General features: G+C 47.8%; 55 protein-coding genes and 1 pseudogene (2 of these 56 cut by a window edge). 15 read left to right on the top strand and 41 right to left on the bottom strand.

The window, feature by feature from the left end:
- The 7 genes in view from AC1RRX_RS03210 to mnhG are tightly spaced (at most 5 nt apart) and all read left to right on the top strand, a layout consistent with a single transcriptional unit that may run on beyond the window.
- Positions 1-2,038 carry the 3' portion of a Na+/H+ antiporter subunit A gene (locus tag AC1RRX_RS03210; protein ID WP_144463938.1) on the top strand. Its footprint begins 365 nt before the window's first position, so the window shows 2,038 of its 2,403 coding nt (coding positions 366-2,403); the start codon falls outside the window, past its left edge; its stop codon occupies positions 2,036-2,038.
- Complete coding sequence (locus AC1RRX_RS03205) at positions 2,035-2,466, top strand: Na(+)/H(+) antiporter subunit B (RefSeq protein ID WP_007408670.1); 432 nt, start codon at positions 2,035-2,037, stop codon at positions 2,464-2,466. The genes AC1RRX_RS03210 and AC1RRX_RS03205 overlap by 4 nt, the downstream gene beginning before the upstream one ends.
- Positions 2,466-2,807 (top strand): Na(+)/H(+) antiporter subunit C, encoded by a 342-nt coding sequence (locus AC1RRX_RS03200; protein WP_003152063.1) that lies wholly within the window; start codon positions 2,466-2,468, stop codon positions 2,805-2,807. The genes AC1RRX_RS03205 and AC1RRX_RS03200 overlap by 1 nt, the downstream gene beginning before the upstream one ends.
- The gene (locus AC1RRX_RS03195) at positions 2,800-4,281 is read left to right on the top strand and encodes a Na+/H+ antiporter subunit D (RefSeq protein ID WP_144463937.1); all 1,482 of its coding nucleotides are present in this window, start codon (positions 2,800-2,802) and stop codon (positions 4,279-4,281) included. Before AC1RRX_RS03200 ends, AC1RRX_RS03195 begins: the two co-directional genes overlap by 8 nt.
- A gap of 5 nt (positions 4,282-4,286) precedes the next feature.
- Positions 4,287-4,763, top strand: a complete 477-nt coding sequence (locus tag AC1RRX_RS03190) for a Na+/H+ antiporter subunit E (RefSeq protein WP_007408672.1) — start codon at positions 4,287-4,289, stop codon at positions 4,761-4,763.
- A complete protein-coding gene (locus tag AC1RRX_RS03185; RefSeq protein WP_012118311.1) occupies positions 4,763-5,047 on the top strand; it encodes a Na(+)/H(+) antiporter subunit F1 in 285 nt (94 codons plus the stop codon). Before AC1RRX_RS03190 ends, AC1RRX_RS03185 begins: the two co-directional genes overlap by 1 nt.
- Positions 5,031-5,405, top strand: a complete 375-nt coding sequence (mnhG, locus tag AC1RRX_RS03180) for a monovalent cation/H(+) antiporter subunit G (RefSeq protein WP_003152056.1) — start codon at positions 5,031-5,033, stop codon at positions 5,403-5,405. The genes AC1RRX_RS03185 and mnhG overlap by 17 nt, the downstream gene beginning before the upstream one ends.
- 39 nt (positions 5,406-5,444) lie before the next feature.
- Here mnhG and AC1RRX_RS03175 read toward each other — a convergent pair whose 3' ends face one another.
- From AC1RRX_RS03175 to degQ, 6 genes and pseudogenes are all read right to left on the bottom strand, one after another.
- Complete coding sequence (locus AC1RRX_RS03175; protein WP_007408674.1) at positions 5,445-5,828, bottom strand: hotdog fold thioesterase; 384 nt, start codon at positions 5,826-5,828, stop codon at positions 5,445-5,447.
- Positions 5,829-5,849: 21 nt separating this feature from the next.
- Positions 5,850-6,494: a two-component system response regulator ComA gene (gene comA, locus AC1RRX_RS03170; protein WP_003152052.1), complete on the bottom strand. Its 645-nt coding sequence runs from the start codon at positions 6,492-6,494 to the stop codon at positions 5,850-5,852.
- Between the two features lie 80 nt (positions 6,495-6,574).
- Positions 6,575-8,873, bottom strand: a pseudogene (locus AC1RRX_RS03165) (histidine kinase).
- Between the two features lie 11 nt (positions 8,874-8,884).
- Positions 8,885-9,049: a competence pheromone ComX gene (gene comX, locus AC1RRX_RS03160; RefSeq protein WP_007613432.1), complete on the bottom strand. Its 165-nt coding sequence runs from the start codon at positions 9,047-9,049 to the stop codon at positions 8,885-8,887.
- On the bottom strand, positions 9,049-9,960 hold the full coding sequence (locus tag AC1RRX_RS03155) for a polyprenyl synthetase family protein (RefSeq protein ID WP_079891433.1): 912 nt from the start codon (positions 9,958-9,960) through the stop codon (positions 9,049-9,051). Before AC1RRX_RS03155 ends, comX begins: the two co-directional genes overlap by 1 nt.
- Positions 9,961-10,111: 151 nt before the next feature.
- Positions 10,112-10,252, bottom strand: a complete 141-nt coding sequence (gene degQ / locus AC1RRX_RS03150) for a degradation enzyme regulation protein DegQ (RefSeq protein WP_003152043.1) — start codon at positions 10,250-10,252, stop codon at positions 10,112-10,114.
- A gap of 465 nt (positions 10,253-10,717) precedes the next feature.
- Between degQ and AC1RRX_RS03145 the strand changes: the two genes are divergently transcribed.
- On the top strand, positions 10,718-11,059 hold the full coding sequence (locus tag AC1RRX_RS03145) for a YuzC family spore coat inner layer protein (protein WP_144463936.1): 342 nt from the start codon (positions 10,718-10,720) through the stop codon (positions 11,057-11,059).
- Between the two features lie 6 nt (positions 11,060-11,065).
- On the opposite strand, the gene AC1RRX_RS03140 is transcribed toward AC1RRX_RS03145, so the two are convergent.
- The 16 genes from AC1RRX_RS03140 to AC1RRX_RS03065 all read right to left on the bottom strand — a co-directional run bounded on the left by AC1RRX_RS03140 (position 11,066) and on the right by AC1RRX_RS03065 (position 28,762).
- A complete protein-coding gene (locus AC1RRX_RS03140; RefSeq protein ID WP_007408678.1) occupies positions 11,066-12,289 on the bottom strand; it encodes an EAL and HDOD domain-containing protein in 1,224 nt (407 codons plus the stop codon).
- Between the two features lie 129 nt (positions 12,290-12,418).
- Positions 12,419-13,885 carry a nicotinate phosphoribosyltransferase gene (locus AC1RRX_RS03135; protein WP_015418109.1) on the bottom strand — a complete coding sequence of 489 codons (1,467 nt, stop codon included), beginning with the start codon at positions 13,883-13,885 and terminating at the stop codon, positions 12,419-12,421.
- A 17-nt stretch (positions 13,886-13,902) separates the two neighbouring features.
- Positions 13,903-14,454 (bottom strand): cysteine hydrolase family protein, encoded by a 552-nt coding sequence (locus tag AC1RRX_RS03130; protein ID WP_003152033.1) that lies wholly within the window; start codon positions 14,452-14,454, stop codon positions 13,903-13,905.
- Positions 14,455-14,550: 96 nt separating this feature from the next.
- Positions 14,551-14,949: a YueI family protein gene (locus tag AC1RRX_RS03125; protein ID WP_003152031.1), complete on the bottom strand. Its 399-nt coding sequence runs from the start codon at positions 14,947-14,949 to the stop codon at positions 14,551-14,553.
- A 65-nt stretch (positions 14,950-15,014) separates the two neighbouring features.
- Complete coding sequence (locus tag AC1RRX_RS03120) at positions 15,015-15,263, bottom strand: YueH family protein (RefSeq protein ID WP_003152028.1); 249 nt, start codon at positions 15,261-15,263, stop codon at positions 15,015-15,017.
- Positions 15,264-15,335: 72 nt separating this feature from the next.
- Positions 15,336-15,557: a spore germination protein gene (locus tag AC1RRX_RS03115; protein WP_007408682.1), complete on the bottom strand. Its 222-nt coding sequence runs from the start codon at positions 15,555-15,557 to the stop codon at positions 15,336-15,338.
- Between the two features lie 61 nt (positions 15,558-15,618).
- Positions 15,619-16,725: an AI-2E family transporter gene (locus AC1RRX_RS03110; RefSeq protein ID WP_015418110.1), complete on the bottom strand. Its 1,107-nt coding sequence runs from the start codon at positions 16,723-16,725 to the stop codon at positions 15,619-15,621.
- A 136-nt stretch (positions 16,726-16,861) separates the two neighbouring features.
- Entirely contained in the window at positions 16,862-17,098 is a 237-nt protein-coding gene (locus AC1RRX_RS03105; RefSeq protein WP_003152023.1) for a DUF2642 domain-containing protein, read from the bottom strand.
- A gap of 137 nt (positions 17,099-17,235) precedes the next feature.
- Complete coding sequence (locus AC1RRX_RS03100; protein ID WP_007613450.1) at positions 17,236-17,766, bottom strand: HD domain-containing protein; 531 nt, start codon at positions 17,764-17,766, stop codon at positions 17,236-17,238.
- Positions 17,767-17,930: 164 nt separating this feature from the next.
- Complete coding sequence (locus tag AC1RRX_RS03095; RefSeq protein WP_015418111.1) at positions 17,931-18,662, bottom strand: (S)-benzoin forming benzil reductase; 732 nt, start codon at positions 18,660-18,662, stop codon at positions 17,931-17,933.
- 60 nt (positions 18,663-18,722) lie between these two features.
- The gene (gene essA / locus AC1RRX_RS03090) at positions 18,723-19,202 is read right to left on the bottom strand and encodes a type VII secretion protein EssA (protein ID WP_144463935.1); all 480 of its coding nucleotides are present in this window, start codon (positions 19,200-19,202) and stop codon (positions 18,723-18,725) included.
- 7 nt (positions 19,203-19,209) lie between these two features.
- Positions 19,210-22,326, bottom strand: coding sequence for a type VII secretion protein EsaA (esaA, locus tag AC1RRX_RS03085; protein WP_144463934.1), 3,117 nt, complete (start codon positions 22,324-22,326; stop codon positions 19,210-19,212).
- Positions 22,323-26,798 (bottom strand): type VII secretion protein EssC, encoded by a 4,476-nt coding sequence (essC, locus tag AC1RRX_RS03080; protein WP_144463933.1) that lies wholly within the window; start codon positions 26,796-26,798, stop codon positions 22,323-22,325. Before essC ends, esaA begins: the two co-directional genes overlap by 4 nt.
- Before the next feature lie 54 nt (positions 26,799-26,852).
- Positions 26,853-28,139 carry a type VII secretion protein EssB gene (gene essB, locus AC1RRX_RS03075; protein WP_039063744.1) on the bottom strand — a complete coding sequence of 429 codons (1,287 nt, stop codon included), beginning with the start codon at positions 28,137-28,139 and terminating at the stop codon, positions 26,853-26,855.
- A gap of 14 nt (positions 28,140-28,153) precedes the next feature.
- Positions 28,154-28,393 (bottom strand): ESX secretion system protein YukD, encoded by a 240-nt coding sequence (yukD, locus tag AC1RRX_RS03070; RefSeq protein WP_007408690.1) that lies wholly within the window; start codon positions 28,391-28,393, stop codon positions 28,154-28,156.
- Between the two features lie 75 nt (positions 28,394-28,468).
- On the bottom strand, positions 28,469-28,762 hold the full coding sequence (locus AC1RRX_RS03065) for a WXG100 family type VII secretion target (protein ID WP_015418116.1): 294 nt from the start codon (positions 28,760-28,762) through the stop codon (positions 28,469-28,471).
- 315 nt (positions 28,763-29,077) lie between these two features.
- On the opposite strand from AC1RRX_RS03065, the gene adeR reads away from it, so the two are divergent.
- The 3 genes from adeR to AC1RRX_RS03050 all read left to right on the top strand — a co-directional run bounded on the left by adeR (position 29,078) and on the right by AC1RRX_RS03050 (position 32,336).
- The gene (adeR, locus tag AC1RRX_RS03060) at positions 29,078-30,307 is read left to right on the top strand and encodes a sporulation transcriptional activator AdeR (RefSeq protein ID WP_007408691.1); all 1,230 of its coding nucleotides are present in this window, start codon (positions 29,078-29,080) and stop codon (positions 30,305-30,307) included.
- Between the two features lie 103 nt (positions 30,308-30,410).
- Complete coding sequence (gene ald, locus AC1RRX_RS03055) at positions 30,411-31,541, top strand: alanine dehydrogenase (RefSeq protein ID WP_003152011.1); 1,131 nt, start codon at positions 30,411-30,413, stop codon at positions 31,539-31,541.
- A gap of 117 nt (positions 31,542-31,658) precedes the next feature.
- A complete protein-coding gene (locus tag AC1RRX_RS03050; RefSeq protein ID WP_144463932.1) occupies positions 31,659-32,336 on the top strand; it encodes a YukJ family protein in 678 nt (225 codons plus the stop codon).
- Positions 32,337-32,380: 44 nt separating this feature from the next.
- Here the strand turns inward: AC1RRX_RS03050 and AC1RRX_RS03045 are convergent, their stop codons facing one another.
- The 8 genes from AC1RRX_RS03045 to AC1RRX_RS03010 form a co-directional block, all read right to left on the bottom strand.
- Entirely contained in the window at positions 32,381-32,596 is a 216-nt protein-coding gene (locus AC1RRX_RS03045) for an MbtH family protein (RefSeq protein WP_007408694.1), read from the bottom strand.
- 18 nt (positions 32,597-32,614) lie between these two features.
- The gene (locus AC1RRX_RS03040) at positions 32,615-39,742 is read right to left on the bottom strand and encodes a non-ribosomal peptide synthetase (protein ID WP_144463931.1); all 7,128 of its coding nucleotides are present in this window, start codon (positions 39,740-39,742) and stop codon (positions 32,615-32,617) included.
- 14 nt (positions 39,743-39,756) lie between these two features.
- Positions 39,757-40,683, bottom strand: coding sequence for an isochorismatase (locus AC1RRX_RS03035; protein WP_053104629.1), 927 nt, complete (start codon positions 40,681-40,683; stop codon positions 39,757-39,759).
- Positions 40,684-40,700: 17 nt separating this feature from the next.
- Positions 40,701-42,326, bottom strand: coding sequence for a (2,3-dihydroxybenzoyl)adenylate synthase (locus AC1RRX_RS03030; RefSeq protein WP_039063535.1), 1,626 nt, complete (start codon positions 42,324-42,326; stop codon positions 40,701-40,703).
- Between the two features lie 18 nt (positions 42,327-42,344).
- Positions 42,345-43,541 (bottom strand): isochorismate synthase DhbC, encoded by a 1,197-nt coding sequence (dhbC, locus tag AC1RRX_RS03025; protein ID WP_144463930.1) that lies wholly within the window; start codon positions 43,539-43,541, stop codon positions 42,345-42,347.
- 23 nt (positions 43,542-43,564) lie between these two features.
- Positions 43,565-44,350, bottom strand: a complete 786-nt coding sequence (locus tag AC1RRX_RS03020) for a 2,3-dihydro-2,3-dihydroxybenzoate dehydrogenase (protein WP_045208765.1) — start codon at positions 44,348-44,350, stop codon at positions 43,565-43,567.
- Between the two features lie 135 nt (positions 44,351-44,485).
- On the bottom strand, positions 44,486-45,355 hold the full coding sequence (locus AC1RRX_RS03015; protein WP_144463929.1) for an alpha/beta hydrolase: 870 nt from the start codon (positions 45,353-45,355) through the stop codon (positions 44,486-44,488).
- 175 nt (positions 45,356-45,530) lie between these two features.
- Positions 45,531-46,127, bottom strand: a complete 597-nt coding sequence (locus tag AC1RRX_RS03010) for a sulfite oxidase-like oxidoreductase (RefSeq protein ID WP_007408701.1) — start codon at positions 46,125-46,127, stop codon at positions 45,531-45,533.
- A 99-nt stretch (positions 46,128-46,226) separates the two neighbouring features.
- Between AC1RRX_RS03010 and AC1RRX_RS03005 the strand changes: the two genes are divergently transcribed.
- Complete coding sequence (locus AC1RRX_RS03005) at positions 46,227-46,820, top strand: biotin transporter BioY (protein ID WP_007408702.1); 594 nt, start codon at positions 46,227-46,229, stop codon at positions 46,818-46,820.
- Between the two features lie 46 nt (positions 46,821-46,866).
- On the opposite strand, the gene AC1RRX_RS03000 is transcribed toward AC1RRX_RS03005, so the two are convergent.
- Positions 46,867-48,195: a Na+/H+ antiporter NhaC family protein gene (locus tag AC1RRX_RS03000; RefSeq protein ID WP_007613482.1), complete on the bottom strand. Its 1,329-nt coding sequence runs from the start codon at positions 48,193-48,195 to the stop codon at positions 46,867-46,869.
- Between the two features lie 131 nt (positions 48,196-48,326).
- Positions 48,327-49,817 carry a leucyl aminopeptidase gene (locus AC1RRX_RS02995; RefSeq protein ID WP_108724749.1) on the bottom strand — a complete coding sequence of 497 codons (1,491 nt, stop codon included), beginning with the start codon at positions 49,815-49,817 and terminating at the stop codon, positions 48,327-48,329.
- Positions 49,818-49,964: 147 nt separating this feature from the next.
- Here AC1RRX_RS02995 and AC1RRX_RS02990 point away from each other — a divergent pair, with 147 nt between their 5' ends.
- The gene (locus AC1RRX_RS02990) at positions 49,965-50,441 is read left to right on the top strand and encodes a divergent PAP2 family protein (protein WP_021495380.1); all 477 of its coding nucleotides are present in this window, start codon (positions 49,965-49,967) and stop codon (positions 50,439-50,441) included.
- Between the two features lie 29 nt (positions 50,442-50,470).
- On the opposite strand, the gene spsC is transcribed toward AC1RRX_RS02990, so the two are convergent.
- From spsC to AC1RRX_RS02970, 4 genes are all read right to left on the bottom strand, one after another.
- A complete protein-coding gene (spsC, locus tag AC1RRX_RS02985) occupies positions 50,471-51,112 on the bottom strand; it encodes a stationary phase survival protein SpsC (RefSeq protein WP_012118336.1) in 642 nt (213 codons plus the stop codon).
- Between the two features lie 100 nt (positions 51,113-51,212).
- Complete coding sequence (locus tag AC1RRX_RS02980) at positions 51,213-51,533, bottom strand: YuiB family protein (RefSeq protein WP_003151989.1); 321 nt, start codon at positions 51,531-51,533, stop codon at positions 51,213-51,215.
- A 68-nt stretch (positions 51,534-51,601) separates the two neighbouring features.
- Positions 51,602-51,727 (bottom strand): YuiA family protein, encoded by a 126-nt coding sequence (locus AC1RRX_RS02975; RefSeq protein ID WP_007408708.1) that lies wholly within the window; start codon positions 51,725-51,727, stop codon positions 51,602-51,604.
- Between the two features lie 173 nt (positions 51,728-51,900).
- Positions 51,901-53,121 (bottom strand): NAD(P)/FAD-dependent oxidoreductase, encoded by a 1,221-nt coding sequence (locus AC1RRX_RS02970; protein WP_007408709.1) that lies wholly within the window; start codon positions 53,119-53,121, stop codon positions 51,901-51,903.
- Between the two features lie 311 nt (positions 53,122-53,432).
- Here AC1RRX_RS02970 and yumC point away from each other — a divergent pair, with 311 nt between their 5' ends.
- Entirely contained in the window at positions 53,433-54,428 is a 996-nt protein-coding gene (yumC, locus tag AC1RRX_RS02965) for a ferredoxin--NADP reductase 2 (RefSeq protein WP_020956286.1), read from the top strand.
- Positions 54,429-54,468: 40 nt separating this feature from the next.
- On the opposite strand, the gene AC1RRX_RS02960 is transcribed toward yumC, so the two are convergent.
- A complete protein-coding gene (locus AC1RRX_RS02960) occupies positions 54,469-54,612 on the bottom strand; it encodes a hypothetical protein (RefSeq protein WP_003151982.1) in 144 nt (47 codons plus the stop codon).
- A gap of 216 nt (positions 54,613-54,828) precedes the next feature.
- Here AC1RRX_RS02960 and guaC point away from each other — a divergent pair, with 216 nt between their 5' ends.
- Positions 54,829-55,809 (top strand): GMP reductase, encoded by a 981-nt coding sequence (gene guaC, locus AC1RRX_RS02955; protein WP_033574902.1) that lies wholly within the window; start codon positions 54,829-54,831, stop codon positions 55,807-55,809.
- Between the two features lie 63 nt (positions 55,810-55,872).
- On the opposite strand, the gene AC1RRX_RS02950 is transcribed toward guaC, so the two are convergent.
- The 4 genes in view from AC1RRX_RS02950 to AC1RRX_RS02935 are tightly spaced (at most 16 nt apart) and all read right to left on the bottom strand, a layout consistent with a single transcriptional unit that may run on beyond the window.
- Complete coding sequence (locus tag AC1RRX_RS02950) at positions 55,873-56,094, bottom strand: DUF5970 family protein (RefSeq protein WP_003151978.1); 222 nt, start codon at positions 56,092-56,094, stop codon at positions 55,873-55,875.
- Between the two features lie 16 nt (positions 56,095-56,110).
- A complete protein-coding gene (locus AC1RRX_RS02945) occupies positions 56,111-56,638 on the bottom strand; it encodes a stage II sporulation protein M (RefSeq protein WP_015418130.1) in 528 nt (175 codons plus the stop codon).
- On the bottom strand, positions 56,635-57,339 hold the full coding sequence (locus AC1RRX_RS02940; protein ID WP_015418131.1) for an ABC transporter ATP-binding protein: 705 nt from the start codon (positions 57,337-57,339) through the stop codon (positions 56,635-56,637). The genes AC1RRX_RS02945 and AC1RRX_RS02940 overlap by 4 nt, the downstream gene beginning before the upstream one ends.
- Positions 57,332-57,671, bottom strand: the end of a protein-coding gene (locus tag AC1RRX_RS02935) for a hypothetical protein (protein ID WP_113766686.1). It continues 1,316 nt past the right edge of the window; only the last 340 of its 1,656 coding nucleotides appear in the window; its start codon lies off the right edge, out of view; its stop codon occupies positions 57,332-57,334. The genes AC1RRX_RS02940 and AC1RRX_RS02935 overlap by 8 nt, the downstream gene beginning before the upstream one ends.

The raw sequence follows: 57,671 nt of genomic DNA, 5'->3' as shown, positions 1-57,671 counted from the left end.
GATGCTCGGCGTTGTGCTCGTCGATAACGTTATCGTGCTTTATATGTTCTGGGAGCTGACAAGCCTGTCATCCTTCTTATTAATCGGGTATTGGCATAAGCGGAAGAAATCACGCTACGGGGCGGAAAAGTCACTGCTGATTACCGTCGGCGGCGGGCTGTGCATGCTTGGCGGCTTTATCCTGCTGTATCTGATGACGGATTCGTTCAGTATCAGGGAAATGGTCAACCAGGTGCATATTATCGCAGGCCATCCGTTCTTTATTCCGGCGATGGTTCTCCTGTTATTGGGAGCCTTTACGAAATCAGCGCAGTTTCCGTTTTATATCTGGCTGCCTGATGCCATGGAGGCGCCGACTCCTGTCAGCGCCTATCTGCACTCGGCTACAATGGTGAAAGCGGGCATTTATGTGATTGCCAGATTCAGTCCGATTTTTGCATTTTCACCCGTCTGGTTTTGGACGGTTGCCTCAGTCGGTCTGATCACGATGGTATGGGCTTCCTTTAATGCGATGAAACAAACCGATTTAAAAGCGATTCTGGCATTTTCCACAGTCAGTCAGCTCGGTATGATTGTATCGATGCTCGGCGCAGGAGCCGCCGCGCTTCATTACCAGCATTCAGAGTATTTTACGGCGGCTGTCACCGCGGCTGTGTTTCACTTAATTAACCATGCTACTTTTAAAGGAAGTTTATTTATGGCGGTCGGCATTATCGACCATGAAACGGGAACACGGGACATCCGCAGGCTCGGCGGACTGATGGCGCTTATGCCGGTAACGTTCACCGTTTCACTGATCGGAACGTTTTCCATGGCAGGCCTCCCTCCGTTTAACGGCTTTTTAAGTAAAGAAATGTTCTTTACAAGTATGCTGCGGATTGCTCATGCAGATATTTTCAGCCTGGATACGTGGGGCGTGCTGTTCCCCGTTCTCGCATGGATCGGGAGCGTCTTCACTTTCATCTACAGCATGAAGCTGTTTTTCAGAACGTTCAGCGGCGCGCGCAAACCTGATCAGCTTGAAAAGACGCCGCATGAAGCACCGCTCGGCATGCTGATTTCGCCGGTCATTCTTGCCGCTTGCGCCGTCAGTCTGTTTTTTGCACCGAACGTTTTGTCTTACAGCCTGATTGAACCGGCGATGAACTCCATTTATCCGGCTCTGTTAACCGGCGGAGATACATTCCATGTCCATATTTCCCAGTGGCACGGGGTGACGGCTGAGGTAATGATGACCCTCGGCATCATCATTGTCGGCACGATCGGTTACGTAACGCTGTCTAAATGGGAGCGGTTGTACGGTCTGTTTCCGAAAAAACTGACGCTGAACAAGCTTTACGATGCGGTGACGGGCAGTATGGAAAAAAGATCTTACCAGCTGACGTCATCTTATATGACCGGATTTTTGCGGGATTATCTGCTGTATATCTTTGCGGCGTTTATCATTCTCATCGGAACGGCGTTCGTCACAAAAGGCGGCTTTTCCATGACAGCGAAAGGCATGGCTGAAATCGGCCTTTATGAAATCGTGCTGTCCCTCGTTATGGTGAGCGCAACGATTGCGACTGTGTTCGCCAAATCGCGGCTGACGGCCATTATCTCACTCGGTGTTGTCGGGTACACACTCGCGCTGTTTTTCGTGATTTTCAGAGCGCCCGATCTGGCGCTCACGCAGCTCGTCATTGAGACGATATCCGTCGCCTTGTTTCTTCTTTGTTTTTACCATCTGCCGAAAATGCGGCGGAAAAAGAAGACAAGAACATTCCGGATGACGAATTTTATCATTTCTCTCGGTGTCGGCGTCATCGTGACAATGCTCGGAATCGCGTCTTCCAGCGAAAAAACAAAAGACAGCATCTCCTCCTTTTTCACCGCTTACAGCCATAAGCTCGGGGGAGGAAACAATATCGTCAACGTCATCCTCGTTGATTTCAGGGGATTTGATACGATGTTTGAAATCACGGTGCTGTCGATTGCCGCACTCGGGATTTACGGCATGATCAGAACGAAAGTAAAAGAGGAGGGAGAAGAGCGTTGAGACAGCAAAACACAAACGACATCATCCTTCAGACGGCAACGAAGCTTGTATCTTTTATCATTCTGCTTTTCTCTTTCTATTTATTTTTATCGGGACATAACGCTCCCGGCGGAGGATTTGTCGGCGGACTGATTACGTCTTCGGCCATCGTGCTGTTGCTTTTGGCCTTTGATTTAAAAACCGTCAAATCGATTTTGCCCGTCAATTTTATTTATGTGGCGGGCGCGGGTCTGCTTATCGCGATTGCAACGGGTGCAGGTTCGTTCTTATTCGGAGCACCCTTTCTCACCCATACATTCGGCCATTTTCATCTCCCGGTGCTTGGGAATACGGAGCTTGCGACGGCCACTTTGTTTGATTTAGGTGTGTATCTCGTTGTTGTCGGCGTGACGATGACCATTATTCAAACGATTGGAGAGGAAGAATAATGGAAATCTTAATGTCTGTCATTGCCGGTATTTTGTTTATGGCGGCAACCTACCTGCTGCTTTCTAAAAGTCTGCTGCGCGTGATTATCGGCACCGCGCTATTAAGCCACGGCGTCCATTTGCTGCTCCTGACCATGGGCGGACTGAAAAAAGGCGCTCCTCCCATACTGGGCGGAAAAAGCACGTCGTTTGTCGATCCGCTGCCGCAGGCACTCATACTGACGGCGATCGTTATTTCGTTCGGCGTCACGTCCTTTTTGCTTGTGATGGCGTTTCGCGCCTATCAGGAACTGAAAACGGACGATATGGATCGAATGAGGGGAAATGATCAACATGAATAACTTTGTGATATTGCCTATTCTGGTGCCGCTGCTTGCCGCAGTGCTGCTGATTTTTATGAACAGGCACGTGATGCTGATGCGGATATTCAGCACTGCCGCTTCCTGTGTCTCCATCGTCATCAGCGCCGCTCTCGTTCAGACGGTTTTCACACACGGGACTCAGACGCTGACACTCGGCGGATGGAAAGCGCCGTACGGCATTGTGCTCGCCGCGGATCAGCTCGCCGCACTGCTTGTTTTGACAACCGCCATAATCGGGCTGCTCGTCACCCTGTACTCCTTCCGCTCCATCGGAGAAAAAAGGGAGCGCGCTTTCTATTATTCAGGGGTGCAGTTTCTTCTGGCCGGCGTAAGCGGAGCGTTTTTGACGGGTGACCTGTTCAACATGTACGTCTTTTTTGAGCTTCTGCTAATCGCGTCCTACATGCTGATCGTGCTTGGCGGAACGAAAATTCAATTAAGAGAATCATTGAAGTATATCGTGTTTAACATTGTGTCATCCGCGTTTTTTGTCATCGGCGTCGGTTACTTATACGCGGTGACGGGCACGCTGAATATGGCTGATCTAAGCGTAAAAATAAGCGAATCGGGCCAGACCGGGCTGATCACCGTCATCGGCGTCCTTCTTCTCGTCGTTTTCGGTTTAAAGGGCGGAATATTCCCGCTGTATTTCTGGATGCCGGGCTCTTATTACGCCCCGCCGGCTGCGATTTCGGCCTTATTCGGGTCTCTTTTGACGAAAGTCGGCCTGTACGCCATTTTAAGAGTATTCACCCTGATCTTTATTCACGATACGGGCTTTACCCACCAATTGATGATGTGGCTTGCGATGCTGACGGTGTTATTCGGCGTAATCGGATCTATCGCCTTTTCGGATGTCATGAAAATCGTCATCTACAATATTATTACAGCCGTCGGCGTGATTTTGTTCGGCATTGCCATGAACACGCCGGCCTCCATTCAAGGAGCGGTTTATTACTTGATTCACGATATGCTGATTAAAGGAGCGCTGTTTATGCTCGCCGGCACGCTTATCGCATTGACGGGCACTGCCAGCCTGCATAAAATGGGCGGACTGATCACCCGTTATCCCGTTTTGGGATGGATGTTCTTTATCTCAGCCATATCTCTGGCCGGCATCCCGCCGTTCAGCGGATTTGTGGGCAAGCTGAAGATCGCGGAAGGCGGGTTCGATAAGGGGGAAACCTTGTTTTCCGTATTGATTCTCTTATCAAGCCTGCTTGTGCTCTATTCCGTGCTGAAGGTTTTTACGACGGCTTTTTGGGGAGAAGAAAAAGAAATCCCCGGCGCAGGCGGACGGTCCGCAAAAGGACTTCTTTATCCGGCAGCCGCTTTTCTCCTTTTGTCGCTTCTGTTCGGGCTCGGAACCGAATGGGTTTCACCGTATGTCAATCAGACGGCTGAGAATCTGCTGAATCCGGAAAAATACATTGAAGCTGTTTTGAAGGAGTAGATGGCATGGCTTTTCAACTATTATTAAATGTTCTTCTCGCTGTTTGCTGGATGTTTCTCACAAACAGCCTCAGCGCGGCGGGTTTTATGACCGGATTTATCGCGGGCTTGGCGGCGCTGTTTTTTTTCCGGCGCTTCTTCTCGCGGCCGTTTTACATTTGGAAAATATGGTCAGTCATCAAACTGGCGCTGATCTTTATAAAGGAATTATATTTGGCCAATGTCAGCGTACTGAAAACCGTTATATCGCCGAAACTGAACATCCGCCCGGGCATTTTCGCGTTTAAGACGGAATTGACGGAGGATTGGGAGATCACGCTGCTCTCGCTGTTAATCACTTTAACACCGGGTACGCTCGTGATGGATATCTCCGATGACCGGTCGATTCTCTATATACACGCCATGGACATTGAAGATGCGGAGAAAGCGATCCATGACATCCGCGTCTCTTTTGAGAAAGCCATTCAGGAGGTGAGCCGCTGATGTTTACGTTTATTCTGCAATTATCACTCGGCATTATGGCGGTTTCGACTCTTCTGTACGTCATTCGCGTCATAAAAGGGCCTACGATACCGGACCGGGTCGTCGCGCTTGATGGGATCGGCATTAATCTGATTGCCATGACCGCGCTTGTATCCATTCTCTTAAACACATCGGCCTTTTTGGACATCATTCTGCTGCTCGGCATTTTATCGTTTATCGGCACGATTGCCTTTGCTAAGTTTTTGGAGAAAGGAGAGATTATCGAAAATGATCGAAATCGTTAAATGGGCCGTCGCCGTTTGTATTCTGATGGGATCGCTGATCTGCCTGGTCGCGTCTTTCGGCACACTCAGGCTTCCTGATGTTTATACGCGCGCCCACGCCTCTTCAAAAGGCTCGACACTCGGCGTTAATTTGGTATTGCTCGGGGTGTTAGGCTACTTGTGGATGCTGACCGGAGAAATTTCTGTAAAAATACTGCTCGGCATCATTTTTATCCTGCTGACGGCGCCGGTCGGAGCGCACCTCATATGCAGGGCCGCGTACAATTCGGGAGCGGCGCTTGATAAAAGAAGCGTTCAGGATGATTACAAAGGGATCAGAAACTTTGTGATCAAACGTAAAGAAGATTCATATTTATAAAAACAAACAGCCGGACGATTCAGGGTTCCGGCTGTTTGTTTATTTTGTTATAACAGCCAGCGTGCAGCGGGAAACACAGATCAGCCTTTCCCGTTCATCGAAAATGTTAATCCCGTACACAATGGTTGCCCTGCCTGTGTGAACGGGTTTCGCAATCGCCGTGACCGTCCCGCCCTCTTTCACGGATTTTAAATGATTGGCATTAATCTCAAGCCCGACACACGCCTGGTTCGACCGGTCGATAAAATGCTGGGCCCCGACACTTGCAACAGTCTCCGCCAGCGCTGCTGACGCGCCCCCATGCAGATATCCGAAAGGCTGCACCGTCCTCTTATCCACCGGCATCACCGCCACGCATCTCTCCGGTGTGTTTTCAGTGATTTCAATACCGAGTGCGCCGAGCAATGTATTGTTCAGATTCATAGGTCATTCTCCCTTCAAGATTTATAGTACGTTATCTGACTTGGCGATCAGCACCGCTTCAGTTCGGGAGCCGACATTCAGCTTGTTAAAAATGGATGTCAGGCTGTATTCAATTGACCGCTTGCTTAAGTGAAGTGCATCTGCGATTTCCTGATTGGTCAAACCTTTTTCGACCTCTTGGAGAATATGGCGCTCTCTCGGGGTTAACCGATCCTGCTCACTTTGAGGGGAAGAAGACGTTTTTGTTTTTTGCTGGGTCATCAGCTGTTTGAAATAGGAGAAATCAACTAAAATCTGTCCGTTGAGCACGTGATATATGTATTGCATGATTTTCTCTTTAGATTCGGTTTTGCTGATGGCGCCATGCAGGCCCGCGCGGATGGATTCTTCAAAATAATCTTCAACCTCATAGCCTGTGTAGACAATGATTTTACAGAGAGGATTCTCTTTTAAGATTTTCTTAGAAAGCTCTATGCCGCTGATGTCATCACCCAGATTTAAATCCATTAATATGAGATCGTAAGCTGAAAAATCATGCCGGAGAACGAATTGTTCACTGGCATCAGGACTGAGGCAATCGACAGAAAGATTCGTGTCCGTTTCCAGAATCGTCTTGGTGCCCTCCATGACAGCTGGATGATCATCAATCACTAGTATCTTTTTCATGGTTTCCTCCCTTTTACTCACTCATTTCCATTTTATTAAAAAGACTTGGCTTCTGCCAAGTCGATTTGGTGATAAATTGGTTACAATTCCATTTCAATATCTACTTTAAAACCGTTTCCTTCACTTGTGTCGATTTTCATCCGTCCGTCAAGCGCACGGACGCGCTCCTTAATACCCGAAAGACCCATGCTCATCGACTGGCCGCCGCCTTTTTCCTGATTGCAGCCGACACCGTCGTCTTCATAATGCAGAATCACTTTATTTTGAATGCTGATCAGCATAATCAGCACCTCATTCGCCTGTGAATGCTTCATGGCGTTCGAAAGAAATTCCTGAATAATGCGGTACAAATTCAGCTGCGTATCCAAATCCAGCGCCGCCGTAAACCGGCCCGTATTCAGACGGATATGAAACGGCGCACGCTCCTGCTGCTGCGCGGCAAGCTTGGATACCGCCTTGACCAGACCCAAATCATACAGCAGCTGAGGACGCAGCTCATGGCACGTCTCCCGGGTCATCAAAATGACATCCGACATCCGACATCTGCTCATTCATCTGATGAAGCTTGTCCTGCACCTCTAACTGGCAAGGCTCTTCTTTCTTAAAATCGGCCAGAAACAGCTCACACTGGCGCTTCAAAGAAATCAAGTCCTGCAGCACTGAATCATGCAGATCACGGGCCAAATCCGAACGCTGCTTTTCCTCGATCGTAAACATCAGCTTTTTGAGCCAGACCGGGTTTGTCTCTTGTTTCTTTAAATCTTCGAGATGATTCATAAGTTCTTCGATTTTCATCACGTTTTCTATTGAAACATTAACGTAAAAAGATAATGTTTTTAACCAAGAAATTTCTTCACGTGATAAACGGGGCGTATTCATCTTAGACAAACAGAGAACAACGAATGATCTATCTCCCCGTTCTCCTACTTTCATTGCGAAACCTTGATTAAACTCCGTTATTTTTCCTATTTCACCAGTAACACTATTTAAAAGCACTTGATAATCATCTATCAAACTTGAATCTCTTTCGTCAAATGCCTTTACATTCCCATCATACGTAACTTCAAATATATACACTTTACTTGTAAGAGTTACTTCGAGAATGGTGGTTTTTAATTCTCCAAAAACCTGAGTTAAAGAAGACGAGTTTCTGATTAATTGGGTAAACTTATAAATACTGTCTTGGTAATTGAACCTTTCAGAAACCCTTTTTAATTTAAACCGGAAATCGAGTATTTCTTTATAATAAAAAACAGCTAACATTAAAATATAAATTAAAAATGTCAGTTTGAGATTGTAAAAATTTTCTTCCGGCTCACGTAATAACTCTATTGTCGTAACCAGAATTATAGTTGGGGTTAACGCTAAAAAGCCGTAATATTTTAACTTACTTAAGATAAAATCAACGTTATATATTTTATTCGACATGAATTGATATACAAGTGAAAAAGGTATCAGCAGCATAAATGATGCTGTTAAGAAAGAAGAGACATAATAATCATTAAAAAATACATACGGTATAAGATACAGACATAAAAAAGGCGAAAATGCCAATATATTTATAACCACAAGCACCTTTATAATATGTGCCTGATCAGTATCTTTGTTTCTTCTCAAAATAACAATAAAGTAATATGCTACAATCAAAAAAAGAAGAAAAAACGAAATCAAATTAAATTTTGGAATAAAATCACCAAAAGATAATCGCGACCGGAATAATTCAAATAATATATTTATAGTTGGAAATAAATACAAAGCGAAAACTTTTTTGCTGAAAAGCACTGTACCTAATTCTTTAAAGTAATGATAAAGAAACAGAAGATAATTTAAAGGTACAGTTATTAATGTTAACAACATGATGCATCTGCTAAGCAAATCGCCTTTTGCCGATCCTCCAGCACTAATATATGCGATTGAAGCAGACAAAAGAAATACAATTAGCACCAAAGCAGATTTCAAGTTTTTTTCTTCATTTATTTTGATGATGAAGAAACAGCAAAATAAACATACTACATAAAAAATTATCGGTATTAAGTAAGTACTGAAGTTCCTATCATTAAATAAATTGAGCTTAATCTCAATATCATGACCGTTTCTATCAACGACCATCGAGTTTACATTTTTCAGCTTATTCATTTGAATATTAATTGACTTTACATTTTGGTGGTTAATATTCTTTACTATATCTCCCTTTTGCACTCCGGCGTAATATGCCATTGTAAAATCTTCTACATCTTTTATTTTAATTTCGCCCTGTTTATTTTCAGAAATTGTGGCGCCGACTAAAAGATTATTTGTGCTTATATAAGTCAGATAAATGACATATACCAATGTAAGCAGAATTAAGACAACTGAAATCTTATTGTACTTGGACTTCATTTATATCATCCTCAATATTTCCAATCACCGCCGAAAGAAATAACATCTATACCCTTAAACGCATTTATAACACAATCTGTTTGATCCTGGCTAACTCCAATCAGACTAGCATTGCCTTCAATCACTTTATTTAAAACTTCTGGATTTTTGGTTAAGTATCCTACAATTTCCTGCATTATTTTTCATCCTCCTCTAAATTAACAATCGCATTTAATAAAGTTTCCGTTTTATTTCTTTCTATTTCCAATTCAAATATCTTACTTTTTATTTTTTTTAACGACAAATGTTTCAAAACCAATAAGTATTGGGTTACACCTGCTTCAATTAATTTCTTTTTTATGTCTCGAGTCTTTAAGGTTTTGAATAACTCCGGGTTTTCATACCATTGTAAGATTTCTTCAGAAGCTTTATTGAATCTCTTTTTTAAGTATAAATAAGCAAGTGTATTTTTGCGTTGAACAAAATCATTATTCAAGTAAAACAAACCTTGATAATCATTATCAATCTGGGATATTATTCCGAGTTCATATGAATATGATTGAACGATTGGATTTAACTTTCCTGTAGCCAGCATCGCGCCCATAACGCAAGGCATTGCAGTTAAAGAGCCAGATTTATTCTTAATCATTTTCAAGCACTCTTCTTCAGTTTGCGGTGCATTCAAAATATCATCTTGCTGGCCCTCAATTGAATTCAAAGCAAAGTTTAATATTTGCTTAAGAAAATACGGATTTTCACTAATCTGATTCATAACCTGTATACTTAATGTATAGAGGGCCGTTACAGTATTCAGCGTAATGGGGAGACCTGTTTTCATCCATTCCATTTTCAGATTATCATTATCTTCTAAATCATCATAAATGTCGTATGACAGGACTAATAATTCTATGCCTACGGCTAACTTTAAAATTGCCTCTGTGTCTCTGCCATTGAACGCTTTGTAATGTTGATATGCCAATTCAGCAAATCCGAATGAATCTTTTGATGCAATAAATTTTAGAAGGTACATTTTCAAGTTAGTATTGCATATATTGTGCTCCACAATTTCCTTCATCTTCTCTTTAATCGTTTCGGCATCTAAACACATTTGCTCAATAATTGTCTTCACCCTCCCATTCTATTTTACTAAATGCAGGTGATGAAAGACAGCAGGTTTTTCGTTTTTTAACAATCGTATAATACTTTATCCACGAAATGGATAAAAAATGCACAAAAAAAAGACTTGTTTCCAAGTCTTTTTAAGAAATTTTCATAGCATATGAGAATTTATCGAGCTGATCAATGCTTTTGTTAATGTTTCGTAATGAGTCGGTTGTTTCTCTGATATCATTTTCAAGTCGGAATAATAATTGCTTTACTTCTTCTAATTTGTTTTCCACCGTTTCCACACTCCTTTTTTTGAAAGATCAATGAATTGTGTATGGTGAACGAGTCCTAGGTATTTGATCTGTTACTAATAGTGTAAACGTTTTTGCGGGATTTTTCACCGAAAAGTATGTGTAAAAGTATCTGCGTGACACCGCAAACCAGGGTAATCCCATAGTCCCGAATGGAGCATTTAGCGAACAGGACTATATAACTACCAGAAAGGCAGACGTTTAGGATGAAGCAGACCAATCTGGCGGTTCTGCTGTTTTTTTAACGGTTTTCCGACAAACCGGCAAGGACTATAGTCCCTGCCGTCGCAATTTCAAAACAGAATGGGCGAACAGCGTCGCATAACCACCGACAAACACCGAAAAGACCGCAACCCCCGCATTGTGGTCTTTTTGCATGTCATAACTCGTTATCACGCCGCCTATACTCATGTATAACCAATGTTTTCTCAGGAAGGAGGCCGCCGTATGCATTATGTGTATCCATGCTTCCCTGTTTTCGCCGCGCCATACCGGCATCCTGCGCCCAGTGCCCCGGTTCACGCAGATATTTTGACAGCGTCCGCAAAAGAGGCTGCGGGCATGCTGGAGGATGCGCGCCTGCTCCTTGCGCGGCTGTCGGCGTCAAAAGAGCTTGCGCGCCGTATCCTCACCGCAGCGCAATCATCTGACACCGCAGCGGTCAAGCGGCTCATTAAGCAGACCGGCATCAAAAATGACTTTGACGTGACGTATAATCCCGACGGCATCCGTGTCAGTCTGATCAGAGAGCAAAGCCGGTTTATCATCGCCCTCAGGTGGTCGGTTTAAAGCGGCTCAATCCACGATCAGCTGCCGGCACCATTCGATCGCCTGTAAGTAACATTCATACGCTTCTTCTTTGTTCAGTTCTTTTCCCCACTCGTCACAGTCCCAGTTGTTGCATTCAATGGCTTTGACGAACGCGAGCATCTTATAATAATCGTTTTCATAACCGAGCAGCGCCTGTCCGACTTCATCGATTAAAGGCAGTTCTTTGATGATATCCTCCAGCTCCCTGTGGAGAAGCGTATCGATGAGCGAAAACATGCCGATCAGCATGTAAGAAGAGGGCTGGGGCCTTCCGGTTCTTTTCGCCAGCAGTTCGCACAGTTTGGCCCTGATTAAGGAAATCTTAATGATTTCTTTTTGGCTTGAGTGGCTTTTCGCCGTTAAATCTCTGAATGAAAGAATGTAAATCAAGCGCTTAATCTCATTCAGCCCAAGCATCATGATGGCCTGCTGGATGCTGTCTATCTTTTTTTTCAGCCTTGTTTGCGATCCGTTTAAAAAACGCAGAATCTGATACGATAAGCTGACGTCCCGCTCTATGTATTCCGTCACGCGCTGTATATTGGGCTGGTCATTGTTTAATTCGCTTAAAAGCTGGTAGTAAGAATGAAAATGAAACGTCAGATCATTTCCGCTGATGACACGCGGTTCACTGAAAAAATATCCTTGAAACAGGTGAAAGCCGTCTATGGCCGCCTGTTTATAATCTTTTCTCGTCTCCACTTTCTCCGCTAAATAAATCAGACTTTTACAGCTGTACGTCTGAATGATTTTTTTGCGCTCCAGACGCGAGGATTGCAAAAAGTCGATTTTTAAAATATCAATATATTTCATCAGCTGTTCCACTAACTCTTCATTTTCCGGATTGATGGCGTAAAAATCATCAAGTGCTAATGTATATCCTAATTTCTTCAGCTGTCTGCATCTTGAGATGAGTGCCGGAGTGATCGGTATGTCCTCAAGAATTTCGATAATAAGCTGGTCAGGATCAAAGGAGGTAGGGAGATCTGAAAACATCAGGCTTTCTGTAAAATTCACAAAGCAGCGTTTCCCCTCAGTCAGCTTTTCGATTCCGATGTTGATAAAGCTGTTAATAATGAGATCCGTCGTAGCTTTATCTCCATCAGCGGCCGAATAACGGTTCTCTTCGCTCTCCCGGTAAAGAAGTTCATAAGCAACAACCTGTTCGTTTCTGTTGAAGATAGGCTGTCTCGCAACAAACACCTTCATTCATTTACCCCCTTAGATGCGGCCTTCGAACATAAGTATATCAAATAACTTGACGAAATTTGTCTAAATGTGAAAAATATTATCACAACAAAAAGGCCTTTCCAGAGAAAGGAAAGGCCGCTTTGTCTTCTATTCAAGTTCCCGTTTCAGCTTGCTTTTGATTTCATGAATCCGCTGCATCTTGTTGCTCCAGCAGTCTTCGCTTAAATCGACCGGATATTCTTCCGGCTTGCTGATCCGTTTGTATTCCTCCCACAGAAGTTTGAGGTTATCCTGCACGTATTGCTGGATGTCGGTAATTTCGGGATTATCATAGCATAAAACGCCGTTTTCAAAAATCGGCTCATGCAAGTCTTTCGCATAGAAATCAGTGACGAATTTGCTGACGAACGTGTGGACGGGATGGAACATTTTTAAGCGTTTCTGATCATTTACCCGCTCGTCATAAAGCGCGATATAATCACCTTCCGAGTGGTGATTCAGCTTGTTGATAATCCGGTATACTCTCTTTCTTCCCGGCGTTGTCACTTTTTCAGGGTTTGACGAAATTTTAATGGTGTCAGTCAGTTTGCCGTCCTCTTCAATGGCGACAAGCTTGTAAACCGCGCCGAGGGCCGGCTGATCGTATGCGGTAATCAGCTTCGTGCCGATGCCCCACGTATCGATTTTCGCTCCTTGGGATTTCAGATTTAATATCGTGTGCTCGTCAAGATCGCTTGAAGCAATGACCTTTGCGTCTGTGAAACCCGCTTCATCAAGCATTTCACGCGCTTTTTTTGACAGGTACGCCAAGTCCCCGCTGTCCAGGCGGATGCCGATGAAGTTGATCCGGTCGCCGAATTCCTTTGCGACTTTAATCGCATTCGGCATGCCCGAACGGATCGTATCGTACGTATCTACGAGAAATACGCAGTCTTTGTGGGTCTCCGCATATTTCTTAAATGCCGTATATTCATCGCGGTACGCTTGTACGAGCGCATGAGCGTGCGTGCCGGATACCGGTATATTAAAACGCTTTCCGGCTCTTACATTACTCGTTGCGCTGAAGCCGCCGATCAAAGCCGCTCTCGCTCCCCACATGGCCGCATCCATTTCATGGGCGCGCCGCGTTCCGAATTCGAGGGCGTCTTCGTCACCGACAACGCCTTTAATGCGGGCCGCTTTCGTGGCGATTAATGTTTGGTAATTCACAATATTAAGCAGAGCCGTCTCAATCAGCTGGGCTTCGATCAGGGGCGCTTCGACCCGCATAATCGGTTCGTTGTTAAAAACGAGCTCGCCTTCTTTCATGCTGTAAAGAGATCCGGTAAAAGAAAGATCCCGTAAATACTCAATGAAATCATCAGCATAGTGCAATTCCGTTTTTAAATAATTCAGATCGCTGTCGGTAAATTTGAAGTTCTCCAAGTATTCGATTGCTTTTTCTAAGCCCGCAAATACCGCATAGCCGTTTTCAAAGGGAAGCTTTCTGAAAAAAAGCTCAAAAATCGCTTTTTTCTCATGAATGCCGTCTCTCCAGTACGTTTCGGCCATATTAATTTGATAAAGATCTGTATGTAAAGACAAACTGTCGTCTTTAAAACCATGCTCCACCAAAATTGTTTTCCCCTTCCTTACTCTGCCACTTGCGCTCCGATGCTGTTCTTAAAATGGGACAGGGCCCATTCATGCCCTTCCGGATTAAAGCTGGCCACAGCGTTTTGATGAATGACAATCTGAAAGCCCTTGTTGTAGGCATCAACCGCCGTGTGAAGAACGCAGATGTCCGTGCACAGGCCCGCAAGATGCAGCTCAGTGATCTGCCGTTCCCGCAGTTTCAGCTCTAAATCCGTTCCCGCAAAAGCAGAATATCTCGTTTTTTCCATATAATTTACGTTTTTTGCGTGTTTATGTTTCTCATAAAGAGGCGATAGCCTTCCGTACAGCTCTTTGCCCTCCGTGCCGTTGATATTATGCGGAGGAAACAGGCGTGTCTCGGGATGAAAGTCATCGTCTGCATCATGCGAATCTACCGCAAAGACAACGTAATCACCGTTTTCTATAAATGCTTGCGTCAAACTGACAATCGTATCTTCAATCTGTCTCGCGGGTTCTCCGCAGGTTAATGCCCCGTTCTCTGCTGCAAAATCATTCGTATAATCAATGCATATAAATGCTTTTTTCATAGCCGGCCTCCCCGCCATTCATATGAAAACCATTATATCCTATCTCCACTTGTAAGTGAATTGGCATTGTAAAATGACAAACGGTGTTTTGCCCTTTTAAGATTTCAGGAGTGAGCGCTGAAAAATGTCATCCTGTACGTAAATGCCGTCAAGGTTCACGGCATAATCGGCGGCAAAAACCAGGCCGAGCGGCGTTTCGAATTGAAGATCCGATATGACGGAGCTTCGGACACCGGCAAGTGCGGCAAGCTTCATATATGGTGAATAAGCATGATACGGGAGCCTTCCGTTTATATAGAGCACCGCGTCTTTTCGGCTTTTCAGCGCCTGTTTCACTTCTTCATACGGCTGCTTTTGCAGCACCTGCCCCTTCGTCAGGGCAATGATGACTCTTTCACGCAGCGAGCCTAAAAATAAATGGCGTTCATCCGGTTTCGTCTGCAGAGGGCCGTACATCCCCTGCTGTAAATAAAGGTCAACCGTTTTGTCGCTCATCGGCCTGTCCCTCCTCAGCTTGTTTTACAATTATCTCCCCGGACGGGACGCGGTAAACCGCTTCGTTACATTTCAGCCACCCAATGGGAGATCTTGCCGGCGAGCTCTCCGGCGGGTTCTTCTTCAATCAGCTTGCTGAATGATTGTAAAAGCCGCTGCGCCAGCGCCTTTTTCTCTTCCTCATAGGAAATGATCGTGCTCCACTCAAGTTCCGGAACGGCTACAAGGGTATGCTGTTCTTTTTTATTTTCATGCAGATATACATCACCGATCATTCCGGACTGCACGGTAATATTCGCTTTTCTGATTTTCATAAAAAATTCCCCTTTTATAAAGACTGATTCTATTATACTACAAAAAAGCGACAGCCTCCTAAAAGGAGGCTGTCACGCGTTAAACCAATCAGGTTCGTCAAACACATCGATGTCTTCAAAGCGCGTTTTGCTGAATTTATTAGTGACTTTGACAAAATCTCCGGAATGAAACGCCCCTGCCCCCGCGCCTGAGTGGTCAACGGCTTTGGGAGAAATGGCAAACACGTCACCGAAGCTCGCCGCAGCGTCTCCGGCTAAACTCATAATATAAATCGGTCCCACAATTGCAGGCATACCCACACCTCCGCTTTTCTTTACAGCATTTTATGCGCTGCATCGGGAGTTGTGCCCGTTTTTATTTCGGCTTGCGGCTGTCTTCTAGCTTTGACCGCTGACGAAGTTTGATAAGCCGGACGATATTTAAGACAAAAGCTTTTAAAACCGCGTAAACCGGCACGGCCAGAATCATTGCGAGAATGCCGCCGAAACTGCCCGCTCCGATAAGCAGAAGAATAATGGTGAGCGGGTGGGTATTGAGCCGTTTCCCGATGACAAGCGGAGAAAGCAGGTTCCCGTCAAGCTGCTGGACGACAACGACAACAATAACGGCAAACAGCGCCTTAGCCGGCGAATCCATAAACGCGATAATCACTGCGGGCGCCGCCCCGAGAAACGGCCCCAGGTACGGAATGATATTGGTGACGGCTATCACCATCCCGAGAATTAACGCATACTGCAGGCCGATGATCCAATATCCGATAAAGCATGCCGTTCCGACAAAGAGACAAATCAGCAGCTGTCCTTGGAAATAGGCGGCCAATGTGACATATAAGTCATTAAATATTTTCCGACCTTCCGCCCGGTAGGAAGTAGGCAGGATTTTAACCGCCAAGAGCGGAAACCGCCGGCCGTCCTTCAGCATATAAAACAAAATGAACGGAACGGTGATCACGACAAGCGTGATATTCGTAACGACGCCGAACACGGCCGACAGGCTTGCCGTAATATTTTGCGGAAGGCTTTGTAAAAATCCCGTCAGAGACTGCTGGATTTTTTCTATCGACACATAATCCTGCGTCATCATCCACGTAAACCATTTGGAATGGGATAATTGCGCCGTCAAGACTTGAATCTGATGAATGTAATCAGGGAAATTGTTAATCAGCCCCGTGACCTGGGAAGCCACAATCGGTCCGATGGCGGTGAACATAAAGGCAATCAGGCCGATGAAAACGAGATAAATGAGCAGGATCGCCAATGTCCGGGGGATTTTTTTCTCAAGCAGGCGTACGATCGGATTAAAAATGAAAAACAAAATGCCCGAGATCAAAATCGGGAAAAACAGCGTGGTGATAAAACCGAAAAACGGCTGAAAAATAAACGAAACTTTCGTTGATACGTAAATAATGAGCAAAACGAGCAAAATTTGCAGCGTCCAAAAATGGACCTTTGATTTCAACAAGCGGTTTCCTCCTATTGTCATGTGAACTTGTACTGTGATTGTACCAAAAAAAGCCGCCGTGCATCTATGTATCTCAAAAAAGAAGACGCACCGGGGTTCTATAGGGCCGCCTCCGGTTTGCGCCTTATTCGGGCTGTTACACGCGTTCGGTATAATCAGGCATGACGGAAACCACATGGCGGTTTCTGATATAAAATACACGGTCATGCGTTTCTTCAATGGCGATGTGATCCGGAGTGGCATCAATCAGCCGTCCTCTGACAATGCGTCTGACGGTTTGAATGATAAACCTTGAGCCGATAAGTTTATGGATGGTCTGATAAACGTAAGGGTCCACTAACGAGACGATTTGCGGGCTTCCTTGATGGGCCATTTTCGCTGATCCCCTTTACTATGTTTTCCTTCAGCATATGCAGCGGACAAAGGCTTTGACACAGTACGTCTATCGGAGCGGAAAAGGTGTTAGTGAGCATGCGGAGTTATGTAAGCGGAAAAGGCCGCATGAGTGGCCTAGACTGAGCTTCTTATGGGATATTGGGCTTGGTCAATTAACTGATCAAGCTTTTGGATTTGTTTGAGCGCGGCCGTGTGATCCATTTGGCGGTAATGGTGATGTCCGCCGGGTTCTTCATCGAGTTCATCCGCTTGTTTCACGATTTGCTGGAGCGTATTCTTGTCCAGTTCGCCTTCAGGCAGATAGGAATCGGTGTGAAGCAGAATCGCCAGCGCAATGTCCTTCGCCGCTTTCGGTTCTTCACCGAGCCGGATGAGCAGCTTATGCGCCCGTTCCGCGCCTTTAATGGCATGGATATCGTTTCTTCTGTACTTTTCATAATCCCATTTGCCGTCTGTGTACCATTCATAATGGCCGACGTCATGCAGTAAAGCCGCTTTCGCCGCAAGATCCGGGCTGACACCTGCTTTTACGGCAAGACGGTATGCATGAAACGCGCAGGCGATCGCATGGGCGACACCGGAACGCTGTAAATACTTTTGTGCGATTGGATGGGTGAAGACATCCATTAACGTTACATTTCTCATGGAAACCCCTCCTTATTTATATTTTTAGAATCCTAACATAAATCGAGAAGAAACTCAATTCATCTGATACATTTCTTATACCCCTTATACGTTGTTTCATTCATCATATGCCGCCGGACCCCGAAGTGATTGTACAAACAAAAAAGAGCAGCGTAAAAGCTGCTCTACAAAAATTCTTTAATATCGTATATCCGTCCGTTTTCCGGCTCGCCCGCGATCAGTGAGTGAATGACGCCGGCGATGTATTCCGGGCTTCTGAGGTTTTTCGTTTCTTTCAGATTGCGGAACCGCTCGATGTCATGGAAATCTTCTTTTGACGAAGAACGGATGACGGCCTGCATGTCTGTATCCATCACTCCCGGTGAGAATGAGATCATGCGGACCGGCAGTTCTTCATCTTCCTGTTCAAACCCGAATGTTCTCGTAAACATATCAAGCCCCGCTTTTGAGCTGCAATACGCGCTCCATCCTTTATAAGGATTTTTCGCCGCGCCAGATGTGATGTTGACAATTGTTTTGCTGCCGCTGAACGCTTCGAAACGCTTTGTGAACATTTGGCTGAGCAAAACGGGCGCCGTCAGATTAAGGGTGTAGTGGCGGTTCAATTCTTCGGCGGAAGCCTCTTTCGCCCGCTTGATCGGTTCCACCATGCCGGCATTATTGATCAGTGTGACAGCGGAATACCGCTTCTTCTCAGCTTGATCAAGAATCGCCTTCATCTGCCGCTCTGTATCTGCCAGATCGGTTAAATCAACACTGTATTCTGTCAGCCCCTCACGCTTTTCCCCGCTTATCGTTCTTGAAAGCGCGGCGACTTCGGCTCCTTCTTGCAGCGCCTGTTCCGTCAGCGCCCGGCCCAAGCCCTTTGACGCGCCTGTTATAAGAAAAAACTGCATGAAACTCCTCCTTTTTTTCTTATTTTACGGGCTGTCTTCCCGCAAACACAAGCGATCCGTTTACCGTTTTGCCTTTTCCTGCGCCGTGACTTTCGGGATCAGATAGATCATCGCCGCAATCCCGAGGAGGATCAAAACGGCATAAATGACAGGAAGCAGATAAGAAGTCTTTTTCTCTTCCGTTTCCAAATCTGCCGAGGTATGCCGCACCGCAGGCTCGGCAAATGTGATACCCAGTTTTTTCGATTGCGCTTTGATCGTATTCGGCTCCGTGTCTGACGATGTAAACAACTTTGATATCAGTTTGTCATCCGGGTTTTCGGCCGGCTGATCAAACGTGATATCCTTCTGTTCTTTCGGAAGCGCCGTTTTTTCCTCGGAGTAGGCATCGTCGTGCAGGTAATCCGTACGAATTTCAATGTCTTTCTTTTCATATTCATTCGGCTTGACATCAGTATTTTCCTCATTCGCGGCTGCGGCTTGGGGAAGGGGAAGGAAAAGGAAAAAGGAGAGAGCAAACAGCAGCAATCCTTTTTCCATGAACGTGTTACGCCTCATAAGACTGATCACTTTCCTCCGTTTTTTCCGCAAACAGCCGAATGACGAGCGGAAGCGCCGCCGCAATCAGCGTAATGATCGCAAGAACCGTTACCCCCATCGCAAACAGATGGCCCGTTCCGTATTGAATATCGATATAGACTTTCGAAACCGGACTGTCAAAGGTGAAGTTCGGCATAATCAGGTCGATCAAAGGCGCCACATAAAAGAGAATGAGCGCGGATGATGCAATCCATCCGGTGATTGAGCTGAAGACAAAGGCTGCCCGGATAAAAGCTGAACTCGCCGCAAGCAAGAGAATCGTAAAGACTGACCATTTAATGGTCTGATCGTCCGGAAGCGAGTAGATATTCAGACCGAACAGACTGATCATCAATCCGACCATAATGTTTAAAATCCCAAAGAGCGCGCCTTTGACAAGAAGCGGCGCCTGCTGATAATACGAGCTGAAATAGCCGATCAGAAGACTGCTGATCAGAACGATTACCAAAATGACGACCGGCGGAACATTCTGAACCCGGTCTTCCGGCACCTCTCCGCTGATTTTAAGCGGGTTGGCGAGATAATCGTAAACATAGCCGTTTTCCTGTCCGTCAACGAGCGCGTTCCCTAAAATGCCGTACACGTCATTTCTGATCAATTTCGTGGAATTGACGTTTTTGCCCCAGTTGCTGTTCAGGGTGTCCGCTTTATGCTGGACGTCATTTACGCTTTGCTGCATATTGTCGGTATAGCTGATGATGCCGGACTGGCGTTCTGACAGATGGCCCATCGTGTCAGACATTTGCAGGACTTCGCGGCCGACGGTATCCTGAGCGCCGAGCGCCATCGTTCCGGTTAATCCGTCTCCGCTGAACGCGGCCGCTTCCTGCACGGCGCCTTCAGCCAGCTGATCGGATGCTTTCGCCGCGCTGTCTGAAATGCTGGCGAGCTCATCGAGCACTCCGGCTTGTTCATCTCTGATATAGGTACTGTAGTTATCCGAGAATTCGGTCATGCCTTTAATGAAATTGCTGATGTCTTCATCTGTCTGCATCTTGTTGTTTTTCAGGTTTTCCCAGCTTGCCGTTTCCACCGGTTTGATGGCAAGAACGGTTTGGACTTCGCCTTGCTGGGCTTTCAGCACCCTGTTTTTCACATCAGGCAGCGAGCCCGCGTCAAGAGAGTGATAAAGTGTCGCCTCATACAGGGATAAATCATTATAGTAACTCATTAAATCGGATATTTCTTTTGTATTGATGTCAGCGGCAAATATCTGTTCAAGAGCAGATTTGCGGCCGCTATCCAATGACGGGTAGTTCAAAATGTTCTGTTCTGTTCTTACAATCAATCTGTAAACGGTATTGAAGTCTTGTTTTCTCGTTTCTTTCAATTCCTCTAGCTTTTTCTTTGCACGTTTTTTGACGTCATCAATCTGGTCTTGAAGGCCTTGGATTTCTTCATCAAGAGCATCGAGACGTTTTTTCAGTTCTTCATTATGAGTCTGCTGTTTCTCTTCCAGCTCTTTTTCAATTTGCTGAATGCGCTCTGCGGCTTGGTTCAGCCTTTCTTTCGCCTCAGATATGTCCGTGCCGCCGTCCCCTTCAGAATCGTTTGGATCGTCCGCCGGCTCATCAGCAGGCGGAGTGACGTTTTTAGCGGCAGTGGCGGTCTGGACGGTTTTTGTCTCCTGATCGCCTGTGTTATCGGAAGCAGGCTGCTCTTCTTTTGTGCCGTCTTCCGTTTTTCCGTCTTCTCCGGGATTTGTTCCGTTATTCGGATCGGTATCGCCGGAGTTTTCACCGTCATCGCCTTGGCCCGGTTTTTCAGGGGCCGGATTTTCTTTTTCCGGTTCTTTTAATCCGTCAGAAATGTCATTGATTTCAGCGGAGATGCGCTTTAATTCGTCACGCTGATCGTCAAGATCCATTTTCAGATCGCCGGGTTTTTCTTCTTCCGGTTTTTCTTCTTCTTTCGGTTCATCCGATCCGTCATCCCCCGGGTCCTTTTCCGGAACGGTTAAAGCCTGCCGATCCCTTTTCATAAGGGTTTGGATACTGTTCAGTGTTTCAAATCTTGCTTGAGCTTTATATTGAGTCAAAAAATTGTTCAGTAAATTGGATTGAATATCTGCCATCCCGTGTTCCTGCTCAGGAACCTGCGCTTCTCTCACCTGTTGGGCGGCAAGAAGAGCCGATCCCGTCTGGTCAAGCTGTGTCTGCGCCCGGTTTATGCCTGAAGACAGCCCGCTCATCATCGTGCTGAACTGGTTGGCGGCCTGCTGTGCTTTAATGGCATTCAGTCCGGCTGTGATTTGCTTTTGGTTTTGTTCCTGCGCGGCCATCAGCAGTTTTTTCTGATTTTCTTGATATTGTTTATAGCGCTCGACCGTGTCGGCAAAGTCTTTAAGCGTGGTTTTGGCTTCATCTGCCGAAGTCAATTTTTCTTTTGCCGCGCCCTGCGCTTCATTCATTGATTTTTTCAGTTCGTCAATCAGGTCTTTTTGCCGTTTGATTTCACCTGCCAAGTCATTGGAGCTCGGCTTGTAAAAGTTGTACATGACGTTTTGAAACTCTGATTCTTTATTGACGATCTTGTCAAAATCGCCTCGGACATTGTTCACTTTTTGTGAGACGAAATTCCAATATAATGCCGACATTTTTTTATTCATTGATTTTTGGGCGTCTTCTAGCTCACGCTGCACCTTTTCTTTGTTGACGGCGTTCAGGTTGCTTTGAATATTGAATGTCAGCGTGGCTTTTTGCGGACGCTCCTTGTCATAGCTTAAGATGTCTTTTGAAAAATCGGATGGAATGTAAACGACGGCGTCATACTTCTTAGCCGCCAGACCGTTTTCAGCCGCGCTCCTATTGACAACCGTCCATGAATAATCCGGACGGCCGCCGAGAGCGGCCGCTACTTCTTTACCGAAATGGACGGATTCCTCTTCCTCATTTTCATCTGTTTGTAAGCCCATGTCTTCATTCACGACTGCGATTTGGCGGGTGGCGTTGATTTTTTGTTTTCCCGGGTCATCGCCGATAAACCGGAAAAACAGCACCGGCAGCAGCAGAATGATGACGACCGCGGCTATTAATTTGATCAGGCTTTTTCGTTGTTCAGTCATCTGACGGCCTCCCTTTCCGCTGAACATAAAGGTATTTGGATTTTTTGCTCCTTCCCGTTTTCAACCAAATAGCCGAAGCCCGGCTGAATGTCCGGTTCCTGCCTTTGGTAAGGCAGCGGAATGACATTTTGTTCGGATTTTTTCACAAGCAGCATCGCGTGGCGGATCTGTTTCATTTCCGTCGTTAAGGAATCATAGCCTTTTGAGAATTCGCTGTGATTGCCCGCCGGGATAAAACTGAAGCCCACATGCGCGTAAGATTTCATAAACAACGCCAGTTTGTCCTGAATGGCGGTGTCGATCGTCTGCTGGAATCTTGTAATGCCGTCGGCCATTAACACGACCGGAGAGAAACTGAGTTTGTGCACATCGCCATTTTTGACGGCCTGCGCATACTGAGCTTCGCGCTCCGTGAAAATAGCTTCTGCCGTTTCGATCCACTGCCGGACGTCTTCTTTTGTGTCCAGATAGCTGACCTTTGTTTCCTGCGCATACTGCGACAGTCCGCGGTCAATCGAGTCAAACAGCCCGACCCGTTCCGTACCTTCACGCAGCAGGTGATTCAGCATCACTTTCAGGATGTTTGTTTTTCCACGCTGTGTCTGGCCTAAGATAAGGCAATGCTTATTTTTGCCCAGATCAAAGTACACAGGGCTGACCTTTTCCTCATGAAGCCCGACAGGAATGCGGAACGGTTCTTGATCCGGGCCGAGACGGAGTGAAAATTCGCCGGCCGTCAGCCTATCCGGAAGCATCGGAATCGGGTCTGGGCCGGCTGTTCCGGCGTGGCGCTCAGCTAATGCTTTGACATCTGCTTTCAGCGCCTGGAACATCTCGAGGTCATTTTCCGCTTCAGCCGGAAGAAACATTTGCGCGAAATACAGTTCTTCTTTTTGGATCATGACGCGGCCCGGGATCGGTTCGAGACTGAACGGCGGACGCCCGTAAATGGAGTATCCTTCTGACTGATCCATTAAATAATGGACGACTTTCGTTTTTATGTTGTTTAACAGCGATTGGCGGACGGCGTTTACCCTCGTTGCGGTCAGCAGGAAGTAAATGCCTAAGCTTTGCCCGTCGCGTGAAATCTGGATAAATTCCGTTTCTAATTCATGCATTTCATCTTTGACGATGTCGAAATTGTCAATTGTGATAAATATAAACGGCAGCTCTTCTTCACTGAGCGAATTGTACATTTTGATATGACTGACTTCTTTTTCTCTGAACAGCCGTTTCCGCCGCTCGATTTCTTCCTTGATGCGGATCATGAATTTTTCGATCTTTCTCATTTGATCCATTAAGAAATAGTCTGCGGTGTGCGGAAGCTTTGCCAATGGCAGAAGCGTGCCGTTTCCGAAATCAAAGATGTACATATGAAGCTCTTCCGGCGTGTATCCTTCCGCGAAGTTCATCAGGAAGGTGATGGCAGCCACTGACTTGCCGTAGCCGGATGAGCCGAAAATGCCGATGTTGCCGTCATCCATCATCGTATAAGCGAGAGGCGCCTGTCTTTGCTGATCAGGCTCATCAACGCAGGCGATGAAGAAGCGGTCTTTTTCCTGCGCAGGGTAAAGCGTGCGCGGGATACGTTCGGCAAGCGGCGGAAGCCACGGGCTCGGCAGCTTTTCAATGCCCATTTCATTTTGAATCCGCTCGATTTCTTCGACTACGGCTTCTATTTCTGCCGGGGCGTCTTTTTTCGCCGCATCATCCGCATCCACCTCAGACAGCGGAATTAAGCCGGTGTCGGTAACGATGGCAATGTCATCCTCGGTGCCGTATACATCTTCCATGTAAGGGGCGCCGCTCCAGGCAGACTGGAACTGCTCATACACTTCGTTATTTCCGACTTGCAAGTAGCCGCGTCCGGTGACCGTAATATTCGCCGCATCACTGTTTTTCAGGATTTCTTTACTGTCACTTGCATCCTGCACTTTCAGCGCGACCTTAAAGCGTGAGTTGCTCCATATTTGGTCGTCAATGATGCCGCCCGGCTTTTGCGTGGCGAGAATTAAATGCACACCAAGGCTCCGTCCGATGCGGGCCGCGCTGACAAGCTCCCTGATAAAGTCAGGCTCTTCGCTTTTCAGCTCGGCGAATTCATCTGAAATCAAAAACAGGTGCGGCATCGGAATATCCGTTTCTCCCTGTTTATACAGCTTTGTATAGTCATTGATGTGATTGACGCGATATTGATCAAACAGCCGCTGCCGTTTTTTCAGCTCGCTTTTAATGGATGCAAGCGCCCTGATACTGAAGTTTCTGCTTCCTTCAATATTCGTGATGGTCCCGAGAAGGTGCGGCATCTTGCGGAACGGCTGGGCCATTCCTCCGCCCTTATAGTCAATCAGCAAAAACGCCGCTTCATGCGGGTGAAAGTGAACGGCCAATGACAGGATGTACGTTTGCAGAAATTCACTTTTCCCGGAGCCGGTCGTTCCCGCCAGCAATCCGTGCGGCCCGTGCGCTTTTTCATGCAGGTTTAAATAGACGATGTCGTCTTTTCCTTTATAGCCGATCGGAACAGCCAGCGATTTTGCAGACTCACTTGTCTCCCACTTCTGCCTGATGCCGATTTCTTTTACTTCCTTCGCATGAAACAGCTCCAGAAATGAGACCGTTTCAGGAATGGAATTCGTCATTCCGACCTGATGGTGCAATGTCCGAAGCGTCCGGGAAAACCGCTCGTTGTTTGTCCGTTCATGCCTGTCCAGCTTAAACGGGATCTGCACCGCTTTTTTCTGCTGAATGAGAATGTCTCCCTCATCTTCATTAATGTAGCGGACGAGGGTGTGAATGTTTTCCGCCAGGCTTTCCTTCGTTTCCGCGGCGATGATTGCCGAGATGCCGAGATGCTCATGCCGGCCTTCGATGTATTCTAAAATGACGTGCTCTGCGATCAGCTGCTGATTTGTGATGACAAAGACAAAATGCGGCTGGAAGATCTTCTTTTCTTTATCTTCTTCCAAATCCCGCTCCCGCAGCAGCTCGTAAATGGACGATAACAATTGATCGCGGGTCTGTTCATTGTAAATAAATCCTTTCGCGTACATATGAGGCAGCTGAAATTGCGGCAGCCACTTCATCCATTCCCATTCCTTATATTCGTCCTCATGAAAGATAAAGACAAATCGCAGGTCATGGTAGCTGTTGAAGAACGCGAGCTGGCCGATCAGCTGATGAATTTCATTTTTGACGATCTGGGGTTTCCCGACAAGCCCCATCGGCCCTTCTTGTAAATCAACGGTCACGGGCGCATGGCGGATATCTTTATACACACGCTGCATGTGCTGCGACTGCTCCATCAAGTCATCCACATCACGGTTCGCCAGGTCTCCGCCGCTCATTGAAATCTCGTAGCTTGCCGGGACCGTGCCCGTTCCGAGCCGAAGCATCAGAAAATCCCTGCTTTCCAGCGATTTCTCCCAAATGCGGCCGCTGATTTGAGAAGTTAAATATTTCATTTTTTCAAACGGGGGAAAATGATGCGTCAGCACTTGCAGCTGTTTTTCCGACAGCATCTGAAGCTCTTTCCGTTTGCTTTCCAAATACTGCTTATACACACGCTCCCGTTTTTCCTCCCGTTTTTTCCGCTGGTTTTTTTCACGGAAATACTGCACGGTGGACGTAATGAGAGTCATCATAAACATCGCCAAAGAGACAAGGATGAATATGCCCCTCGGCTGTATAATGGCGACAACCCCCATTACAACCAGCATGACCAAAGGAGGCAGAATGACGAGCCACAGCGCCCGGTTATTCTGTTCACTTTCCTGCGAGGGAAAGCTGAATGAAACGCGGTCTTCTGGAAGATCGTAGACCATGCGCGGCGTTCTTCGATATTGCGGGTATTTCTTTTTCATTTCGGTGCTTGGTTTTACCGTTTTGGTTAAACCGGTTTGAAGCTTTTCGTGATGAACGATTTCTAAAAGGTCGTCCTCCGTCAGCCTCACACGCAGAAAATTCCACAGCAGCTCATCTCCCGTCCGGAGCCTTTCGGGAGCTTCTGCAAGTTTTCCGTTCACATAAACGTCCTGGCCATCAGGGACGACAGACCAGCATCCTCCCGACTTTCGCAGATAAAAAGCCCCTGTTTGAGCGGAGGACGGCTCTTTGTATATATCCGCTTCCTCTGTTTCTGATGAGAAAACGATCTCATCCTTCCCGCCGATAAAATAAACGGAGGATTCTTCTTTGTCAGGGGTGAGCAGAAGCCGCATCGTCTCTTCTTCAATCCGGCAGGGCATTTCATTTCCTATTGTCAATTCGCCGGCACAGTTATTTCCCAGGAAAACATCATAACGATCTGTTTCTTTTCGATAAAGGGTTGCGGCGTTTTGCCGTAACGGAAGTGTGCCGACCGTGATTGTATCTTTCATATCCGGACCGATCGTAATCGGCTGAGACGGCGGGAGTTCAGACAGCTGAATCTTTTGTACGTGCTCTCGGTAAAAGACCCATAACAGACTCATATGGCGAACCTCCTGACAGCCTGATCGTTACCTGCGGCCATTTGATGTGTGCTGTTATTTTTTTTCATCTTTTTTCTCATCTTTCTTGTCGTTCTCTTTGTTATCTTTCGCTTTGTCTTGTTTGCTTTCATCCTGTCCGGCGGAAGCTTCGGCGGTGTCACCGTTTTCCTCCGCTTCTTTATGCTGCTCCTCCGCCTCTTTTTTCGCCTTCGCAAGCTCGCTTTCCACGGCGTCCAGTTCTTTCTGCTTTTCGTCGTCTTTCATACTGTCATCCGCTAATAATTGCTGTTTATATTTTGTAAGTCCGAGCCAGATGTACGGGTTGTACTCAAGATTGCGGCCGATTTTGATGGCTTCTTCATTTTCCCCTCTGCCGATATCAATCCAATAAAGGAAATGCTTCGGGTCTGATTGCAGCGTGACCAGATTCCCGATGTTTTTCCGCTGCTCTTCCCTCAGATTTTCAACTGCCACATAAGAGGAAGCAAGCTCGTACTGGACAGATTCCGGGAGGCTTTCCGCATCGTATTTGGCGAGTGTGTCAATGACTTTGCTGTACTGCTGATTTAAAAAATAGCGGTTGCTTTCCGTAATTGCCTCTTGCTTTGGCTGGGCGAAAAACAGAACGTATAAGGAGTAAAGAAGTGTCGGCACAAGGAGGACGGCAAGCGCCAGACCGGCGTATCTTTGGATTTTCCATTTCTTTTTCGGCAGTTTTATGTATGTCTTGTCCCTTTCTTCGAGGGAATCAATTGCGGTTTGAATGGTTTCTTCCAGTTCTTCAATCGTCTCCGCCTCTAGCACGCTTTTCACCTCAGGAGAGAAGTGAAGCGTCTCCTTGTACTTCAAATATTCATCGAAGGTGTACGCCCCGTCAGCTGCAAGCGCCGCACAGGCTTTGAGCTCTTTTAACACCCTTTCTCTATCTTCCTCATAAGGCGGAAGGCTCTCCTTTACGCCGTAATGAAGAAAGTAAGGCGTCAGCGCTTTATCAAACACGATATTTTCAGGGGCGGCAATCAGATTGAGACGTTTCAGCTTATGCTGTTTCACGGCTTGGACGAGACGGTAGGCAAATTGCCACCTGCTTTTTTTATCTTTTCCTTTTATATAGCGGAAAGCCTGATAAGAAGAAGGAGGTTTGATTGTGATGGTTACTTCGTCTTCTGAAACTGAGACCTCTTTTTGAAAAAAAGGATCAGCATCTTTAATCACGTTTGCTTCCAGCCCGTCAAGAAGCTTGATTTTTTCCCGCTGGAAGGTGAACGTGAAGCCTGATTCGGTTTCTTCCCGGACGGCGTCTAATTCTGTTTCTAAATAAGATCTGTTATGACCTGTCATTCCACCATGTCCTTTCATAAAATTTCAAGGCGGTCTCCGTTCGTAATGCCGCAGTCAGATAGCTTTTGTTCTCCGGAAAAAACCGCTTCTTTATTGACCACTCTGATCCAATAGCCTTCACGCGGCGGAACGGATACATGCTGAGCCTGCCGGGCAATATCAATGACTTTTTTCACAGAATGGTAATCTGACAATCTGAGATCGAAGACGCTGCCGTTATAATGTGTTAAATCTATTGTAATATCGATATACATATTCATATCACCCTTACATAGAAAGAGCGCCGTCTTCTTGATTGAATCAGGCGCTCCGTTTCTTCATTCATCTTATTATCCGCGAATTTGGTTAGCGATATCTTGGTCAGTAGACTCAAGCGTATTTGCCGTTTGATCGAGCTGATGATTCACATCTTGAAGCAATTCAGACATTTTAATAAATGAAGGTTTCAGCTGCTCATATTGATCTGCAAATGCTTCACTTGAAGCACCTTCCCACATGCTTTTCAAATCAGAAATCATGCGGTTCAGGCGGTCAACCTGATTCATGACTTCCTGACTTTCAACGCCATATTGCTTAGCCATCGCTCTTAGCTCTTCGGGTGTGACACGAATTAATCCAGACATATCCCTTATACCCTCCTGTGTCATCAGCCTAAATATGGGCTAATTCACTTATTTTTTGAACGTCATTATTATAAAAACAACCATTCGGCACAGTCAAACAAATCTGTTTTAATTTTACAAAATGAGTCTTATGATATATTGGATTTTTCGTCACATTTACACATTTTGTAAATATAGTAGTATGATTTTCTTATTATTTTCGTTTTCATCGAATGATCTTATTGTCCTAGTCTATTTCCCTGCAAAGATGCCTTTCAGTCTGAAAAGCAAGATGGTAAGATCAAGATATGAAGCTATGAAAAAGTAGGGATACAGATGACCAATCCAAAGGATCCATTTAAGTACAGTTTCGACAGGCTTGAAGATGTTGCCGACCATATCAGTGAAGTTCTTCAATGCCCCATTACAATAGAAGACGTTAATCATAAACTGCTTGCATACAGCACGCACAGCGATTGTACAGATCCGGCCCGGACGTCGACGATTATCGGGCGGAGGGTGCCGGAAAAAGTCATCAACAAACTCTGGAAAGACGGAACCATTCCGGCCCTTTTAAAAACGGACCAGCCGATCAAAGTGAAAGAAATCGACGAGGTGGGCCTGAGCAACCGCGTGGCGATTTCCATCTGGAAAAACAGTCAGGTTCTCGGATTTATTTGGGCGCTTGAGATCAAAAAAAAGCTCAATGACGAAGATCTGAAGACACTTCAGCTGGCAGCCAAAGCGGTGCGGAACAAGCTTTTGCACCTGCAGATCCGCAAAACGAAAATCGAAGAGCGGGGCCAGGAGTTTTTTTGGAAAATGCTGACCGGCCATATTTATCAGGAAGCCGAAATGGCCGAAGGGTTTCATAAGCTCGGGATGGCGCTGCCGTCCGTGTTCAGCGTCATGATCATCCGTTTACATGATGAGCTGACTGAAAAGACGGAACAGCAGCTGCAATATTTGCAGGAAACGACACAGCAGATTCATGTCATGCTGGCGACTGTTGATTCAAATGAATTAATCTTATTAGCCGCGCCGAAAACCGATCAGCCTTTTAAAGATGTAAAGCACTTCGCCCTTCATATTCAAAAACAGCTGAAGGAACGATATAAAATTGAGGATGCGTCGATTGCGGTCGGCGGTATTTACGAATCGATTTCTTATGTTTACCGCTCCTATCAGGAAGCGCTTTCCGTATTAAAAGCGAAAGAGCGGTTTGTGAGAGAAACCAAACACCTTTTCAGCTTTTCGGAACTCGGCATTTATCAGTACCTGGATGTGTTGGATGAAAAACGCAAGCACAGCGGCTATATGAACTATTCCCTCTCAAAGCTTGAGCAGTATGACAGGGAGCACCAAGCCGATATGGTAAAAACGCTCGAACATTTTATTGATGCCGACAGCAACGTCAACACCGCCGCTAAAGCGCTTAACATCCATGTCAATACATTGAATTACAGGCTGAAAAGAATCAGCCAGATCGCAGAAATCGACTTAAAAAATGTGAATGAAAAGTTTACGATTTACCTTGATATCAAACTTCGCAGCATGGGTTCGTGAAATTTCACAAATCCGTGTTTTTTTATTTTCTGTTTCAAACAAAGAATTTTCGCAAAAATCGCGCTACACTTGAAACATCACACAAACATTGGGGGAAACAGACATGATTATCGGGGTTCCAAAGGAAATCAAAAACAATGAAAATCGAGTGGCTTTAACACCTGGAGGCGTTTCACAGCTTATCGGAAACGGCCATCGGGTTCTTGTGGAATCCGGAGCGGGACTCGGAAGCGGCTTTACAAATGAAGATTATGTATCAGCAGGGGCGGAAATTCTGGAGGACAGAAAGCAAGTATGGGATGCGGAAATGGTCATGAAGGTAAAAGAACCGCTGGCTGAAGAGTATGCGTATTTCCGTCAAGGTCTGGTCTTATTCACTTACCTTCATTTAGCTGCAGAGCCGGAATTAGCTAAAGCGCTTACAGAAAAAGGCGTGACAGCTATCGCGTACGAAACGGTAACGGACGGACGTTCCCTTCCGCTGCTTACGCCGATGTCCGAAGTGGCCGGCAGAATGGCCGCGCAGATCGGGGCTCAGTTTCTTGAAAAACCAAAGGGCGGAAAAGGAATTTTATTAGCCGGCGTACCGGGTGTATCCCGCGGAAAAGTCACGATCATCGGAGGGGGCGGCGTCGGAACAAATGCCGCGAAAATGGCTGTCGGACTCGGTGCCGATGTGACAATGATCGATTTGAACGCAGACCGCCTGCGTCAGCTTGATGATATTTTCGGGCATCAGATTAAAACATTGATGTCAAACCCTGTAAATATTGCAGATTCCGTCGCGGAAGCGGACCTTCTGATCTGCGCCGTGCTCATCCCGGGAGCCAAAGCGCCGACTCTCGTTACGGAAGAAATGGTTAAACAAATGAAACCGGGTTCCGTCATTGTTGATGTTGCCATCGATCAGGGCGGCATTGTGGAAACCGTTGATCATATTACAACCCACGATAATCCGACTTACGAAAAACACGGCGTCGTTCACTACGCTGTCGCCAATATGCCGGGCGCCGTACCGCGTACGTCTACGCTCGCATTAACGAATGTAACCGTTCCTTACGCGCTTCAAATCGCCAATAAAGGCGCGGCACAAGCCATTGCAGACAGCCCTGCGCTTAAAGCGGGCTTAAATACGGCTAACGGACATGTCACGTATGAAGCGGTAGCCAAAGACTTAGGCTATGACTACGTGCCTGCTGAAAAAGCAATGCAAGGTTCGGCTGCAAAAGCTTAATAGATATGAAGAGGACAGCCTGATCAGCGGGCTGTCCTTTTTTCTTTCTCATAAAAGGAAAAACGGCCCCCTGTCTCGAATATCAATTCATATCCCGGAAGAAAAAGGAGGATTCATATGGCTGTTCAGCACTATGGTGTATTAAAAGGCACTGTGTCAGATATGAAAAGGGAAACAGATGATGATGCTCCGCATTTTCAAGTCGAGGTGCTAGGCGAGCCTGATACGCGCTATCGCTGTGCGATCAATGTCATGTCAAGTTCAAAAGAATCAGAGGTTCTGTATGCGGCACGCGATCATTTTGATGCAAGCGCGATCACCCTGCTGCCCAACATTCCGTATGGATATACCCCAATTGATGAAACCAGCCGTGAGCTGGCGCTGGATTATGTCCGCGGCGGATTGTTTGATCCCCGGAACATGGTGCCCCTCCCGCATGAAGTCACCGGTCCGGATAATGACTTAAATGACTTTATTGAGACGTACATGCAAAAAGCCAAATCAGAAAAAGCCACCGTCTATATTTACGGCTCTAAATTCGGGCCGGAGCCGGGCGCTGATAAGATTTTCGGGTTCAAGCCGACAAACGGCATGCATAATATTCATATGAATCAGGGAAACCCAATTGATACACGCTGGAAGAAGGATAACGGAACGTGGCACGACGGCGGTATTTTAATCCAGTTTGCAGACCAGTGGGCCGCGGTCTTTTTGGCTTTTCTGTCTCAGTCATGGTGCACGGATGAAGAAGGCCACCCTTATACATTTTGTGATCATACACAGCTTAACGGCTGATGTCCGCATAAAAAGCCTGCCGAAATAACGGCAGGCTTTTCTTATTACATTTTAGCGGCTTCGGCCTGTTTCAGGCTTTCCGGCCTCATATCACGCCAGTTTGTTTCAATATATTCGAGACAAACGGGGCGGGTTTCATTCGTGAGGCGGGTTTCCCAGCCGTCCGGCACATCCAGATAGGCCGGCCACAGTGAGTACTGGCCTTCAGCATTGACGAGCACATGGTATGAGCCGTCTTCCCGTTCAAATGGATTTGTCATATCATCTCTTTCCTTTCTTTACCGGACTGTACGCCGTCCGTTTAATTTCTCTGCCAGAATCGCGCCAATGTCGGCAAGCGGGCCCGGCTGGCACATATCTTTATGGCGGCAGTCTAAGTCATACCGCTCGATTTTCCCCGTAATATACGGTTTCCAAGTATCCGGCTCAATTGGGTCAAACCACTCCGGAATAATCGTTGATCTGAAGAACAGCACATCTCCGTGGAACGGTTTCGGCTTGTATGTTCCTAACAGCCCGACAGAATTAATGTACGTGTCTTTCAGATTCATCATCACTGACTCGTCCAGGCTGGCTAATGCGCTTCCCTCACGGCGGAGAATGGTCAGCGCGGCGTCAAAATCAAGCGGCTGATCCCCGAGGCTGTCCGGGTCGTACCCTCCCAGGGCGAGCAGCGCGATGACGGCTTCCTCGTCATCAGGCGCATTTTTTATCGGCAGAAAATGATTCGGATACGCGTCAAGCATCACCAAAAGCGAAACCTCTTCACCCCGGCTCTGTAATTGTGTCGCCATGGCCTGAATGACATTCCCTCCGAGAGACCAGCCGAGCAGACGGTACGGCCCTTTCGGCTGCACGGTACGGATTTTTTCAATATAATCCGCCGCCATGTCATCTAGGCTTTGCGGAAGCGATTCTTTTTTTCCGATGCCTCTCGCCTGTAAGCCGTATATCGGATAATCAGCCTCTAAAGAAGACATCAGCCCGGCATAACACCAGCTGAGACCGCCGGCCGGATGGACACAGAACAACGGTGTTTCTTCTCCTGCCGTTCTGAGCGGAAGAAGAACATCAAGCGCGCTTGCGCCCGTTCCTGACTCAAGTCTTTCAGCAAGGCTTGCCACCGTAGGAGCTTCAAATAATGTTCCGATACTCAGCTCGGCTCCCATCGCTTCCCGAATACGGCTCATTAAATGAACCGCAAGCAAAGAATGACCGCCTAAATCAAAAAATCTGTCATCAATACCGACACGCGGCAGATGAAGCACCTCTGCGAACAGCTCACAAAGCATTTCTTCCTGCGGCGTTCTCGGTCCCCGGCCGGTGACCTCCGTTTGGAAGTCAGGCGCAGGAAGCGCTTTTCGGTCAAGCTTTCCATTCGGTGTCAGCGGCAGTTCATTCATTTGGACAAAAGCTGACGGAATCATGTAATCCGGCAGGCTTTCTTCGGCAAACCGGCGCATGTCCCCAGTGTCCAAGGTGCTGCCGGCAGATCGGACAAGGTAGGCGGCCAGCCGTTTATCTCCCGGCCGGTCTTCACGGACGACTACGGCGGCATCCTCGACATCCGGATGTTTGACGAGAACCGCTTCGATTTCTCCCAATTCAATCCGGAAGCCGCGCATTTTAATCTGGTGGTCCGCCCTGCCCATATAATCAAGAGAACCGTCCGTCCGCAGACGGGCTAAATCCCCCGTCCGGTACATTCTCGTTCCCGGCGGGCCGTACGGATCAGCCACAAAGCGTTCGGCGGTCAGACTTTGCCGCCCTAAGTAGCCTCGTGCCACGCCCCCTCCGGCCACATACATTTCACCCGTGATGCCCGGAGGCACAGGCTCCAGCCGGTCATCAAGCACATATACGTTCAGATCAGGAATGCCGCAGCCGATGAGGCTGTTTGCTCTCAGTTCGGCAATGTTTTTGTCTAATTCAAGGTAACTGACGTGCACCGTCGTTTCCGTAATGCCGTACATATTCACGAGCACCGGCTGATTGTCCGCGTGGCGGCTGTACCAATCCTCAAGCCGGCTCAGCTCAAGCGCCTCGCCGCCGAAGATGATATATCTGAGTGCGAGCTGACGCCCCAGCTCTTTGTGTTCTTTTTCCGCATGCATCAGCTGGTAAAACGCTGACGGCGTTTGGTTAAGCACGGTTACCCGCTCTTTCACGAGGAGATGTAAAAACGCTTCCGGCGATCTGCTGATGTCATGCGGCACGACGACGAGACGTCCGCCGTGAAGCAGCGGCCCCCACATTTCCCAGACAGAGAAATCGAAAGCGTAGGAGTGAAACATCGTCCATACATCATCAGAATGAAAGTGATACCAATGCCGCGTCGACTCAAACAGCCTGATAACATTGCTGTGCGGAATGATGACACCTTTCGGCACACCTGTTGATCCCGACGTGTAAATGACATAGGCCGGGTGAAGCGGCGACAGCGGACGAATCCGGTCAGCGTCCGCAGGGTTCTTGACGGCATATCGCTCAAGTGTTTCTTTATTCTGCGGATCATCCAGGATGAAGGCCGGCATGCCGCTTTCGATAGAGAGCTTACTTGCGCCTTCACGGTTGGTGAGCATAAATACAGGCTTGGCATCATGTAACATAAAAGCAATGCGGTCCGCGGGATAATCAGGATCAAGCGGCAAATACGCTGCCCCCGTCTTCAGGACGGCTAACAGCCCGACAATCATATCTAAAGAACGCGGCAGCGCCAGTGCGACAAACTGCTCCGGGCCGACGCCGCAGGCAATCATCATGTGCGCGAGCTGATTGGCTCTTTCATTCAGCTCTTTATAAGTGAGTCCGCTCTCTTCAAAAACTGCCGCCGTTTCATCCGATTTTGCGGCGGCCTGTATTTCAAACAGTTCAGGCAGTGTCTGCCGAGGCTGAATATGCTGTTTTGCCCGTTTAACCGGCAAAAGCTTCCGGCGCTCTTCATCAGAAAGAATGGTTAAGCTTCCGATCGGTTTTTCCGGATGTGATGCGGCATCTTCGAGCAGAAGAAGCAGGCGTCCGGCAAGTGCTTCAGCCGTTTCTTTTCTAAATAAGTCCGTACTGAACTCCAGCAGACCTTCAATACCGGCAGGCGTGCCGTCGTCATGGCGCTGTTCAGCCAATTCCAGCGTCAAATCAAATTTGGACGATCCGACACTGCTGATTTGCAGGCTTGTTTCCATATCAGGAAGACTGAGTACAGGGTCAGGCGTATTTTGGAATGCGAGCATCACTTGGAACAGCGGATGTCTTGACCGGGAACGAACCGGATTCAATTCTTCCACGAGACGTTCAAACGGCACGTCCTGATGTTCATATGCTGCGAGATTCATTTCCCTGACCCTTTCAAGAAGCTCACAAAAGCTCGGATCGCCAGAGGTATCGGTTCTCAGTACGAGTGTATTAATGAACATACCCACAAGGTCTCCTAATGCGTCATCACTGCGGCCGGCTATCGGACTGCCGATCGGAATATCGGTCCCTGCACCGAGCCGGGTCAGTAACGCGGAAAGCCCTGATTGAAGCACCATAAACAGGCTTACGCGCTGATTTCTGGCAAGTGAGAGAAGACGGGCATGAAGCTCTTGGCCGATGTTGACCGGAATGACGCCGCCCCTGTAGCTTGATTCAGTGGGACGCGGAAAATCAGACGGCAGCTCCAGCTGATCCGGTACATTTTCAAGCGTTTTCTTCCAGAAATCCAGCTGGCGCGCAATTAAGCTCTCAGAATCAGACGCGCTGCCTAAAAGCTGCTGCTGCCAAAGCGCATAATCCGCATATTGAACCGCCAGCGGCGTCCATTCTGCTTTTTCACCTGTTTGCCGGGCGATATAGGCTATGGATAAGTCACGCATGAGCGGATTCAAGGACCAGCCGTCACCTGCGATGTGATGCAGGAGAACCATCAGCGTATACTCGCCGTCACCAAGATCAAACAGCTCAGCCCGGACGGCCGGCTCTTTAGCGAGATCAAACCGATATCGTGCCGCAGCGGCAAGCATGTCTTGGAGCTCGTTTTTGTCTGCACGTGTCACTGTAAACACAGGGCGGGCTTCTTCAGCAGATAAAATGAGCTGATGAGATGATCCCTTATTTTCCGGAAAAACGGTGCGCAGGCTTTCATGACGGCTGACAACATCGTAAAAGGCGTGTTTCAGCGCTGATTGGTCAAGCTTGCCTGACATGCGGACAATCACCGGAATGTTGTAAGTCGGGCTTGGCCCTTCAAGACAGTAGAGAAACCATAGACGCAGCTGCGCAAATGACAGCGGGATATGCTCCGGCCGGTCAAACGGCTTGAGCTTAGGCCGCGCACTCTTTGCGGTGTCAAGCTGTGCGGCGAGCCCGGCAACGGTCGGCGTATCAAACAGACGGCCGATGCCAAGCTCTGCGCCCATCGTCTCCCGGACCCGGCTCATCAGGCGTCCGGCTAAGAGCGAATGTCCGCCCAATTCAAAGAACCCGTCATCAATTCCGACCCGCGCGAGACCGAGAACCTCGGCAAACAGATCGCATAATATTTCTTCCTGCGGCGTCCGCGGCCCTCTGTCAGACAGGACAGCGGAAAAATCAGGTGCAGGCAGAGCGCTGCGATCGAGCTTCTTATTCGGTGTCAGCGGCAATTCTTCCAGCTGTACAAACGCGCCCGGCACCATATAATCCGGCAGGCTTTCGCCCATATATTCACGAAGTCCGCCGATATCAAGGGGCTGATCCGCGACAGCGTAAGCCGCCAGCCGCTTATCTCCGGGCTGGTCTTCACGGACAATGACGGCGGCCTGCGAAATACCCGGATATTTCGACAGCACTGACTCAATTTCTCCTAATTCTATCCGGAACCCGCGGATTTTAATTTGGTGATCGGCTCTGCTGATATAATCAAGCGAGCCGTCCTCACGCCAGCGCACGAGATCTCCCGTCCGGTACATCCTCGCGCCCGCGGGCCCGTACGGATCGGCAATGAATCTTTCCGCTGTTAAATCAGGACGGTTATAATAACCTCTGGCAAGCCCCTCCCCCGCTATATAAAGCTCGCCCGCGATTCCCGGCGGGACGGGCTGCAATGCGGCGTCCAGCACATATACCCGCGTGTTCCAAATCGGCGTTCCGATCGGAGGCGCCCCTGTATGGCCTTTTGCAAGCGGCTGTGCGGCCGACCAGATTGTTGTTTCAGTCGGCCCGTACAGATTCGTCACCGTACAGCCTGATTCAAGCAGAGCATGCATAAGCGCATTCGGAAGCGCCTCACCTCCGACAAGCACCTGCAGCGCCCGGAGAGAATCCGGTTCATTGGTGACTAATGAATGCCACAATGTCGGCGTTGCCTGCATGATTGAAATACCGTATGAGTGAATCATGTGCGCAAGCGCCCGCGGTTCCTGAATCGTCTCTTTACGTGCGATGACGCACCCCGCCCCGCTGATGAGCGGGAGGAAGAGCTCAAGTCCGGAAATATCAAACGCCGCAGTCGTAACGGCAAGCAGGCGGTCTTGTTCGCCGAGCGTAAACATTTCCCGCGTGGATAAGAGGAAATTGCTTACGCTTTTTAAAGTGACGACTACACCTTTCGGTTTGCCCGTTGAGCCCGATGTATAAATGATATAAGCGGGGTGCAAAGGCGAACATTCCGCCTGAGCGGGACAGTCAGCATTTTGAGCGGCAACGGTTTTTACCGTATCCGGGTCATCGAGAATGATCCTTTTTGCATCACTGTCTTCCGGCATGCGGCCGGATAATTCCATCGTTGTAATCAGGCATGCAGGCTGTGCATCTTTGAGCATGTATGTGATCCGCTCAGAAGGAAAATCAGGATCAAGCGGCAGGTATGCGGCTCCCGTTTTCAAAACGGCCAGCATGCTCACGGCTAACTCCTGTGACCGCGGAAGCAGCAAAGCGGCAAATTGTTCCGGTCCGAGCCCCTTTTCCTTTAGCATGCCGGCAAGCTGGTTCGCGCGCTTGTTCAATTCGGCATAGCTGAGCTCTTCGTTTTCGGTGATGATTGCCGGCCGGTCCGGTGTTTTTACGGCCTGTTCGTAAAACAGCTCCGGCAGACTTTTCTGCTTCTCGGCCTTGCGCGTGTCATTCCAGCTTTCCAGTACGCGGCGACGTTCACTTTCAAGCAGAAGGTTGAGTGTGCCGATTTTTTGTGTCTGGTCTTTCACAGCGGATTCCAACAGAAGCAGGAATCGTTTTTGATGGTTTTCAATATCTTCGGCGCTGTACACTTCCGGATTCGCATCAAAGTCCACACGCATTCCGCTTCCGTCCGCTCTGTCGTAAACGTTAATTGACAAATCATCAACTGGCCCTGCTGATAAATTATGGACGGTCCCCCGCGCTCCGGCGAAATCAAGCGCGTAGTCAAACGGCATCACATTGACTTGCGGGCCGAACAGCCTGCGATTGTCTCCGAGCAATTTAAGGTCGCGGCGCATGTCTTCATGGCGGTATTTCTGATGGCGCCGGATGTTTCGGATTTCTTTTGCCACTTGGCTGACGGCCTCATGAAAATTCATATCCGGGCGGAGAGAAAGCCGTAAAGGCAGAAGATTCATGACCATACTCGGAATATTCAGTGAAATTGAGCCGATCCGCCCCATCATCGGTAAACCGAGCACGATATCCCCTGCGTTTGTCATCCGATGGACATATACCGCCGCTGCGGCCGTGACGGCTTCATGCCAGTTCGGAATCGCTTTTACATGCTGTAAAGCCGTTTCAGAAAGATAAGCCGTGCTTCTCCGAAAACGTGTTGACGTTCGCGGCGCTCTTTCTGCCAAACTGACGACATCAGGTTCATCCGCAAATTTCTCCATCCAAAATTCCCGATCTTTCAGGAATTGATCAGACGCGCGGTACTCTTGATCTTCTTTTACCAGATCGTCCAAAGAACCGAAGGAGCGCCCGTTATCCGGACGTCCTTCCCGTATTGCAGTGTACATTTGCGCCGTACGCCGTGCCAGCAGTGAAAAACCGTAGCCGTCTATCGCAATGTGGTGAATGCGCTGATACCAGAAAAAGCGTTCCGGTCCCGCCTGAAATAAAATGTCGCGGAACAAAGGCCCGGCCGCCATATCAACGGGCTCAGCCAAATCTGTCTGCATGAGTCTGAGTGCGGCCTGCTTCGGATCAGCTTCTGAACTCACATCTATGACATCGATCGCAGCCTCAAATGGAGGATTGATGATCTGCTTTGGCCCGTCTGCTCCCTCCTCGAAGCGGGCGTGTAATGACGCGGCTTCCGTCAGCACGCGTTCGAGAGCGGTTTTAAATATGTTCACATCGATCGCGCCGTTTATCTCAACGTACTCGCCTGTATTGTAAATCGGATTATCAGGATCAAGCTGCTGCGCAAACCAGATACCGGCCTGTGCGCCTGTCAGAGGCAGCTGTTGTGTATCATGCATTCTATTCTCTCCCTTTATAAATAATCTGCGTTCGGCAAGACTTTTTGAGATCGGGAAGAAAGAAGTCTCCACCACTCTTCCAGCGTCGGGTTCTCCGCCAGTTCCACAAACGTCACTTCAGCTCCGTCACGGCGCCATTGTTCGACAAGACTCATGATTCTGACGGAGTCAAGACCTCTGTCCAGCAGGTCTTCATGATCCGGAATATCAGACGGTGATTCTTGAAGAATCGCCGCAATTTGTTCCCGCACCCGGTCTTTTGTCAATACGGCGGAAGCCTTCCCTTCTCCTTCAGAAACCGGCGCGCCGCCCAGCAGCTCCAGCACTTCGTTTGTCAAAGCTGTGTAAGCGCAGCGCTGAGACGCATATTCGATGGCCATCTTATGTTTTTCTGAAGAAAAATCAGCAACGGCGTCTCCGATAAAGAAGCTTTGGATATCATCCATAAATGCTTCACAGGCTGTGACGAGACAGCCGATGTGTGCATAAATTCCCGTAATCATGAGCTGGTCTCTGCCGCTTTCACGCATGATGTCAAGGAGATTCGTCCGTTTAAACGCGCTGTATCTCCACTTTGTGAGGACAATGTCCTGATCATCCGGGGCAAGCTCCGGAATGACCTTTTCTTCATAAGGCCCGCTTTTTAGCCCCGGCCCCCAAAAATCCGTCAGCAGCGCACGGTCCGCCGGGTCTTGGCTGCCCGGCTGTGCGGTATACACCACCGGAATGCCGAGTGCTTTGCATTGCTCTTTTATTTTTTTGATATTCTGAGACGCCTCTGTGATCGGAGCTTCACCTTTCGCAAAAGCATCGACGAAATAATTCTGCATGTCATGGATCAGAAGCACCGCGCGTTTCGGATTCAGCGTCCACGATACTTTATTTTCAGGCATATCTGACGCTGTCGGCAGCGCATATGCGGGAATAGACGGTATAGCCAATGTAAACACTTCCTTTTTTAAGATTGTTTGATTTCAGCCGGCTTTACTTTTTGGGCGATCGTTTCGCGAAGATCCTTTTTACTGACCTTGCCGACGCCGGTTTTCGGAAAAGAAGCGATAAATTCAATCCGGTCGGGGATTTTATATGCCGCCAGTCCGCGCTCACGCAAAAATGCTTTCAGCTCTCCCGGTTTCGGCGCTTCTCCTTTCGGGATGACGAACACACAGGAACGCTCCCCGAGAAAATCATCCGGCATTGAAACCATGGCCGCATCATGAACGGCAGGATGCGCAAGAAGGTGATTTTCCACCTCCTCAGCGGCTATTTTTTCACCGCCCCGATTGATTTGATCTTTCGCACGTCCTTCGACGATGATATAGCCGTCCGCCGTCAGTTTGACGATATCGCCGGTCTGATAAAATCCGTCGGCTGTGAATGATCTTTCATTATGTTCAGGCGCTTTATAATATCCGCGAATCGTGTAAGGGCCGCGTGTAAACAAATGTCCCGCTTCACCGGGGGCGACATCCCGCCCGTCATCGTCTAAAACCCTTACCTCATCAAAAGGGGACATCGGTCTGCCTTGCGTATTGACAATGATCTCTTCAGGATCATCCAGTCTCGTATAATTCACCAATCCTTCCGCCATTCCGAAAACCTGCTGAAGGGTGCATCCGAAAGCGCTCTTCACGCGGCGGGCCGCCTCAGCACTGAATTTGGCGCCTCCCACCTGCAGCACTTGAAGGCTTGATAAATCATCACTTCGCGAACCGGATGCGTCCATCCACACCATCGCAAGCGGCGGGACGAGCGCTGTAATCGTGACACGTTCTTTTTCAATTAACGGGAAGCAGTCATCCGGACTCGGCGTCGGTGACAGAACAACCCGGCCCCCGGCATATAAAGTTCCCAGCACACCTGGCGAGCTGAGCGGATAATTATGCGCTGTCGGCAGAGCGGCCAAATAAACGCTGTGATGATCCAAGCCGCATATTTCCGCACTGATGCGCAAACTGTATATGTAATCGTCGTGTGTTCGCGGAATCAGCTTGGACAGCCCCGTACTGCCTCCTGAAAGCTGTAAAAAGGCGACTTCCGCCGGGCTTATATCTTCCAGCTGAACAGGCTCTCTATGCAGGCTGCTCAGTTCTTGAAACTCTTCAGCTTCGCCGGCCACAATGACATGCGCCAAATCCGGAAGTTTGTCTTTCACCTGTCTGGCAAGCGCCCTGTAATCAAAACCTGAATGCATATCAGGAATGATGTATGCTTTCGCCTCTGCAAACTCGCAGAAATACGTAATCTCACTGCTTCTATGAGAAGGCAGCGCGAAAACGGGCAGCGCTCCCAGCCGGAACAGCGCGAAAATCACTTCAAAAAACTCAGCGATATTCGGCAGCTGAACGACAACGCGGTCTTCCTTTTGAATTCCGAGCTTATGCAGCCCCGCCGCTAAACGATCTGCCCTTTCATCTAATTCTTTGTAGGTCCAATGTACATCTTTACACGTCACGGCAGTTTGATTTCCGTATAAAGCCGCGCGCTCTTTCAGCATTCCTCCGAACGTCTCACCCTTCCAGCAGCCGTCTTTTCGGTATTTGTCAGCCCATTCTTCCGGCCATGGCGTAAATCCAGTCAGCACGATCCGTTCCCTCCTTTTTTACAACTCATCTTGGTAAAGCCCCATCGCCCGGAGCATGGTGCGGAATTTGGCCGAGGTCTCGTCCAATTCATCCTGCGGCTTTGATCCGGCGACAATCCCGGCACCCGCAAAGAGCCGGAGAGACCTTGTTTCCGCTTCGGCGCAGCGGAGTGCGATAATCCATTCTCCGTCACCCTCAGCATCACACCAGCCCGCCATTCCCGTGTAGAAATTGCGGTCAAACGGCTCAATATCCTGAATCGCTTCTCTCGCCGCATCCGTCGGCGTTCCGCATACCGCGGGTGTCGGATGCAGGGCGATGGCCAGCTCAAGTGATGTCGTTGACGGATCACGCAGCTCTCCCTTTACCTCGGTGGACAGGTGCCACATCGCCTCAGTTTTAATGAGTGACGGTTTTTCCGGCACATCAAGCACACGGCAGAACGGTTTAAGGGCGGCGGCCACGGCGGCCACGACTACGGCATGTTCATGCAGATCTTTTGCTGATTGCAGCAGTTCTTCCGCTCTTCTCTGATCCTCGGCGGGATCTGTGCTGCGAGGTCTGGAACCTGCCAGCGGATTGGACAGAATCGATGTTCCGTTTTTGGACAGCAGCAGTTCAGGACTTGCGCCGAAAAGCGTTTTTCTTGTTTCTGACGTTCCCGTCACATCCGCAGCGAATGTATAGCCGCGCGGGTTGTGCTGCGCCAAATGCTTGACGGCCTGTGGAATGTCGATATCCTTTTCAGCGGTCAGATGAAGCGTCCTTGACAGCACGATTTTGCTGAGCGGACCGTCCGTAATGCTGAATACGCCTTGTTCCACACCGCTCATAAAGCCCTCAGGCTCCGGAACGGGACGGATGTCATATGTATTGGATTGCGGCTTTTCTGCGGAAGATTCCGCAAACGAAAGCGGGCCTGCCGTATGGACATTCTTCGGTACAAAAAGCCGGGAAGCTTTTCTGCCGTCAAAAGGAATGGCGCCGGCCGCAATCGGATGTTTGATGCCGGCTTGCTTTGCCTCAAGAAGCGTCTGTCTCACGCGTTCAGGCAGTGAATCCAGCTGATTTTCCGCGTCTGTATCAGGCACTTCCGCAAACATTCCTTCCGCAAGCATCGTACTTTTCGGGGAAGCTAAAAAGAACGCCCCGGGCTTGTAAGCGTCCAGCACCTCTTTTGCAGACACTTCCGTCAATACATGTTGATTTGTCATGTTTGTCCCTCCTTCTCGTTAAATCAAACGCCTAAAGTAGCGCCGCCATCAACGCATAAATCATGCATCGTAATATGGTTTGCCTGTTCAGAAGCCAGAAACAAAACGGCATTTGCAATATCAGAAGGCTTCGCCAGCTTTTGAAGCGGAATTCCCGTTTTATATGTATCAAGCGAACCTCTGATGACGTCCCGGGCTCCGTTCTCGTCCTGCCACAGCGCCCGCTGCATGTCGGTTTCCGTTGAACCCGGAGATACGATGTTGCAGCGGATATGATGGGCCGCAAGCTCCAGTCCGAGGCATTTCGTAAACATGACGGCAGCCGCTTTTGACGCCGCATAAGCCGCCATGGAAGCACGCGGAACGCTAGCTGCATTCGAACCGACCGTAACGATGGCGCCCTTTTTCCGCTCAATCATGTACCGGCTTACAGCCCTTGACACATGAAATACGCCGGTCGTATTAACAGAAAATGTTTGATCCCAATCTTCATCACTGAGAGATTGCACCGGACCCGGCCGCAGCACGCCCGCAACGTTCGCCAATATTTCAATAGGCCCCATGTCGCGTTCAACGGCGGCGATGATATTATTGACAGCCGCACTGTCAGATACATCTGCGGCAAACCCCTGCGCCTGCACGCCTTTTTGCCGGAGTCTGTCAGTAAGCCCGAGAAGCAGGTCTTCATTTGTATCTATAGCTGCCACATTTACGCCTTGTTCAGCAAGGGCAAGCGCTGTTGCTTCTCCGATGCCTTGAGCGGCGCCGGTGACAACGGCCGTTTTCCCTTTCATTCCCAATGCGTCCATATTATCATTCCCTTTCTATATTAATAATGATTATCATTATCAATTATGATTCAAGACAATCATATCCAAATCAAAACACGCAGTCAATTAGAAAATTAGAATCAGCCGCATTTAGTTCGAAGGGCCTGTTTTTTCTCATGCGGGAGAATACGGGGTATGCGGCCCTCCCGGATTCAGGCAGAAACGCAGGGCCCTGCTGATTAAAACGGGCAGGACAGAAATATGGCCCTCTCCTTCAAACTCGCTGTATTCAGTACGGACTCCATCATCTTCAAACCCGGATAATAAAGAGTACAGCGCCTCTGCGTGCTGCGGGATTCTGCTTTTATGTGTTTTTTCAATTTCTCCCGCAGCCAGCAATACGCTGACTTGAAGATTTTCCGCAGAGAGCCGGTCCGACAAACGTTCCGCTTTTTCCTGAATAAAACGCTTGTTCCAGTGAATTGACGGACTCCCGGCAACATAGGTCTGAAACATGTCCGGCCTCGTCAAAAGCACTTGCAGCACAAAAAGACCGCCCAGCGAATGGCCGAAAATCGTCTGCCTGCCTCTGTCGATCGGATAATCCCGCTCCATCGCGGGCTTTACTTCTTCTTCTATAAAACTCAGAAACGCTTCCGCCCCTCCCTGTTCGGGCCATGCCGCGCCGCGCGGATGCACCGGCAGTTCTGATTCAGAAAGCGGCATCGTAAAATCACTGTGCCGTTCGGCGGAAAACGGCTGATCTGTCGGGTAGCCGATTCCGACAATCACCGCCGGAACAACGCCTGTTTTTTCAGGCCGTCGGCTTTGCACCCGCAAAGCTTCGGCCATTGTGCCGAATACGGAATTCGCATCGAGCAGGTATATGACGGGGAAGCCGGATGCAGGCGGTTCTTCCTGAGGAAAAGAGACAAAGATACGATACGTACGGCCTCCTTTTGAGCGCATTTCTCTTACTTCTGTGCCCGGAACCGCGTATCGGCCGACCGGCGCGAAACCCCGCTTTATTTGTTTTCCGTCCATTATGTGTTCATCCCCTTTGCGGCAATTGCTTTATCTATGCTTATTGATAATGATTTTCAATATCAAAAGACACCTCAAATAATAGGTTTTTTGCCAAACAAAGTCAATGGATTTTTGATATAAAAAAAGCACCTTATTTCAATAAGGTACCTAAGAACTATATAGTGATAGGGGCTTAATCCCATGTAAAGCGCTCATTCTTCCATGGATCTCCCCTCATATGGTAGCCGTTTTTCTCCCAAAAGCCGGGGTGGTTTTCCTTTGTGAACTGAATGCCGCGCAGCCATTTTGCGCTTTTCCAAAAATAAAGATGGGGGAAAACGCCTCTGAGCGGATAGCCGTGCTCTGGCGTTAACGGCTCGCCGTTATGCGCATATGCCAGCAGGGATGTTTCCCGCGCAAAATCAGAAAGCGGCAGGTTGGCCGTCCAGCCCTCTTCAGCGTGCAGAATGACGAATCCCGCTTCTTTGTGCACGCCCGCTTTCTCAGCGATGTCTTTGGCGCGTATTCCCTGCCAGATATTATCAAGACGGGACCAGCCCGTAACGCAATGAATATCATTTTTCACTTCGGCTTCAGGAAAGGATTTGATATCTTCAAAGCTTAACAGCATAGGACGGTCAACAAGTCCGTACACTTGCAGATTCCATTTTGACATATCTTCATAATAAGGAACATTTCCGGCGTGAAGCACGGGAAACTTCGTTGTGACATTTTGATTTGGCGGAATCCGTTCCGACTGTTTTGTTTGTTTCGTTTTCCCGAAAAACATATGGCTCCCTCCATTTAGTAAACCTGTGTTAAATCTTTGTTGACAATCAATCACCCTTCGATTACGCTAATCTGGTACAAGTGTAAGGGGGAAAAACAAATGAAACAACGCAACCTTCGCGCGGGCGATATGGCGCTTATCGGCATGTTTGCCGCACTGATGGCCGTCGGCGCCAACATTACATCAATGGCTCCTTTTTTGCAAGTTGCGGGAATTCCGTTATCGCTGCAGCCTTTCTTTTGTCTGTTAGCCGCGATGCTTCTCGGCGCCAGACGGGCAGCCATTGCAATGACGGTATACGCATTGGCCGGACTCGCGGGGGCGCCTGTTTTCGCTCAATTCTCAGCAGGCTTTGCGCCGTTTATCGGAAAGAGCGGCGGATTTATTCTCGCTTATATCCCGGCGGCATTTGCAGCCGGATGGCTGCTGGAAAAAACAAAAAAACCCGGCCGCCTGCATTATGCATGGGCCTCTTTGATCGGTACCGCCGTCATTTATATCATTGGCACGACCTATACGTATATTGCGCTGAAATTATGGCTTCATGCTCCGATCAGCTACGGAATGGCCTGGTTTTACATGATATGGTTTTTCATAAAAGATATCGTTTTAGCACTGTTATTGGCATCAATCGCGCCTGCCGTTTACAGGTCTATTCATAAAGCGACGGGGTTCAGCAGAAACCCGGCGTAAGATGTTCTCAGCATACAAAAAGGCTCCCCTTTCCGGGAGCCTTTTTTTACAGGACAAGCGCGGCAATCCAGCCGAATATCACAAGCGGAATGTTATAGAAAATAAATGTCGGTACGCACGTATCCCAAATGTGGTGGTGCTGTCCGTCGGCGCTGAGGCCTGACGTCGGCCCGAGCGTACTGTCACTTGCAGGAGAACCCGCATCACCGACCGCGGCGGCCGCTCCGATTACGGCAATCGTCGCCATCGGACTGAATCCGAGCTGAGCGCACAGCGGGACAAATATGGTCGTAATGACGGGTACGGTTGCAAATGATGATCCGATTCCCATCGTGATTAATAAACCGACCACCAGCATCAGGAGCGCGCCTAATGATTGGCTGTGGCCGATAAAGCCTGTTGATGCTTTGACCAAGGAAGCCACATCGCCCGTTTTATTCAATACATTTGAAAAACCGGCCGCAACAAGCATGACAAACCCGATAAAAGCCATCAGAATCATGCCGTCCGTGATCAGCTTATCCGCTTCATTGCGCTTCATGACTCCGCTGATAAACAGCGTAAACAAGCCGGCAAGCGCGCCCATAATCATACCTTCCACTCCGAGCACTTGTGACAGATAGAGCTGAACGGCAAGCGACACGGCAATGGAGATCAAGGCGATGGCAATGCTTTTTTTCGTATAAGGAGAAGACGATAGTCCGGCAATCTCCTTCGTCTCATATTTCTTCGGTTTCCGGAAGACGATGACGGCTAAAATTAAACCGACCGCCATCCCGGCCGTCGGGATGATTAAAGCATACGGGATATCACTGAGCGGCACCTTTAAACCGGCTGACGCCATATTATCTCTCAGCATCCCCTGGAAAATCTGTCCGAATCCGACAGGCAGAACGATATAAGGCGCAGTCAGTCCGAATGTCATCACACACGCGATCAGTCTGCGGTCTATTTCAAGTTCGTTAAATATTTTTAAAAGCGGCGGAATCAATACAGGAATAAACGCAATGTGAACGGGCACCACGTTTTGCGAGAAACAGGATATGATTAAAATAATCAGTACGATTAATACTTTTGACAGTGCTTTTTTCCGCGAATCTTCCTTTTTTCCGATTAGTTTGACAGACGCTTCCACCATTGCATCGGGAAGCCCCGTCTTTGTCAGCGCCGCGGCAAATGCTCCGAGCAGCGCGTAGCTGACTGCGACGGTGGCATTTCCGCCGAGACCGTCCGTAAAAGCCTTCACCGTCTCTCCGAGGCCTAAGCCGCCGGTCAGCCCGCCGGCAAGCGCGCCGATCATTAAAGCTATAATAATATTGACACGCAGCAGGCTTAAGACGAGCATAAGCAATACTGCGACAACAACAGCATTCATTGATGAGTCCCTCCAAAATCCTTTAGTTTGCTAATGTAGTAGATAATTAAAGTTACCATATATTCTGCGCTTTAGTCAACTAAAGATTTTGGAAATCAAAAAACCCGCTGCATCAAGGCAGCGGGATACTGTTATCTTTCGGGCGTAAAGCGCTCAGTCAAAACAGCCAACGTCCTTGCCATGACGCCTGTTGCGCCGGCAGGGCCGAAGCATGTCGCTTTATTCGCCGTTGCGGTTCCCGCAATATCGAGATGAACCCACGGCGTGTTTTCCGCGAATTCACCAATGAATGCCCCCGCCATAATCGCGTGGCCTTCTCTTCCCGGAGAATTGTTCAAATCAGCCATCTGACTGTTTCTCACCCGTTTTTTATCCTTTTCTGTAATCGGAAGCTGCCAGATCGGCTCGCCGGATTCTTTCGCCGATTCCGCCACCTGTTCATAAAACGCGGCGTGATTGGTCATGGCGCCCGTCATTTCGTTCCCTAAGGCGACAATGACACCGCCCGTTAACGTTGCGACGTCTACAAGGACAGAGGCTCCGTGCTGCTTGGCGTAAGTGATGCCGTCGGCAAGCACGAGACGCCCTTCCGCATCGGTGTTCAGGATCTCAACGGTTTTTCCGCTGAGCGAAACGATGACATCATCCGGCTTCATCGCATCGGACGAAATCATGTTGTCCGTAGACGGTATGACGGCGAGCACGTTTTGTTCAGGCCGCAGTTCGCCGATAATCTCCATTGCCCCTAATACCGAGGCGGCCCCTCCCATATCGCTTTTCATGCCGACGATGCCGGTTTTCGGCTTAATTGAATATCCGCCCGTATCAAAGGTAATTCCTTTACCGACCAGGCCGATGACGTCTTCCCACTGATCTTTGCCCTGATACTTCAGAACGATCATTTTCGGCGGTTCGGATGAGCCCTTGTTAACAGCAAGCAGCCCGCCCATGCCGAGCTCTTCCATTTCATCTTTTTCTAAAATTTCACACTCGAAATCGTATTTTGCCGCCAGCTCAGCGGCATATGACGCCAAATCAGTGGCCGTCAGCATATTACCCGGCATATTCACAAGCGTGCGGGCTGAATTCGTCCCTTGGCCGTATGCCGCTCCGACGTTCAGGCCGGCCTGCACTTCCCTCAGGTCTTCTTCGGTCACGGCGCAGACTGATTTCAGTTCCTGATCCGGCTCATTCGATTTATGTTTATAATCCTGCACTTCGTAAACCGCAAGCAGACAGCTTTCTGAAAGCGCATGAGCGGCATCGGCGGCAGGCACTTCCCCGGAGACGAATGTATCGAGCAAAACGGATACTTCCTGTTTTTTATCTTGATGAATCTGCTGAAATACTCGTGCAAAGCATTCTTTCGTATCTTCAAACGAATAATCCGCTTCTCTTCCCAGGCCGATAAAATAAATACGTTTCATACCGGTCGCAGCCGGAGGGTATACTTTTGATACACGATTGCGTTTGGCGGACACATCACCATCCTTTAACAGCTGGGTCAGATGACCGTCCAATTTATCATCCAATTCCTTCGTAAATCCGTTCAGCGTGCTTTTTTGAAAAAGACCGATGACCAGTGTTTCGGGATGCCGCAGTTGATCAGATGCATAAAACATGAGTACACACTCCTTATGTGGGTATTTGTTATGTAAAGTGGTATAATGAAAAAACATTTATCATTGATTTTATTTTACCAAACTAAGGGCGTTTTCTGCAGTTTTTCGATACGATCGGAATCAGCAGATACAGAAAGGATGTTGCATATGGATGTACTTATGAATTTTCCTTTACTGGCGAGTTTTGCCGCCATTATTTTTGCCCAAGTTGTAAAAGTGCCTATTCAATTTATCGTATCCAAAAAACTTGACTGGTCTCTTGTGACGAGCACCGGCGGCATGCCGAGCTCCCATTCCGCCGCCGTCACTGCGCTGTCAACCGGAGTCGCTTTGGAACAGGGGCTGGACTCGCCCCTGTTTGCAGTCGCCGCGATTTTCGCCGTCATTACGATGTTCGACGCTACAGGTGTCAGGCGGCATGCGGGTGAACAGGCGACGGTCATTAATAAACTGGTCATCGACTTTAATCGGTTTGTCAGCGAAGCGAAGGACTTTCAGAAAGCGGAAGAGAAGGAAAAACAGAAGAAACTGAAAGAACTGCTCGGCCATCAGCCGATTGAAGTGTTCTTCGGCGGCGTCACCGGTATTGTGCTGACATTGATTTTAGATTATTTCTTTATGTAAAAAACGCTTCAGCGGATGCTGAAGCGTTTTTATTCTTTTACCGTTTTGTATTGATTTCTGAACACTTGCATCGACTTGGTTTCGTTCAGCTTTACAAGTTCGTCCTCGGTCACTGTGCCGTTCCCTTTTTTAATCATGTAGACATCAAGTGTTTTTTTGCCCCAATTGTTATAGACGTCCTTGACGGTGTCAAAGTAGAGGTCAAGGCGGCTTCCTTTAATTTTTGAGCCGGTATCGGCGACAACCCCGTATCCGTAATTCGGTATAAACAGAATCGTCCCGATCGGGAAAACAGACGGATCGGCCGCAACAGTTGAATATAAATCGCGTTTGACCTTCACGCCTGAATATGTAATTCCGTACTGCGGATGACCCGGAGATTTTCCGGTAGATTCCGCTCCGGCGGTATAACCGGTGGCCGTCACCTTTTGTGACGGATAGCGTTCCCAGTCAAAAGCTTCTTCCAGCGGTTTTATCCTGCCTGATGCCTTCTTTTCCGGCTGATTCTGTAAGGATTGAAACGGAGTGCCGATGTTTTTCAAAACGGCGCCGCGATGTTCCGTCATCCAATTTGTCAGATCCTTTGCTTCAACTCCGGTTATGGAAAAGTATGTCGCATGGCATGCGCCCAAAAAGAGCACGATCATGAATACGCGTCTGATTATCGTCAATCTGAAATCACTCTCCTCCGAGTCATTGTTCCCAACTCGGTGGGGTGCTATACAAAAAGCGCCGCGGCACAAAAAAAGCTTTCTCGAATAAGAAAGCGGCTTAAAACATTTGATATCCTCTTTTTCTGAGCGCCTTTATGGCAATGCCTGACATGATGGCTCCCGCCAGTCCGCCCGCCAAAATCACGACATCCGCAACCGCTAATGACATGATGCGCTGAAACAGGCTTTGAAAGGATTCCCCCGGCGCCTGCACGTAACTGATCATCTTTTTATTGCTGATAATGAAAAGGCATACAATCGGATAGACAACAGCCATAATCCACGACATTCTAAGCAGCATGTTCAACAGAAAGCCTATGCCGAAAAACAGTACAAAAAATAGTACAATTGAGATCAGGACAACCGGCAAACTAATCACAAACATCCACCCCCTACAGCACTTTCAGTGTACCTCGGGGGCGGTAAAAAAGTCAACGTCTGGAAAAATCAGCGTCTCTCTTTGCCGCTTCCCTGGCAGGAGGGACATGTTTCGGAGCCGCCAAGAAGCAATTGAAAATACCCTTTACCTGAGCAGAACGGACACGCCGCCGTGCTTTTTGCTGTCGTTTTCATGCGGATCACCCTTTTTCTTAATTTTCTGATAATATATCATATTTACTTGTCAAGCACCAAGTCAGAATATGTAACAAAATAACTCATGTAAGCGAAAACATTCATTTTTTTCTTTTACATTCTTTTGATAGCGCTCTTTTTTAAAAGAAGAGAAAACCCGCGGCCGCGGGTTTTCAGAAGAATTTAAACTTCCCTTTTTTCAGCGTCAGGCCCAGCCCGCCGATCATAAAGAGCGATCGGTTGTCAATGACCTTTTTCATAAAGGACGCCGGCATGCCTTTGAGCTTCCTGCCGTATACGACTCCGACGGCGTTATGCTCACCGAGGGAGGCGACGGTTCCTTTAATGTCAGGCTTGAACTCTTCAAGCTGGCCTCCTTTAATCAAACCGCCCAGATTTTTGGCGACCGTTTCTCCTTGCTGCATCGCGATCTGAGCAGTCGGCGGGTACGGCCGTTCCGTCTCTTCATTGATAAAGAGCGAGCTGTCGCCGAGTATAAAAACGTCATCATGACCCGGCGCCCGAAGATCAGGGTTGACCTTGACACGGCCGCGCATATTTTCAAAACCCGCTTCCTCCACGATCGGATGTCCGCGCACGCCCGCCGCCCAGACAACGGTCTGGGATTTGATTTCTTCCGGCTCTTCATCTTTCTTGCCGACTGTGACACCGTCTGCGCGGCATTCTTGAACCGCGGTGCCGATTTTAAATTCAACGCCTTTGCTCTCAAGGTATTGAACGGCGTAATCGACAAGCTCCGGATCAAATCCCGGCAAAACCGTCGGGGCGGCCTCGACACAGACGATCCGGACGAGACTTTCATCTATATCATAATATCTGCATAACTCCGGCTTGCGGTTCGCAAGTTCACCGAGAAATTCAATTCCCGTAAAGCCCGCTCCGCCGACAACGATGGTTAAGCGGTCAGGGCGTTTTTCGGCCTCCGTATTGTATGTCGCAAATTGGAGCTCAATATGGTCTTTCAGCTGGCGCGACGTATTAATATTCGCGATCGGAAAAGCGAATTCTTTTAAGCCTTTAATCCCGAATGTTTCAGGGACGGCGCCAAGCCCGATGACAAGATAATCATAAGGGATGTCCCCTTGTGAAAGCGTCACCTTTTTATTTTGCACATCTATCGCTTTTACCGTATCCTGCACAAATTTGACCCGTGATTCATTGATTACATCTTTTATTTGATATCTGCAGCGGTCATGATGCAGCGTTCCTGCGCTCGCTTCATGCATCCATGTCGTTTCATAATGATAATTGTGTTTATTGACCAAAGTAATGTCAGCGTCATTTGCCCCGATATGCTTCGGAAGCCTTGTTACTGTCATTAATCCACCATAACCTGCACCTAAAACCACGATTTTGGGTTTATTCAATGCCATCACATCCACCTTCTTTTTTTTGCTGTTAGACGCATAATCAAATCAACATTTGTATTAGCTTCAGCTTATTGGCGGGATTTTATGAAATGAAATATAAAATTTTTTAGAAAACCGCACATGTCTGCATATCACCATACTATCCGGAAGAATCAGAAAACATTCAGGAAAAAACAGATTGGAATTTGTCCCCATATTAGCGGCGGCCGCAATTTTTTTCAAGAATGAAGCGGCCGGGCGGTTTTCGGCACTCGTCATCCTTTTAAATTGTATGTTATAATTAATAACAATTTTCAATTAGGAGGCAATTTGGTATGCAAGAGGATTCAAAGGTTTATGATATTACGGTCATCGGCGGCGGCCCGGTCGGCCTGTTTACCGCTTTTTACGGGGGAATGAGACAGGCGAGCGTCAAAATCATCGAGAGCCTGCCTCAGCTTGGCGGCCAGCTCAGCGCGCTGTACCCTGAAAAATATATTTATGATGTAGCCGGATTCCCGAAAATCCGCGCCCAAGAACTTGTGAACAATTTAAAAGAGCAAATGGCAAAGTTCGATCAGACCATCTGCTTAGAGCAGGCCGTTGAATCTGTTGAAAAACAGGCGGACGGTGTGTTTAAGCTTGTCACGAATTCAGAAACGCATTATTCAAAAACGGTTATTATCACCGCGGGAAACGGCGCATTTAAGCCGAGAAAGCTTGAGCTGGAATCAGCGGAACAATATGAGGGCAAAAACCTGCATTACTTCATTGACGACCTCAATCAATTCGCAGGCAGACGCGTTGCCGTTCTGGGCGGCGGCGATTCCGCGGTTGACTGGGCGCTCATGCTTGAGCCGATCGCGAAAGAAGTCAGCATCATCCACCGCCGTGATAAATTCCGCGCGCATGAGCACAGTGTCGAAAACCTGCATAATTCTAAAGTCAACGTGCTGACACCGTTTGTTCCCGCTGAACTTGTCGGTGAAGACCGGATCGAACAGCTCGTTCTCGAAGAAGTGAAAGGCGACCGTAAAGAAATCATTGAAATTGATGACCTGATCGTAAACTACGGCTTTGTTTCTTCTCTCGGCCCGATTAAAAACTGGGGCCTTGACATCGAGAAAAATTCCATCGTCGTCAAAAGCACGATGGAAACGAATATTGAAGGCTTCTTTGCCGCCGGAGATATCTGCACATATGAAGGCAAAGTCAAGCTGATCGCCAGCGGTTTCGGCGAAGCTCCGACAGCCGTGAACAACGCGAAGGCCTACATGGACCCGAAAGCGCGTGTCCAGCCAATGCATTCTACAAGCATGTTTGAAAAATAATATAAAAAAGAGTCTGTGTCATACCGGCACAGACTCTTTTTTATTTAAACATCCAAATATAATTCATGACGGTTCCGACAACGAGCGCAATGACAAGCGCCGACACGACCCAAATCGTGCCTAAAATAATCCGGTCCTGAATTTTCTGGGCTTTCGGGCTGTGCCCGGGCTGTTTTTGTTCCACACCGGCCCCTCCCTTCTTTGCAAATCTATCTATCGTAACAAATGTCTTACAACACCCAATACTACTATGATAACCAAACTGCAAATGGATGACAAGCTGACCGCATATGAGGCAGCATGAAATCATTTGACATTCCTGACAAAACAAAGTACATTATAAAAAGACGAACATTTTAATTTTATTTAATTCTATTATTCGCTTTTAGGGGTGTTATATATGGAAAATGTATTTGATTACGAAGATATTCAGCTGATTCCTGCAAAATGCATTGTGGACAGCCGATCTGAATGTGATACATCAGTTACATTGGGCGGACACACGTTTAAACTTCCGGTCGTGCCGGCCAACATGCAGACGATAATAGATGAAAACATCGCGGCCTGGCTCGCGGAAAACGGGTATTTTTATATCATGCACCGCTTCGAGCCGGAAAAACGCCTGGCTTTTGTCCGGGATATGAAAGCGCGCGGACTGATTTCTTCCATCAGTGTCGGCGTGAAGGAAAATGATTATGAATTCATCCGGGAGCTGAAAGCACAGGAGCTTGTGCCGGATTATATTACCATTGATATCGCGCACGGCCATTCCAATGCCGTGATCAGCATGATTCAATTTATTAAAGAACATGTCCCGGAAAGCTTTGTCATCGCAGGGAATGTCGGGACGCCTGAAGCCGTAAGGGAGCTGGAACGCGCGGGCGCCGACGCGACAAAAGTGGGAATCGGCCCCGGGAAAGTCTGCATCACCAAAATTAAAACCGGCTTCGGAACCGGCGGGTGGCAATTAGCCGCGCTTCGCTGGTGCGCAAAAGCGGCGAGCAAACCGATCATTGCTGACGGCGGCATCCGCACGCACGGCGATATTGCGAAATCCATCCGATTCGGCGCATCCATGGTCATGATCGGATCATTATTCGCCGGCCACGAAGAATCACCGGGACAAACGATCGAAATCGACGGCAAGCTGTACAAAGAATATTTCGGCTCCGCTTCTGAATTTCAAAAAGGCGAAAAGAAAAACGTCGAAGGCAAAAAAATGCATGTCGAACATAAAGGGTCTTTACAGGACACGCTGGTTGAAATGGAGCAGGATCTGCAATCTTCCATCTCTTACGCCGGCGGCAATACACTCGAAGCCATCCGCAATGTCGACTACGTGATCGTAAAAAACTCTATTTTCAACGGCGACAGATTTTAACACGCAGCAGAGCCGCAAAAAAAAAATAAAAAAATGACATTCAATATGAATGTCATTTTTTTATTAAATACCGAAATAAAGAGCCGCACTGGCCAACAGATTAATCACAAAAATAAACAAAAAGATGTAACGAATGAATTTATTTTGCACCGGTGCAAATATAAAGAGATATAGTCCTGCCACCCCAAAAGTAAGAACAGGAAACAGCCACTCAAAGGATAAAGAAATGATATAACCGATGATCATAACAATCGGCACACCGATTAATGATAATTTACTTCTCATATGATTTCTGCCCCTTTTACTTAAAAATTGGTGTGATGTAAGCTTCAATAATGGCAGCGGCGATCAGCAGACAAATAATTATGAGCACCAATATTCCAATATGCCTGAACATTGAAGCCATTATCTTTTTTTCCTTAGAAAAACACAGCCTGATGACCAATTCAACGCCCTTAAAACCAATGGCGCCACTTAATAATAACGCGGGAACTTCAAATATACCATGAGGAATTAGCAGTAAAAAAATCTGATAAAAAGGAACTCCGCTATGCAGATTTTCTATAATAGAGCCGCTTAAAATAAACCCGTTGGTGAATAAATAAAAGATCGAGGTCAACCCAAAGGTAAAAAAACCCGCGGCTAAAAACAGACAAGCGATTGCATTGTTTTTCAGCAGTTCAACCGCGCCTGACGAGCCGTTGTAAGACGCGGTTGAAACAAAGTGATCGGAAAAAAACGCAGCGATCACACCGCCTGAAAAAAACAGCAATGATGCGGTTAACGGAATGGCGGACGTCCTGATTGCCGGCAACATGCGGTTCATCATGTATAGATACTCTCAGCCAATTTTTCAATCTCTTCTAATGAATGCTCGGATGACTGATACTCCGCCGCAAAAACGCCTTCATGTATAATACCGATCGTATCGCACAGCGAATGCGCCAGCTCCAGCAAGTGAGTCGATAACAGGACCGTATGTCCCTGTTTGACGTATTCCTTTAATAACGTCCGTATCGTTTTACCGCTGATTAAATCAATGCCCGTCAGCGGTTCGTCAAGAATTAATATCTTTGGCTGATGAATGAGCGCGGCCGCAATTGATAATTTTTGTTTCATTCCATGTGAATATGTTTTAATCAGCTGATTTCCGTCTTGAGCAAGCTTCAGCGTCTCTAACATATTCTTTATATACTCATTTGTCCGCTGAGACGGCACTTCAAACATCTCCGCTGTAAAACGCAAGTATTCGACTCCCGTTAAGTAATCATATAAAAAGGCATGGTCGGGCACAAAACCGATATCAGCCGATATTTGCCCCCCCTCTTCTGAATCCAGTTCCTTACCGTCAATCATGACGCTGCCTGAAGTCGGTTTAAGCAGGCCCGAAATGATTTTCAAAGTCGTTGTTTTCCCGACTCCATTAGTCCCCAGCAAAGCATAGATTGAGCCTTTTTTCACCTCAAACGAAATATCTTTCAACACCTGTTTTTCACTATAGTTTTTTTGTATATTCACTAATTTAATCATTGTTCGCAAACCTTTCCGCCATATTGATTCTGCGAAGAAACAGAAACATGACTCCATAGTTTAATAGTGTGAACAGGACAAAAATACCTGATGCAGAATGAATAAGCATCATTTCAAGTTCCGGCTTTTTATAGATAAAATACGACGTGATCGCAGCGATTTGAAGCGACACAATGAAAATGAAAGATCCGTATAAGTTGTTATACGTCTTTGCTTTCCCCGCTTCTCCAATTTCGTACATATGCTCCCAGTTTTTCTTAGGATACAGGGCGGTGCTTGAAATCTGGACAAGACTGTATAAAAAACCCGAACATAAAAACACAATAAACAAG

The sequence above is a fragment of the Bacillus sp. GW821-FHT11D08 genome (assembly GCF_058808515.1).
This window is presented reverse-complemented; position numbering and strand designations above follow the sequence as displayed.

Excerpts from the sequence above, each read along its gene's own strand:
- AC1RRX_RS03200 (WP_003152063.1), top strand. The coding sequence starts at position 2,466 with ATGGAAATCTTAATGTCTGTCATTGCCGGTATTTTGTTTATGGCGGCA.
- AC1RRX_RS03195 (WP_144463937.1), top strand. The coding sequence starts at position 2,800 with ATGAATAACTTTGTGATATTGCCTATTCTGGTGCCGCTGCTTGCCGCA.
- AC1RRX_RS03190 (WP_007408672.1), top strand. The coding sequence starts at position 4,287 with ATGGCTTTTCAACTATTATTAAATGTTCTTCTCGCTGTTTGCTGGATG.
- AC1RRX_RS03185 (WP_012118311.1), top strand. The coding sequence starts at position 4,763 with ATGTTTACGTTTATTCTGCAATTATCACTCGGCATTATGGCGGTTTCG.
- mnhG (WP_003152056.1), top strand. The coding sequence starts at position 5,031 with ATGATCGAAATCGTTAAATGGGCCGTCGCCGTTTGTATTCTGATGGGA.
- AC1RRX_RS03175 (WP_007408674.1), bottom strand. The coding sequence starts at position 5,828 with ATGAATCTGAACAATACATTGCTCGGCGCACTCGGTATTGAAATCACT.
- comA (WP_003152052.1), bottom strand. The coding sequence starts at position 6,494 with ATGAAAAAGATACTAGTGATTGATGATCATCCAGCTGTCATGGAGGGC.
- comX (WP_007613432.1), bottom strand. The coding sequence starts at position 9,049 with ATGCAGGAAATTGTAGGATACTTAACCAAAAATCCAGAAGTTTTAAAT.
- AC1RRX_RS03155 (WP_079891433.1), bottom strand. The coding sequence starts at position 9,960 with ATGTGTTTAGATGCCGAAACGATTAAAGAGAAGATGAAGGAAATTGTG.
- AC1RRX_RS03145 (WP_144463936.1), top strand. The coding sequence starts at position 10,718 with ATGCATTATGTGTATCCATGCTTCCCTGTTTTCGCCGCGCCATACCGG.
- AC1RRX_RS03140 (WP_007408678.1), bottom strand. The coding sequence starts at position 12,289 with ATGAAGGTGTTTGTTGCGAGACAGCCTATCTTCAACAGAAACGAACAG.
- AC1RRX_RS03130 (WP_003152033.1), bottom strand. The coding sequence starts at position 14,454 with ATGAAAAAAGCATTTATATGCATTGATTATACGAATGATTTTGCAGCA.
- AC1RRX_RS03125 (WP_003152031.1), bottom strand. The coding sequence starts at position 14,949 with ATGAGCGACAAAACGGTTGACCTTTATTTACAGCAGGGGATGTACGGC.
- AC1RRX_RS03120 (WP_003152028.1), bottom strand. The coding sequence starts at position 15,263 with ATGAAAATCAGAAAAGCGAATATTACCGTGCAGTCCGGAATGATCGGT.
- AC1RRX_RS03115 (WP_007408682.1), bottom strand. The coding sequence starts at position 15,557 with ATGCCTGCAATTGTGGGACCGATTTATATTATGAGTTTAGCCGGAGAC.
- AC1RRX_RS03105 (WP_003152023.1), bottom strand. The coding sequence starts at position 17,098 with ATGGCCCATCAAGGAAGCCCGCAAATCGTCTCGTTAGTGGACCCTTAC.
- AC1RRX_RS03100 (WP_007613450.1), bottom strand. The coding sequence starts at position 17,766 with ATGAGAAATGTAACGTTAATGGATGTCTTCACCCATCCAATCGCACAA.
- AC1RRX_RS03095 (WP_015418111.1), bottom strand. The coding sequence starts at position 18,662 with ATGCAGTTTTTTCTTATAACAGGCGCGTCAAAGGGCTTGGGCCGGGCG.
- essA (WP_144463935.1), bottom strand. The coding sequence starts at position 19,202 with ATGGAAAAAGGATTGCTGCTGTTTGCTCTCTCCTTTTTCCTTTTCCTT.
- esaA (WP_144463934.1), bottom strand. The coding sequence starts at position 22,326 with ATGACTGAACAACGAAAAAGCCTGATCAAATTAATAGCCGCGGTCGTC.
- essC (WP_144463933.1), bottom strand. The coding sequence starts at position 26,798 with ATGAGTCTGTTATGGGTCTTTTACCGAGAGCACGTACAAAAGATTCAG.
- essB (WP_039063744.1), bottom strand. The coding sequence starts at position 28,139 with ATGACAGGTCATAACAGATCTTATTTAGAAACAGAATTAGACGCCGTC.
- yukD (WP_007408690.1), bottom strand. The coding sequence starts at position 28,393 with ATGTATATCGATATTACAATAGATTTAACACATTATAACGGCAGCGTC.
- AC1RRX_RS03065 (WP_015418116.1), bottom strand. The coding sequence starts at position 28,762 with ATGTCTGGATTAATTCGTGTCACACCCGAAGAGCTAAGAGCGATGGCT.
- adeR (WP_007408691.1), top strand. The coding sequence starts at position 29,078 with ATGACCAATCCAAAGGATCCATTTAAGTACAGTTTCGACAGGCTTGAA.
- ald (WP_003152011.1), top strand. The coding sequence starts at position 30,411 with ATGATTATCGGGGTTCCAAAGGAAATCAAAAACAATGAAAATCGAGTG.
- AC1RRX_RS03050 (WP_144463932.1), top strand. The coding sequence starts at position 31,659 with ATGGCTGTTCAGCACTATGGTGTATTAAAAGGCACTGTGTCAGATATG.
- AC1RRX_RS03045 (WP_007408694.1), bottom strand. The coding sequence starts at position 32,596 with ATGACAAATCCATTTGAACGGGAAGACGGCTCATACCATGTGCTCGTC.
- AC1RRX_RS03040 (WP_144463931.1), bottom strand. The coding sequence starts at position 39,742 with ATGCATGATACACAACAGCTGCCTCTGACAGGCGCACAGGCCGGTATC.
- dhbC (WP_144463930.1), bottom strand. The coding sequence starts at position 43,541 with ATGACAAATCAACATGTATTGACGGAAGTGTCTGCAAAAGAGGTGCTG.
- AC1RRX_RS03020 (WP_045208765.1), bottom strand. The coding sequence starts at position 44,350 with ATGGACGCATTGGGAATGAAAGGGAAAACGGCCGTTGTCACCGGCGCC.
- AC1RRX_RS03015 (WP_144463929.1), bottom strand. The coding sequence starts at position 45,355 with ATGGACGGAAAACAAATAAAGCGGGGTTTCGCGCCGGTCGGCCGATAC.
- AC1RRX_RS03010 (WP_007408701.1), bottom strand. The coding sequence starts at position 46,127 with ATGTTTTTCGGGAAAACGAAACAAACAAAACAGTCGGAACGGATTCCG.
- AC1RRX_RS03005 (WP_007408702.1), top strand. The coding sequence starts at position 46,227 with ATGAAACAACGCAACCTTCGCGCGGGCGATATGGCGCTTATCGGCATG.
- AC1RRX_RS03000 (WP_007613482.1), bottom strand. The coding sequence starts at position 48,195 with ATGAATGCTGTTGTTGTCGCAGTATTGCTTATGCTCGTCTTAAGCCTG.
- AC1RRX_RS02995 (WP_108724749.1), bottom strand. The coding sequence starts at position 49,817 with ATGTTTTATGCATCTGATCAACTGCGGCATCCCGAAACACTGGTCATC.
- AC1RRX_RS02990 (WP_021495380.1), top strand. The coding sequence starts at position 49,965 with ATGGATGTACTTATGAATTTTCCTTTACTGGCGAGTTTTGCCGCCATT.
- AC1RRX_RS02975 (WP_007408708.1), bottom strand. The coding sequence starts at position 51,727 with ATGAAAACGACAGCAAAAAGCACGGCGGCGTGTCCGTTCTGCTCAGGT.
- AC1RRX_RS02970 (WP_007408709.1), bottom strand. The coding sequence starts at position 53,121 with ATGGCATTGAATAAACCCAAAATCGTGGTTTTAGGTGCAGGTTATGGT.
- yumC (WP_020956286.1), top strand. The coding sequence starts at position 53,433 with ATGCAAGAGGATTCAAAGGTTTATGATATTACGGTCATCGGCGGCGGC.
- guaC (WP_033574902.1), top strand. The coding sequence starts at position 54,829 with ATGGAAAATGTATTTGATTACGAAGATATTCAGCTGATTCCTGCAAAA.
- AC1RRX_RS02950 (WP_003151978.1), bottom strand. The coding sequence starts at position 56,094 with ATGAGAAGTAAATTATCATTAATCGGTGTGCCGATTGTTATGATCATC.
- AC1RRX_RS02945 (WP_015418130.1), bottom strand. The coding sequence starts at position 56,638 with ATGATGAACCGCATGTTGCCGGCAATCAGGACGTCCGCCATTCCGTTA.
- AC1RRX_RS02940 (WP_015418131.1), bottom strand. The coding sequence starts at position 57,339 with ATGATTAAATTAGTGAATATACAAAAAAACTATAGTGAAAAACAGGTG.